Annotated in this window: 54 protein-coding genes and 1 pseudogene (2 of these 55 only partly in view); 36 read left to right on the top strand and 19 right to left on the bottom strand. The window is 58.4% G+C overall.

Features of this window, described 5'->3' with window-relative positions; genetic code table 11:
• Positions 1-53, bottom strand: partial view of a hypothetical protein gene (locus tag ATY77_RS32600; RefSeq protein ID WP_141103953.1) — the 5' portion only. The gene continues 301 nt to the left of window position 1, outside the view; 53 of the gene's 354 nt are visible here — the first part of the coding sequence; its start codon is at positions 51-53; its stop codon lies beyond the left edge, outside the window.
• Positions 54-444: 391 nt separating this feature from the next.
• Between ATY77_RS32600 and vapB the strand changes: the two genes are divergently transcribed.
• Together vapB and ATY77_RS18270 are read left to right on the top strand one after the other, a co-directional pair.
• A complete protein-coding gene (gene vapB / locus ATY77_RS18265) occupies positions 445-681 on the top strand; it encodes a type II toxin-antitoxin system VapB family antitoxin (RefSeq protein WP_088688468.1) in 237 nt (78 codons plus the stop codon).
• A complete protein-coding gene (locus ATY77_RS18270) occupies positions 681-1,082 on the top strand; it encodes a type II toxin-antitoxin system VapC family toxin (RefSeq protein ID WP_088688469.1) in 402 nt (133 codons plus the stop codon). The genes vapB and ATY77_RS18270 overlap by 1 nt, the downstream gene beginning before the upstream one ends.
• Here ATY77_RS18270 and ATY77_RS18275 read toward each other — a convergent pair.
• Positions 1,038-1,412 carry a WGR domain-containing protein gene (locus ATY77_RS18275; RefSeq protein WP_245314359.1) on the bottom strand — a complete coding sequence of 125 codons (375 nt, stop codon included), beginning with the start codon at positions 1,410-1,412 and terminating at the stop codon, positions 1,038-1,040. The two genes, ATY77_RS18270 and ATY77_RS18275, sit on opposite strands and share 45 nt — an antisense overlap.
• Before the next feature lie 500 nt (positions 1,413-1,912).
• On the opposite strand from ATY77_RS18275, the gene ATY77_RS18285 reads away from it, so the two are divergent.
• From ATY77_RS18285 to ATY77_RS18310, 5 genes are all read left to right on the top strand, one after another.
• A complete protein-coding gene (locus ATY77_RS18285; protein WP_088688471.1) occupies positions 1,913-2,230 on the top strand; it encodes a DUF736 domain-containing protein in 318 nt (105 codons plus the stop codon).
• Positions 2,231-2,551: 321 nt separating this feature from the next.
• Positions 2,552-2,719 (top strand): hypothetical protein, encoded by a 168-nt coding sequence (locus ATY77_RS32925; RefSeq protein WP_190237660.1) that lies wholly within the window; start codon positions 2,552-2,554, stop codon positions 2,717-2,719.
• A 332-nt stretch (positions 2,720-3,051) separates the two neighbouring features.
• A complete protein-coding gene (locus ATY77_RS18300; protein WP_088688473.1) occupies positions 3,052-3,522 on the top strand; it encodes a hypothetical protein in 471 nt (156 codons plus the stop codon).
• 176 nt (positions 3,523-3,698) lie between these two features.
• The gene (locus ATY77_RS18305) at positions 3,699-3,965 is read left to right on the top strand and encodes a type II toxin-antitoxin system prevent-host-death family antitoxin (RefSeq protein WP_088688474.1); all 267 of its coding nucleotides are present in this window, start codon (positions 3,699-3,701) and stop codon (positions 3,963-3,965) included.
• Complete coding sequence (locus ATY77_RS18310) at positions 3,965-4,378, top strand: hypothetical protein (protein ID WP_088688475.1); 414 nt, start codon at positions 3,965-3,967, stop codon at positions 4,376-4,378. Before ATY77_RS18305 ends, ATY77_RS18310 begins: the two co-directional genes overlap by 1 nt.
• 34 nt (positions 4,379-4,412) lie before the next feature.
• Here the strand turns inward: ATY77_RS18310 and traG are convergent, their stop codons facing one another.
• From traG to ATY77_RS18325, 3 genes are read right to left on the bottom strand one after another with little or no spacing between them, the layout of a single operon-like run.
• Entirely contained in the window at positions 4,413-6,332 is a 1,920-nt protein-coding gene (gene traG / locus ATY77_RS18315; RefSeq protein ID WP_088688476.1) for a Ti-type conjugative transfer system protein TraG, read from the bottom strand.
• Complete coding sequence (locus ATY77_RS18320) at positions 6,323-6,562, bottom strand: conjugal transfer protein TraD (protein ID WP_088688477.1); 240 nt, start codon at positions 6,560-6,562, stop codon at positions 6,323-6,325. Before ATY77_RS18320 ends, traG begins: the two co-directional genes overlap by 10 nt.
• A complete protein-coding gene (locus ATY77_RS18325) occupies positions 6,552-6,839 on the bottom strand; it encodes a TraC family protein (RefSeq protein ID WP_088688478.1) in 288 nt (95 codons plus the stop codon). The genes ATY77_RS18320 and ATY77_RS18325 overlap by 11 nt, the downstream gene beginning before the upstream one ends.
• Before the next feature lie 176 nt (positions 6,840-7,015).
• Here ATY77_RS18325 and traA point away from each other — a divergent pair, with 176 nt between their 5' ends.
• Positions 7,016-11,641: a Ti-type conjugative transfer relaxase TraA gene (gene traA / locus ATY77_RS18330; protein WP_088688479.1), complete on the top strand. Its 4,626-nt coding sequence runs from the start codon at positions 7,016-7,018 to the stop codon at positions 11,639-11,641.
• 101 nt (positions 11,642-11,742) lie between these two features.
• Here the strand turns inward: traA and ATY77_RS18335 are convergent, their stop codons facing one another.
• Both ATY77_RS18335 and ATY77_RS18340 read right to left on the bottom strand, forming a co-directional pair.
• The gene (locus ATY77_RS18335; RefSeq protein ID WP_088688480.1) at positions 11,743-12,213 is read right to left on the bottom strand and encodes a hypothetical protein; all 471 of its coding nucleotides are present in this window, start codon (positions 12,211-12,213) and stop codon (positions 11,743-11,745) included.
• Positions 12,214-12,370: 157 nt separating this feature from the next.
• On the bottom strand, positions 12,371-13,384 hold the full coding sequence (locus ATY77_RS18340) for a class I SAM-dependent methyltransferase (RefSeq protein ID WP_088688481.1): 1,014 nt from the start codon (positions 13,382-13,384) through the stop codon (positions 12,371-12,373).
• A 288-nt stretch (positions 13,385-13,672) separates the two neighbouring features.
• Here ATY77_RS18340 and ATY77_RS18350 point away from each other — a divergent pair, with 288 nt between their 5' ends.
• The 4 genes from ATY77_RS18350 to ATY77_RS18365 all read left to right on the top strand — a co-directional run bounded on the left by ATY77_RS18350 (position 13,673) and on the right by ATY77_RS18365 (position 18,124).
• A complete protein-coding gene (locus ATY77_RS18350; protein ID WP_245314360.1) occupies positions 13,673-14,524 on the top strand; it encodes an AraC family transcriptional regulator in 852 nt (283 codons plus the stop codon).
• Between the two features lie 100 nt (positions 14,525-14,624).
• Positions 14,625-15,848, top strand: coding sequence for an MFS transporter (locus tag ATY77_RS18355; RefSeq protein WP_088688601.1), 1,224 nt, complete (start codon positions 14,625-14,627; stop codon positions 15,846-15,848).
• A gap of 2 nt (positions 15,849-15,850) precedes the next feature.
• Complete coding sequence (locus ATY77_RS18360; protein ID WP_088688483.1) at positions 15,851-17,257, top strand: hypothetical protein; 1,407 nt, start codon at positions 15,851-15,853, stop codon at positions 17,255-17,257.
• Between the two features lie 381 nt (positions 17,258-17,638).
• Positions 17,639-18,124: a helix-turn-helix transcriptional regulator gene (locus ATY77_RS18365; protein WP_088688484.1), complete on the top strand. Its 486-nt coding sequence runs from the start codon at positions 17,639-17,641 to the stop codon at positions 18,122-18,124.
• An 82-nt stretch (positions 18,125-18,206) separates the two neighbouring features.
• Here the strand turns inward: ATY77_RS18365 and ATY77_RS18370 are convergent.
• From ATY77_RS18370 to ATY77_RS18385, 4 genes and pseudogenes are all read right to left on the bottom strand, one after another.
• Positions 18,207-19,441 (bottom strand): annotated as a pseudogene (locus ATY77_RS18370) (CapA family protein).
• A gap of 79 nt (positions 19,442-19,520) precedes the next feature.
• Positions 19,521-20,363: a transporter substrate-binding domain-containing protein gene (locus ATY77_RS18375; protein WP_088688485.1), complete on the bottom strand. Its 843-nt coding sequence runs from the start codon at positions 20,361-20,363 to the stop codon at positions 19,521-19,523.
• Complete coding sequence (locus tag ATY77_RS18380) at positions 20,360-21,169, bottom strand: ABC transporter permease (RefSeq protein ID WP_245314361.1); 810 nt, start codon at positions 21,167-21,169, stop codon at positions 20,360-20,362. The genes ATY77_RS18375 and ATY77_RS18380 overlap by 4 nt, the downstream gene beginning before the upstream one ends.
• Positions 21,170-21,173: 4 nt before the next feature.
• The gene (locus ATY77_RS18385; protein WP_088688486.1) at positions 21,174-21,839 is read right to left on the bottom strand and encodes an ABC transporter permease subunit; all 666 of its coding nucleotides are present in this window, start codon (positions 21,837-21,839) and stop codon (positions 21,174-21,176) included.
• 241 nt (positions 21,840-22,080) lie between these two features.
• Between ATY77_RS18385 and ATY77_RS18390 the strand changes: the two genes are divergently transcribed.
• Positions 22,081-23,052: a LysR family transcriptional regulator gene (locus tag ATY77_RS18390; RefSeq protein WP_245314362.1), complete on the top strand. Its 972-nt coding sequence runs from the start codon at positions 22,081-22,083 to the stop codon at positions 23,050-23,052.
• A 431-nt stretch (positions 23,053-23,483) separates the two neighbouring features.
• On the opposite strand, the gene dhaL is transcribed toward ATY77_RS18390, so the two are convergent.
• Genes dhaL through ATY77_RS18405 form a run of 3 tightly spaced genes read right to left on the bottom strand, consistent with a single transcriptional unit; the run spans position 23,484 to position 26,001 of the window.
• Complete coding sequence (dhaL, locus tag ATY77_RS18395; RefSeq protein ID WP_088688487.1) at positions 23,484-24,125, bottom strand: dihydroxyacetone kinase subunit DhaL; 642 nt, start codon at positions 24,123-24,125, stop codon at positions 23,484-23,486.
• A gap of 10 nt (positions 24,126-24,135) precedes the next feature.
• A complete protein-coding gene (locus tag ATY77_RS18400) occupies positions 24,136-25,128 on the bottom strand; it encodes a dihydroxyacetone kinase subunit DhaK (protein ID WP_088688488.1) in 993 nt (330 codons plus the stop codon).
• Between the two features lie 21 nt (positions 25,129-25,149).
• A complete protein-coding gene (locus ATY77_RS18405; RefSeq protein ID WP_088688489.1) occupies positions 25,150-26,001 on the bottom strand; it encodes a TIM barrel protein in 852 nt (283 codons plus the stop codon).
• A 227-nt stretch (positions 26,002-26,228) separates the two neighbouring features.
• On the opposite strand from ATY77_RS18405, the gene ATY77_RS18410 reads away from it, so the two are divergent.
• Positions 26,229-27,158: a LysR substrate-binding domain-containing protein gene (locus ATY77_RS18410; protein ID WP_088688490.1), complete on the top strand. Its 930-nt coding sequence runs from the start codon at positions 26,229-26,231 to the stop codon at positions 27,156-27,158.
• A gap of 72 nt (positions 27,159-27,230) precedes the next feature.
• On the opposite strand, the gene ATY77_RS18415 is transcribed toward ATY77_RS18410, so the two are convergent.
• Complete coding sequence (locus tag ATY77_RS18415; RefSeq protein WP_088688491.1) at positions 27,231-28,079, bottom strand: alpha/beta fold hydrolase; 849 nt, start codon at positions 28,077-28,079, stop codon at positions 27,231-27,233.
• Positions 28,076-29,044 carry an NAD(P)-dependent oxidoreductase gene (locus ATY77_RS18420; protein ID WP_088688602.1) on the bottom strand — a complete coding sequence of 323 codons (969 nt, stop codon included), beginning with the start codon at positions 29,042-29,044 and terminating at the stop codon, positions 28,076-28,078. The genes ATY77_RS18415 and ATY77_RS18420 overlap by 4 nt, the downstream gene beginning before the upstream one ends.
• Before the next feature lie 387 nt (positions 29,045-29,431).
• Here ATY77_RS18420 and ATY77_RS18425 point away from each other — a divergent pair, with 387 nt between their 5' ends.
• The 3 genes from ATY77_RS18425 (at position 29,432) to ATY77_RS18440 (ending at position 33,937) form a co-directional block, all read left to right on the top strand.
• Positions 29,432-30,448, top strand: coding sequence for a TRAP transporter substrate-binding protein (locus tag ATY77_RS18425; protein WP_081284275.1), 1,017 nt, complete (start codon positions 29,432-29,434; stop codon positions 30,446-30,448).
• Positions 30,449-30,457: 9 nt separating this feature from the next.
• On the top strand, positions 30,458-32,323 hold the full coding sequence (locus tag ATY77_RS18430) for a TRAP transporter large permease subunit (RefSeq protein ID WP_088688492.1): 1,866 nt from the start codon (positions 30,458-30,460) through the stop codon (positions 32,321-32,323).
• A 615-nt stretch (positions 32,324-32,938) separates the two neighbouring features.
• Positions 32,939-33,937, top strand: coding sequence for an MBL fold metallo-hydrolase (locus ATY77_RS18440; protein ID WP_088688494.1), 999 nt, complete (start codon positions 32,939-32,941; stop codon positions 33,935-33,937).
• A gap of 176 nt (positions 33,938-34,113) precedes the next feature.
• On the opposite strand, the gene ATY77_RS18445 is transcribed toward ATY77_RS18440, so the two are convergent.
• Entirely contained in the window at positions 34,114-34,371 is a 258-nt protein-coding gene (locus ATY77_RS18445; protein WP_088688495.1) for a hypothetical protein, read from the bottom strand.
• Between the two features lie 208 nt (positions 34,372-34,579).
• The gene (locus tag ATY77_RS18450; protein ID WP_088688603.1) at positions 34,580-37,024 is read right to left on the bottom strand and encodes a glycoside hydrolase family 3 C-terminal domain-containing protein; all 2,445 of its coding nucleotides are present in this window, start codon (positions 37,022-37,024) and stop codon (positions 34,580-34,582) included.
• 460 nt (positions 37,025-37,484) lie between these two features.
• Between ATY77_RS18450 and ATY77_RS18455 the strand changes: the two genes are divergently transcribed.
• From ATY77_RS18455 to ATY77_RS18480, 6 genes are all read left to right on the top strand, one after another.
• Positions 37,485-40,001, top strand: coding sequence for a methyl-accepting chemotaxis protein (locus tag ATY77_RS18455; RefSeq protein ID WP_064843775.1), 2,517 nt, complete (start codon positions 37,485-37,487; stop codon positions 39,999-40,001).
• Between the two features lie 82 nt (positions 40,002-40,083).
• Positions 40,084-40,977 carry an MBL fold metallo-hydrolase gene (locus tag ATY77_RS18460; protein WP_040140103.1) on the top strand — a complete coding sequence of 298 codons (894 nt, stop codon included), beginning with the start codon at positions 40,084-40,086 and terminating at the stop codon, positions 40,975-40,977.
• Between the two features lie 12 nt (positions 40,978-40,989).
• Positions 40,990-42,114, top strand: a complete 1,125-nt coding sequence (locus ATY77_RS18465; protein WP_064843773.1) for a zinc-dependent alcohol dehydrogenase family protein — start codon at positions 40,990-40,992, stop codon at positions 42,112-42,114.
• Positions 42,115-42,135: 21 nt separating this feature from the next.
• Positions 42,136-42,912: an N-acyl homoserine lactonase family protein gene (locus tag ATY77_RS18470; protein WP_064843771.1), complete on the top strand. Its 777-nt coding sequence runs from the start codon at positions 42,136-42,138 to the stop codon at positions 42,910-42,912.
• 151 nt (positions 42,913-43,063) lie between these two features.
• On the top strand, positions 43,064-43,753 hold the full coding sequence (locus tag ATY77_RS18475) for a GntR family transcriptional regulator (protein ID WP_007636440.1): 690 nt from the start codon (positions 43,064-43,066) through the stop codon (positions 43,751-43,753).
• Between the two features lie 109 nt (positions 43,754-43,862).
• Entirely contained in the window at positions 43,863-45,095 is a 1,233-nt protein-coding gene (locus tag ATY77_RS18480) for an alpha/beta hydrolase (RefSeq protein ID WP_064843770.1), read from the top strand.
• Positions 45,096-45,468: 373 nt separating this feature from the next.
• Here ATY77_RS18480 and ATY77_RS18485 read toward each other — a convergent pair whose 3' ends face one another.
• Positions 45,469-46,236: an SDR family oxidoreductase gene (locus ATY77_RS18485; RefSeq protein ID WP_040114027.1), complete on the bottom strand. Its 768-nt coding sequence runs from the start codon at positions 46,234-46,236 to the stop codon at positions 45,469-45,471.
• 129 nt (positions 46,237-46,365) lie between these two features.
• On the opposite strand from ATY77_RS18485, the gene ATY77_RS18490 reads away from it, so the two are divergent.
• The 13 genes from ATY77_RS18490 to ATY77_RS18550 form a co-directional block, all read left to right on the top strand.
• Positions 46,366-46,875, top strand: coding sequence for a flavin reductase family protein (locus tag ATY77_RS18490; RefSeq protein WP_064843768.1), 510 nt, complete (start codon positions 46,366-46,368; stop codon positions 46,873-46,875).
• Positions 46,876-46,945: 70 nt separating this feature from the next.
• On the top strand, positions 46,946-47,365 hold the full coding sequence (locus tag ATY77_RS18495; protein WP_007636445.1) for a carboxymuconolactone decarboxylase family protein: 420 nt from the start codon (positions 46,946-46,948) through the stop codon (positions 47,363-47,365).
• A 56-nt stretch (positions 47,366-47,421) separates the two neighbouring features.
• On the top strand, positions 47,422-48,546 hold the full coding sequence (locus ATY77_RS18500) for an LLM class flavin-dependent oxidoreductase (protein ID WP_064843766.1): 1,125 nt from the start codon (positions 47,422-47,424) through the stop codon (positions 48,544-48,546).
• 127 nt (positions 48,547-48,673) lie between these two features.
• Positions 48,674-49,843, top strand: a complete 1,170-nt coding sequence (locus tag ATY77_RS18505; protein ID WP_064843764.1) for an ABC transporter substrate-binding protein — start codon at positions 48,674-48,676, stop codon at positions 49,841-49,843.
• A 67-nt stretch (positions 49,844-49,910) separates the two neighbouring features.
• Positions 49,911-51,137 carry an LL-diaminopimelate aminotransferase gene (locus tag ATY77_RS18510; protein WP_170961509.1) on the top strand — a complete coding sequence of 409 codons (1,227 nt, stop codon included), beginning with the start codon at positions 49,911-49,913 and terminating at the stop codon, positions 51,135-51,137.
• A gap of 2 nt (positions 51,138-51,139) precedes the next feature.
• Positions 51,140-51,538 carry a GFA family protein gene (locus ATY77_RS18515; protein ID WP_064843760.1) on the top strand — a complete coding sequence of 133 codons (399 nt, stop codon included), beginning with the start codon at positions 51,140-51,142 and terminating at the stop codon, positions 51,536-51,538.
• 538 nt (positions 51,539-52,076) lie between these two features.
• Positions 52,077-53,636 carry a sugar ABC transporter ATP-binding protein gene (locus tag ATY77_RS18520; RefSeq protein WP_064843758.1) on the top strand — a complete coding sequence of 520 codons (1,560 nt, stop codon included), beginning with the start codon at positions 52,077-52,079 and terminating at the stop codon, positions 53,634-53,636.
• Complete coding sequence (locus tag ATY77_RS18525; RefSeq protein WP_064843756.1) at positions 53,636-54,604, top strand: ABC transporter permease; 969 nt, start codon at positions 53,636-53,638, stop codon at positions 54,602-54,604. Before ATY77_RS18520 ends, ATY77_RS18525 begins: the two co-directional genes overlap by 1 nt.
• A 39-nt stretch (positions 54,605-54,643) precedes the next feature.
• Positions 54,644-55,633: an ABC transporter permease gene (locus ATY77_RS18530; RefSeq protein WP_237359385.1), complete on the top strand. Its 990-nt coding sequence runs from the start codon at positions 54,644-54,646 to the stop codon at positions 55,631-55,633.
• A 16-nt stretch (positions 55,634-55,649) separates the two neighbouring features.
• The gene (locus ATY77_RS18535) at positions 55,650-56,159 is read left to right on the top strand and encodes an NADPH-dependent FMN reductase (protein WP_064843752.1); all 510 of its coding nucleotides are present in this window, start codon (positions 55,650-55,652) and stop codon (positions 56,157-56,159) included.
• Positions 56,160-56,174: 15 nt separating this feature from the next.
• Positions 56,175-56,978 carry a 3,4-dihydroxy-2-butanone-4-phosphate synthase gene (gene ribB, locus ATY77_RS18540; RefSeq protein WP_081284273.1) on the top strand — a complete coding sequence of 268 codons (804 nt, stop codon included), beginning with the start codon at positions 56,175-56,177 and terminating at the stop codon, positions 56,976-56,978.
• 16 nt (positions 56,979-56,994) lie between these two features.
• Positions 56,995-57,156, top strand: coding sequence for a hypothetical protein (locus ATY77_RS33465; RefSeq protein ID WP_310865685.1), 162 nt, complete (start codon positions 56,995-56,997; stop codon positions 57,154-57,156).
• A gap of 318 nt (positions 57,157-57,474) precedes the next feature.
• Positions 57,475-57,671, top strand: partial view of a helix-turn-helix domain-containing protein gene (locus tag ATY77_RS18550; protein ID WP_170961507.1) — the 5' end (the start) only. Its footprint extends 835 nt past the window's final position; only the first 197 of its 1,032 coding nucleotides appear in the window; it begins with the start codon at positions 57,475-57,477; its stop codon lies off the right edge, out of view.

The following is a 57,671-nucleotide window of genomic DNA, read 5'->3' on the forward strand; positions in this document are numbered from 1 at the left end:
ACGACGATCCCGGTCAGCAGCAAAGGCCTTAGGCGAAAATGCTGATCTTGCAATGTACGCCCCGACGACGCACGCGTGCGAAGGCAAATTTCCTCCGCCCCCAACCCTGAAATTTCGGCCCCCGGCGATCATGATAATTAGAAGTCATCAGGCCGGGAACATGGAGTGGTCTTGGTGCATCCGGCTTTTTTAGGCCGGCTGCAACTGGGCATTGCGAAAAGGGGGAGAGGAGCCGGAAAGGCTTGGTCCAGATGGGTTTGCCGCCTCGGCGTCTGGTTTTTTAAGCGAGTGAAGGCGACGGACACGTCGCTGGCGATCGAAGATGCCGGCTGCCGTGCAGCCGCACACGGCTTAAGGGTATGATCTCTTGAAGGGCAGTATTGTATCGCGACATCAAATGTACTATGTACACACATGTGATGTACGTGAAAGAAGGAGCATGTCGTGCACACGACCAAGGTATTCAAAAACGGCAACTCGCAAGCTGTGCGCATCCCTGCGGATTTGGCTTACAGCCAGACCGAGGTGGATCTTGAAATCGAGCGGATCGGTGACGAGCTTCGCATCCGTCCGCTAAAGCCGTCCTTGGAAGGCGTGCTTTCGCGTTTCGCGAGGTTTGACCGTTCGTTCATGGCGGAGGGACGCGATGATCATGAGCAGGCCGAGCGGGATGCGCTTTGATGCCGCTTTATATGCTCGACACCAACATGTGCATCTACCTGATGAAGGAGCAGCCGCCGCAAGTCGCGCGTCGCTTTGCTCAATGCCGTGTCGGGGACGTTGTCATGTCAGCCGTTACATTTGCGGAACTTGAATATGGTGTCTCTGCCTCGACGAACGTGGAAAAGGAGCGGGCAAACCTGGAATTCCTGATAGAAGCGATCCCAGTTGCGCCTTTCGACGCCAATGCGGCGCGGGCCTATGGACCTGTCAGGTTTGCCACGCGCGAACGCAAAAAAGATCATCTGGACAAATTGATAGCCGCTCATGCACTCTCGATCGACGCGATCCTCGTGACCAATAATGTGCGGGACTTTTCATTCTACGATGGTTTGCCGATTGAGAACTGGTTGTTGTTGTGAGCGCGAAAGCGCGACCAAGCTACGTGCTGCGTTCTCGTGGCGATAGCCGCGGCGCAGTTTGCGACTGGCCACACGTTCCAGGGCAACCGCAGCTTGCCCGAGCGTGTCGAACAGTTCCACCTTTAGCCGACCTTCGGTTCCGATCCGGCCCCAGTTGCGCACGAGCGAGCTGCCTCCGAACAATGTCGGCTGGATCGACAGGCGATAGAAGCGCGCCATGTTCAGCGCCCGGTCGATCCGGTAGAGCAATGTGGTGTCGGCTTGTGCATCCATGACCGGATCATGCGCGCTCCCCGTTTGGCCGTCTAACGACTTTCCTGAATCGGTCATGGCAAATCGATTCATATCGGTGATGCATCTTGCCGCTCGATGGTCTCTTTAACCGTGCCGCCACTGACGACCATCGCTGAGATAAGACGAGCGGGAGTGCTGGCGTAGGCGTCGACGAATTGGCGAACACCGATGTCTCGGGCCGGAGTGCTCATAAGCAATGACGCCAGGACCGTTGTTTTTGCCGTTCAGCGTCGCGGATGAAACCCGGCCATGATCGTCTACCTTCCTGTCTGAAGTGTTGGCGCACCCATGCAGATCTCGATGGATCTGGTGTGACCGAAGGGCGCCTTTCGTCTCGATCGCCATCCCGCAACGGCCGTCCGCGACTTTCTTCCCCTGCGAACTGCGTTCGCATTCCTCGCGATCCAAGAAAGCCGCTCCCACCCGTCCTCCACTTCGTTCCGGCCCGAACGGTGCGGCGTCGATCGCCTGCGGTCCATACACCGCCATCGAGGCCGCGATGGGCGCGGCCCGAACAAACCGGAAGGAACAAGATCATGGCAGTCATCGGCGAATTCACCACCAACGGCAACAACTCCATCGTCGGCAACGTCCGCACCCTCACGGTTAGCATGAAGGCCCGCCTGAATCCCATTGAGCGCGTCTCGCGCGACGCCCCGGACTTCCGCGTCACCGCCGGCAACGGCGTCGAGGTCGGCGCAGGCTGGAAGGCAATCTCCAACGACGGCGAGGAATACATCTCCGTCAAGCTGGACGATCCGAGCTTCAACGCTCCGATCACCGCAGCACTTTGGCCGGGCGACAAGGAAGGAGAATACGCGCTCATCTGGAACCGCCCCAAGCGGGAGGTCTGATCCCAGCCCAAGGAGCTCCGCTAGCGAAGCGGGGCTCTCGTTCTTCCGCACGAACAGCCGAACAACGGGCATCGCGCCCGTTGTTGGCTTTTCTGGTGCCACACGAGAGGGGAAGTCTGCTCAGTCCGTCCGAGGGTGCCATGGCGAAATGAAGGCCTCAAGGACGAGCGGTTCCCCCAATTTTGCCTCCGCTCCGGTTCCCTCCGCTCCGACAAAATCGGCTCCCCCACTCGCCGGCTCCGCCGGTTGCTCCGCAATCCTTGACCCCTCCATCCCGCCATGACCGCGGGCGTCGTCTTTCACAACGTCAAGGAGACGACAATGACCACTTGCATCGACGAAATCATCGAACTGCTGGGCGCCGAGCTGCGGAATGCCGATCCGGCCGAGCGCCGCCAGATCGAGAACGACCTCGAACTGGCGCTGGCCGAACGCGAAGTGATCTGGGCGGAGCAGGATGGCCGCATCGACGCCGAGCCTCCGTTCTGACGGAGGTTTCTTGCCGCATTCACGAGCCTGGCGGCCGGATCGACCGGCCGCCAGGCTGTCAAGGATTTCATCCCTCGACACTCCCGCCGGCTCGCGCCGGAAACGGTCGCGTTCCCTCCAGGCCCGCGGGGCTCTTCTCTTTCTTCCGTCCTATTTTACTCCAGCAAATCCGGCGTCAAGGACGGCGCGGTCTCCCCCAATTTTTCCGCCGCTGCGTTGCACTTCGCTTCCCGAAAAAATCGGTTCCCCCGCTTGCGAGCCGCGTCCCGCGGTCCTTGACCCCTCTTTGCAACAGAGTGGCCGATCTCCGTCATCAACGAAGGAGACGCATCATGACAACCGATCAGAACCTCATGCTCTACACCAAACTTGCCGGCTTCCGGCTCGTCGTCCTCGCAAATCGCTTCGGCTGCGACAGCGAATTCTCGCGAGAGCTTCATGATCGTCTGGTTGAAGGACTTGAAGCGGCGATTGCGCGGATCCAGGTCATCATGGAATTGGAGCGAAGCGTTTTCGCCGGCGAAGATGAGTTCGCCGCCTATCGGCTGGAGGGTGAGACCGAGATTTTCAATCGCCTCAGCATCAATCTGCTGAACACGCTCGAATTCGATTTCGACACGTTTGAATACCGCATCAATGGCAGCAGCTGGATCATCGCGGTGGCGGCGGATGATGACGGTGTCGAAGTCAACTATCCGGAACTGGTCGCGCTGTCCCAGGAGGAACTCGGCTCGCTGGCGCCGATCATAAAGAACATCACGCAGGAAACGGGAATTCCGGTCCACGCAGCACGCGCCATCTAATCCTTGGCATAGAGCAGCTCGGATACTGAGAGGCGGCGGGTTGCCGCCTCTCGACGCATCGGGCGTTGCGCGAGAGCAAGAATGGCACCCTCCTGCCAAACCTCCAATAGGAAGCGATTTGCAGCATTGTTGGAAGTGCTGTATATAACAGCAAATACAGCAATGAGGAACCACCAATGCCCAGGTCAAGCGGCTCCTATTCTACCAGCGATCTCTCCCGCAAATCCGGAGACATCATCGCCGAGGCGCTTCGCCATCCGGTGACCATCACCCAGCGTAACAAGCCGCGTCTCGTCCTCCTCAACATCGAGGATTATCAGCGACTGATGAAACAATCCGACCGTCGATCCGCCGGCACGATCGAGACCATGCCGGATGAACTCTTCGCCGAATTCGAAAACGCCGTCGAGACCTATGCTGGTGAGGATGAGGCAAGTCGGTAATGAGCTATGATCTGATCCAGACCGCAAGCGTCATACGCTATCCCTACCTGTGGGCACGGGAGGCCGAGCGCGGAGAGACGGAAGGGCGCAGGGAGCGGCCGGTCGCGGTCGGCGTAAGAATGCCGCGGCCGGACGGGGATCTGGTTCTCTTCTTTCCCATCACCACCAAGCAGCCGGAGGCGTCGCGCTTTGCCGTAGAGGTGCCCGTGATCGAAAAGCGCCGCGCCGGCCTCGATGCCGATCGCAGACTTTGGGTCATCTTCGATGAATTCAACACCGACATCGTCGGCAATTCATTCTATCTCGAGCCCGAGCCGCCGTCCGGCCGCTTCAGCAAGGCCTTCTTCCTGCCGCTGCTGCGCGAATTCATCAGCCGCCGCAAGTCGGCCACGGAAGTCAGCCGGTTCCGCTGATCTGCGGCGACGAGGTACGGCCTCGCATTGATCCTCAAGTAATCGACTTGACGAAGCGGTTCGCCTTGGCGACCGCATCCATCTCCCTGCGCCGGAAGTAGATCGCGCGTCCGCAGCGGATCGGACTATGACCCTGCACGATGATGATTTGCTCGTCTTTGCGCATCGACTGGGTGATTTCATGCGGCATGATCAGCGGCCGCCGTTGGAAACTGATGCTCTCGGATTTCCGCGGGCCAGCGGCCCGTTTGTCCCAACCGAGGTTGCGTGAACTGCCTTTGACCTCGACGGTCATCTCACCGCATTGGGCCGAGACGGAGCGGGCGGTGTCGAGCGCCTTGATCGCGGCATAGCTCGCGAAGGCGCAGCCCTCGATCCATGAGGTCGCGCCGTCTTTTCCGAAATGCCGTTCCAGCTGACCGACCGATTGGTACATCAGCATCATGCTGATACCGTACTTGCGGCCGCGGTCGCGGGCCTCCTCGAGAACGCGCATGTAGCCGAGCAGATCGACCTCATCGAGCATGAACAATGCCCGGCGCGTGAAAGCGCCGTCGGCCTGCATCATGGCGTTGATCAACGAGCCGATGATGACGCGGCCGATTCCGGGATAGGAGCGCAGGATCGATGCCGGGATATTGAGGAACACGTCCTTTCTGCCGCTGACGATATCGCTCGGTTTGAACGCGTTGCCGCAGACGAGCGCGGCATAACTGTAGAGCGAAAGCCACTGCGTATCTTTCGATGCCGTGGAATAGACGCCGCTGAAGGTCTGCTCGGTCATGTTGGTGAAGACACCAAGCGTTTCCCGGATGAAGTCCGATTGCGAGTTTTCCTGGATGTCGCGCAGCATGGCGAGCACCGAGGGCTCGGGCTCGGAAACGATCTCCCGCAAGCTTCGCAGATTCCGCCGCCCGGCATATTCCGGTGACAGCATGACGTGCGCCAGCAGCCCGGTCAGGAGATTGTGTGCCTGGCTCTGGAAATAGGATCCCGTCGAGGATTCGAAGCGCACGCTCTCCGACAGCAGCATATGCGCGATGCCGACGATATCCTCCTCCTTTTGGCTCGACGTCTCGATTCCGTCGAGCACGTTGAAGCCCATGGTTGGGTTTGTGGGATCGAGCACCATGACCTCCCGCCGGAGCGCGTTGGTGCGGTGCTCGACGACTATGGGCGCGACCTCAGTGGAGGGATCGAGGCAGATCAGAGGTCCAGTATATTTGAGCGCTGTCGGCACGACGTTGCTGGTGGTTTTGTATCCGCCCGATCCGGCGAAAAACAGCATATGGGTGGAATCGAAATCCTGTTTGTAGGTGAGCAATGGCGCCTTCCCGCCCTGTCCCCATGTGCTACGATCGCTTGCATCGAAGGGAAGCGCATGGACGATTTCCCTGTCGACCCGATAGCGCTCGCCGACGACGATTTCCCCATCCGGCGGAAACAGTTTTCCTGCTGCCGCCATGGGCAGCCAATCGGCATCTCCGAATATTCCACGCCGGGCACGCTTGATTTCATCCGGCACGACGACGGAGATGCGGGCGGACACAGCCACTGCCATGAAGCCGGCGACGGCGGCGATGACTGCGACCATATCAAGATAGGACAGCGCTCGATCCCACGGAACGACCCGGGCCTGCACAGCAGGTGCAAGCCGGCCGAATTCGCGCAGCGCATAGAAGGCGGCAACACCGAGAAAACACAAAAGACTTGCCATGGCGACCGGCCTTCGCCGATGCAGCGGCAAGGCCCACACGGTCAGAAGTCCGGCAAGAGGTCCGAACAGTAGAGGCGGCACAGGTGCTGCCCGCAGGAACCAGTGTTCCATCTTCCCGGACATGCCGGCGGCGAGTCCCGGCCATCGCCAGCCAACAATGTAGATTGTGATCGTGGTGACGGCGATCGGCGCCAAAACGAGCAGCAGGCTTGGATGTGGTTTGTCTCTTAGGCCCATTCCGCCGTCTCCTTGAGATGCGATGAAACGTCGGTCAGCGACGGAGCCTTGAAAGCCTCTTCGCCGATATCGCGTAGCCGCCGATGCTCAATGGAGCCTGGGACGAGCGTTGCCATTTCAATAAGGCCGCCGAGCAGGAATGCCCTATCCGCCTTCGACAGCCCGGCTTTGACGACGATCCCGCCGAGCAGGATCATTTCGCGCGCGTCGCGCCTGCGCTCAGCCGTCATTTGGAACCTGCCCCTGCGCTCCAGCGCCGCTATCTCCTGATCGACGCGCTTGAGGAGCGGGGCCAGCGGCGCCTTTCCTTTCCCCCTTTCGAAATCGCGCGGCGATCTCCTCGATGATCCGATCGACCTCCTCGTCGGCGATCTCCATCTCTGCCAAGCCGGATTTCGTTGCGGCGCGGGCAAACCGCTCGGCCGATTTAACTATCAACAGACGTTTGCGTTCACGCAGCTTTTCGATCTGGGCGTCGAGATCGGAAATCGATGATTTTGTCGCCACTGCCGGATCCTTTCCGTTTTCAGGCAATCGATACACAGCGATTATACTAACTAGAATAAAATAGTAAAATGCGTTAGCGTGCAACCGGAAAAACGGCATCGGCCCTGCGGTCCGATCGGTTCGAGGGCGCAATATACGTCGCTGTCGCGACGTGCTTGGAAGGTCAGGAGACGTCAGTGGCGATCATGTTCGTCAGAGCGCAGGTGATCAGCAGGGGAGCGGGACGCAGTATCGTCTCGGCCGCCGCCTATCGCCACCGCGCCCGGATGATGGATGAACAGGCCGGCACCTCGTTTAGCTATCGGGGCGGAGCTGGCGAGCTGATGCATGAGGAGCTGGCCCTTCCGGATGACATCCCGGATTGGCTGCGGTCGGCGATATCAGGTCAGTCCGTCAGCAAGGCCAGCGAAGTGTTTTGGAATGCCGTCGATGGCTTCGAGACTCGGGCGGATGCGCAGCTCGCCCGCGAACTGATCATCGCGCTGCCGGAAGAACTGACCCGGGCCGAGAATATCGCGCTGGTGCGCGAATTCGTCCGCGACAATCTCACTTCGAAAGGGATGATCGCCGACTGGGTCTATCACGACAAGGACGGCAATCCGCATATCCATCTGATGACGACGCTGCGGCCGCTGGCGAAGGAAGGGTTCGGGCCGAAGAAAGTTGCCGTCGTGGGAGAGGATGGCAAGCCGCTGCGTGTCGTCACGCCGGACCGCCCGAACGGCAAGATCGTTTATAAAGTCTGGGCGGGCGACAAGGAAACGATGAAGGCGTGGAAAATCGCATGGGCGGAGGCTGCGAACCGGCACCTAGCGCTTGCCGGCCACGAGATCCGGCTCGACGGCCGCTCCTATGCCGAACAGGGTCTCGACGGTATCGCGCAAAAACATCTCGGGCCGGAGAAGGCGGCGCTTGCGCGAAAGGGCAGGGAGCTCCACTTCGCGCCGGCTGATCTTGCCCGCCGCCAGGAGAGGGCCGATCGGCTGCTGGCAGAGCCGGAGCTTTTGCTGAAGCAGCTCGCCAATGAGCGCTCTGCCTTCGATGAGAGGGATATCGCCAGGGCGCTGCATCGTTATGTCGACGACCCGGTCGATTTTGCCAACATCCGCGCACGCCTCATGGGGTCGGACCAATTGGTCATTCTGAAGCCGCAGGAGATCGGGGCAGAGACGGGAAAGGTGTCGGAGCCCGCCGTGTTCACCACACGGGAGATGCTGCGTATCGAATACGACATGGCACAGTCGGCGCGGGGTTTGTCGGAGCGCCACGGTTTCGGTGTTTCCGAGCGGAATGTGAAAATGGCGATCGAACGCCTCGAGAGTGGCGATCCCAAAAATCCGTTTCGGCTCGATGCAGAGCAGGTCGATGCTGTCCGTCATGTCACCGGTGACGATGGCATTGCCGCCGTCGTCGGGCTCGCCGGCGCCGGCAAATCGACGCTGCTTGCTGCCGCACGTCTTGCCTGGGAGGGCGAGGGACACCGGGTGGTCGGTGCCGCCCTTGCCGGCAAGGCTGCGGAAGGGTTGGAAGGAAGTTCCGGCATCCGGTCGCGTACACTCGCCTCCTGGGAGCTGGTCTGGGCCAATGGCCGTGAGACGCTGCACCGCGGCGACGTCGTGGTGATCGACGAGGCCGGCATGGTCTCGTCGCAACAGATGGCCCGCGTGCTGAAGATCGTCGAACAGGCGGAGGCGAAAGTCATTCTAGTCGGCGATGCGATGCAGCTGCAGCCGATCCAGGCGGGTGCTGCCTTCCGGGCGATCAGCGAACGCATCGGTTTTGCCGAGCTTTCCGTCGTGCGACGCCAGCGCCAGGAATGGGCACGCGATGCCTCGCGTCTGTTTGCACGCGGCGAAATCGACAAGGGCCTCGACACCTATGCCAGGCGAGGCCATCTGGTCGAGGCGGGGACGCGGCAGGAGATCGTCGATCGCATCGTTGCCGATTGGAGCGATGCGCGCAGACAGGCAATCGGTCGATCTGTTGGCGAGGGCAGGAACGGCAGTCTTCGCGGCGATGAGTTGCTCGTGCTCGCCCACACCAACGCCGACGTCAAACGTCTGAACGAGGCGCTGCGATCGGTGATGACGGGTGAGGGGGCGCTCGGCGAAAGCCGCAGCTTCCGGAGCGAGCGGGGCGCACGGGAATTCGCTGCTGGCGACCGCATCATTTTCCTGGAGAACGCCCGCTTCATCGAGCCGCGCGGCCAGCGGCTCGGCCCGCAATATGTCAAGAACGGTATGCTCGGCACGGTCGTCTCCACCGGCGATGCGAAAGGCGAGGTCCTGCTGTCGGTGCGCCTCGACAATGGCAGCAAGGTGGTCTTCGGCGAGGACAGTTATCGCAATGTCGATCATGGCTATGCCGCGACCATTCACAAGTCGCAGGGCGCGACGGTCGACCGCACCTTCGTGCTCGCGACCGGCATGATGGACCAGCATCTGACCTATGTGTCGATGACGAGGCATCGCGACCGCGCCGATCTTTATGCGGCGAAGGAGGATTTCGAGGCGAAGCCGGAATGGGGACGCAAGGCCCGCGCCGATCATGCCGCGGGTGTGACCGGCGAGCTTGTCGAAACCGGCGAAGCCAAATTCCGGCCTGACGACGAGGATGCCGACGATAGCCCCTATGCCGACATTAGGACCGACGACCGAACCGTGCATCGGCTTTGGGGCGTGAGCCTGCCGAAGGCGCTCGAGGAGGCCAACATCTCAGAAGGCGACACCGTCACGCTGCGCAAGGACGGCGTCGAGAAGGTCAGGGTCCAGGTTGCGGTCCTCAACGAAGTGACAGGCCAGAAGCACTACGAGGAGAGGGAGGTCGACCGCAATGTCTGGACGGCCAAGCGGATCGAAACCGCCGAGGCTCGCCTCGAGCGCATCGAGCGGGAAAGCCATCGGCCGGAACTCTTCAAGCAGCTCGTCGAGCGGTTGTCGCGCTCGGGCGCCAAGACGACGACGCTCGATTTTGAGAGCGAGGCAGGTTACCGGGCACATGCTGAGGATTTTGCCAGGCGCAGTGGGCTCGATCATCTCGCTTTGGCAGCGGCCGAGATGGAGGAAAGCCTGTCCCGGCGGTGGGCGTGGGTTGCCGAGAAGAGGGAGCAGGTGGCGAAGCTCTGGGAGCGCGCGAGCGTGGCGCTCGGCTTTGCGATCGAGCGAGAGCGACGCGCCTCCTACAATGAGGAGAGAACCGAAGCCTTGTCGCAAACGGACCTTGCCGACGTGCGCTATCTGATCGCACCGGCCACCGCCTTCTTCCGGAGCGTTGATGAGGACGCGCGGCTGGCGCAACTATCATCCCCGGCCTGGAAGGAGCGGGAACCACTCCTGCGACCTTTGCTCGAGACGATCTATCGCGACCCGGATGCCGCGCTTGCCGCCCTGAATGCGCTGGTGTCGAATCTGGGTATCGCGCCGCGCGAGCTCGCCGGCAATCTTGCCGCAGTACCGGATCGGCTTGGTCGCCTGCGTGGTTCAGACCCGATTGTCGACGGACGCGCCGCCCGCGATGAGCGCAGTGCCGCGATCGCCGCCTTGAGGGAACTCAAGCCGCTGGCGCGAGCCCACGCGACCGAGTTCCGCAGGAACGCCGATCGATTCCGCGAGCGCGAGGAGAGACGTCGGGCGCATATGTCGTTGTCGATCCCGGCGCTCTCCGAACGCGCCATGGCGCGCCTTTCGGAGATCGAGGCGGTGCGCAGCCAGGGCGGGAACGACGCTTATAAGACGGCCTTTGCGCTCGCCGCCAAAGATCGCTCGGTCGTGCAGGAGATGAAGGCAGTTAACGAGGCACTGACTGCCCGTTTCGGCTGGAGCGCCTTCACCTCGAAGGCGGATGATATCGCGGAACGCAACATGGTCGAGCGCATGCCGGAGGATGTCACCGATGAGCACCGCGGAAAGCTGACGCGGCTGTTCGAAGCCGTGCGACGCTTCGCGGAAGAGCAGCACCTCGCCGAGCGTCGGGATCGCTCACAAGTCGTCGCCGGCGCGCGTGCTGATTTCAGCAAAGAGCCAGGAAAGGAGAATGTCATGCCGTCCATGATCGCTCCCGTTACCGAGTTCAAGGTCCCGGTCGAAGAAGAGGCGCGATCTCGTGCCCTTGCTTCGCCTCTCTATCGCCAGCAGCGCGCCGCGTTGGCCGAGGTGGCACGAGTGATATGGCGCGATCCGGCCGGCGCCGTTGACAAGATCGAGGAGCTGTTCGGGAAAGGTTTTGCCGCTGATCGCATTGCTGCCGCGGTGACCAATGACCCGGCCGCCTACGGAGCCTTGCGCGGTTCCGACCGTCTCATGGACCGGATGCTAGCATCGGGTCGGGAGCGGAAAGAGGCAGTGTTGGCCGTGGTGGAAGCAGCAAGGCGTCTGCGCATGCTTGGTGCGGCCTATATCAATGCGCTCGATGCCGAACGCCATGCCATCACGGAAGAGCGTCGGCGTATGGCGGTTGCCATTCCTGCGCTGTCGAAGGCTGCGGAAGAGGCGCTGACGCGCCTGACCGGCGAAGCGAGGAAGGACAGCAGGATGCTCAGCGTCTCCGCCGCGTCCCTCGATCCGAACATCCGCCGGGAATTTGCCGCTGTCAACCGGGCGCTCGACGAGCGCTTTGGTCGCAATACCATCGTTCGGGGCGATAACGACCTCGCCAACATGGTGCCGCCTGTGCAGCGCCGAGCTTTCGAGGCGATGCAGGAAAGGTTGAAAGTCCTGCAGCAGACTGTTCGCCTGCAGAGTAGCGAGCAGATCATCGTTGAGCGGCGTCAACGGGCTGACCGCGCTCGCGGCATCAACCTCTGAGGCTCGAAGAATCGGGGCATGAAATGGTTGGTCGGTTGGAAAAGCACGAGGAGCCGATTGGACCGAGATCGATCTTCCAATGGGTGGCGAAGCGGATGAAGCTATTGTTCGTCCGTTCCGCAGCGGTCATTGTAGAAGCGATTGCAGGCCTCGCCAGATCGCATGTTGTCTGCTTGACGCCACTCGATGGTCCCCTCGGACACTGACGTGGCCAGAAACAAGCTTGCCTCCAACAGCGCGCGGATGCCACAGAATGTGACGAGGTCTCGCGCTGACACCCTGAAAAACAAGCTTTCACTGGTCGGCACTATGATCGCGCCGCCATCTTCGAAAGTTAGAAGCCTGTCAGGTCCCATGGCGACGAGGGATTGGCAGAAGTCCTCGATTTGCGTGCAGATTATGTCGGCAACGTGCTGCGTGCGCGAGATAGCGACAAACGCTTCGGCGACGTGTACGCACTTTGAAATATCTCCCTCACCCGCCATCATTGGCGCTCGTGGCAGGATCAGATGCGCCTTGCCCGGCGGGCCAAGGTCAACGAAGTGACAGATTTCGCCAATCGATTTCTTCATGCTGTTCCTGCGTGTTTGGAGAAAAAAATTGTCGAGACGGAGAAGCGCTCGACGCTGCTCAACGTCGCATTCTGCAGATGCAAAGGTTGTTGCAGCTGGTGTTCGTGAAAAGATGGGGCAGTTGCGCTCATGCGACGGTCAAGACTGAGTGAGATCGCTAAAGAGTCCAGGATTGCCCCGATAGCCGCCTTGCTTCGGATTCTGGGTAAAGGCGGTAAGGAAGGTCCGCATAGACATATTCTGCCGGAATCGCGGGTGGGGACAGCTTCGATAGGAACAGGTCGAGATTCTCCTGACTGTTGCTGGAGACAAGCGTGTAGAAATTGCCGCTGTTCCAGGTGACGAATGAGTGTACGAAGAACCGGCGTAGTGCTTCGCCCATCTTCGAAAGGGTGACTTCGTTTCGATCCATTCGTGTCAGCACCGTCTCTTCCTTCGCGCGAATGTCTGACGCGCTGAAGAAGCGGGCTTTGAAGCTATGGTCCTTCTGGCGTTCCCGTCGCCGATATTCCTCGTCGTCTTCATGCCTGAACTTCTCCACGAACATGAAGAGCCCGTTGGTCTTGAGATGCTGCGAGACGAAACGGATCTGATCGAAGCGATTTGGTGAATACATCTGGAAAGTCGTGTCCTCGAGGATGATATCGAAACCGCCGCCAAACTTTCGAAGCTCCACGTCTTCTTGGATCCTTTGCGATGTCAGATGATGAAATGGTCCGTGGAAAAACATGGCGTGAGGAGGAACGCCATAGGCATAGAAGCTTCTGAGGTTCTCGACGTTGGGACTGCAGGACAGTGTTTCTATCCTGCCATTGCCAAGTTCGCCGATCACACGGGCCATCGTCCCCTCGGCTGTGCCTAGAGTGTAGAGCTTCAACTGCCCCTTTCTGGCGCGCGAATATTTGAGGATCGCGCTGCCCATGCGGCACTCTTCTTCGAACCGGTAGGGTATGCTGCTCAAGTAGTGCTTGTCGAACGGACCTTGGCGCAGCGGATGAAGGGCTGAAAAGCGCCTGAACGTCATGTCTACTGGGAACAAGCGGCGATCGAGCTCAGGCGATCTAACAGGCATTCCAGCCTCTCCGGACGCGGTTGTCGAAAAGAATTCCGAAAGCTCGTTAAGACGAGGTGCGCGGTCGCACTCCTCAATGAAGTCGGCAAATTCACGCATGCGAAAGCCTGCCTTTCTCTCGCACCATCGCGTTTTCAGGTTTTCAGGGAGGAAATCGCGCATCCCGAAAAGATTGCGCCCTCAGCGACGATGCTCCCAGAAGATGATCGTGATCATCATGTTTTCGCATCCACGATTTTGATCGGGTTTCACGAAATTGACATGAAATTCGACCTGAGGTTAAAGCCAGGTTTTTTAGCAACTTCGGGTGAGCTAGGCTCGCTGCCTGCGGTCTTTTGAGGAGCAGCTACTCGAGTGGGGATCCTTCCAATAATTCAGCCCGAACGGATGAAGAAGTCACAAGGGGAAACCATCCTTCACCAACAGGGCCTCTGGAGCCATGCCCGCGCCGATATCGTTCGTCGGCGCGGTCTGGGGCGACAGGTTATCGACGTTGTCGCGGACGATCACCTGATCTTCCTCAACATAAGGGGTACTGCGGCATCCGGCGAAAACTTTCTGGACGGACGAAGAGTCGAGTTCAGTCCGCGGCCGGACGGCTCGCTCGTTTATATTCCCCCCGGTTGCCATTGGACCGGTTGGGACGAAGGGGATGCTGAGGGTTGTTATCTTATGATAACCATGACGCGGGACTTCTTTTTCAACCTCGCGATCAAGCTGCCCCGCGCCGGCACCTTACGTCCGGAACTTGGATTTAGAGATCTGCCGATCCAATGCTTGGCGCGGCAGATTGCCGGAGAACTTTCACACGACGATTCCATGGGGAGTCTGATCGTTGAAGGGCATCTTGCGGCTATCTTCGGACTTCTGCAGCGCCGCTCCGGTACATCTGGCAGAGTATCTCGAGGAGGATTGGCGCCTACGGTTCTCAAGCGAGTGATAGGGCGAATCGAAGCTCATATCGATCGGCCTCCGAGCGTGCGCGCTCTGGCCGAAGAGGCGGGATTGACCTACGAGCATTTTTCCCGCGCTTTCAAGCAGTCGCAAGGCTCGACGCCCTATGGGTTCTATAATCAGCGCCGTCTTGAACGTGCGACCGACCTTCTCCGCACGACTGCGATGAGCGTGACCGAGATCGCGATTGCTTGTGGCTACGCCAGCGGGAGCCACCTCTCGACCAGATTTCGCCGGGAGACGGGATTTTCACCCGCCGAGTACCGGGCACTCTGGAAGGAATAGGTGGTTCTGGACAAGAGATAATATCAAATTCATGAAAGCCGCCAGCTATTCAGAGGAATAACATGTCCTCACGAACCTGCCAGTAGGGAGTGTGGATGAAGTGGGCGCGACAGAAAGCAGTTGCATTGGGTGTTATGCCTCTCGCGGCGTCTATCTCTTCTGTGTTCTGGCGTCGGCCACCGGCCGCAATGTCTACTTTGTGCTGGCGGCATGGGTTGCGACAGATGTCAGCAAGAGCGCGAGCGCTCTCGCCATCCTTTTGGCGCTCGGCAGTGCCGCTGAGTTGCTCACCAGCAATATTGGTGGGGTTCTAGTTGATCGATTTGATCGTCGCTTCGTCTGTATCGCTTGCGATTTATCCAGATTGATCCTCATATTTTCAACGGGCATTGGTCTCTCGTTCGGTGACCCACTTGGTGTTCTTTGCCTATCGTGGACCACCTTCGCGTTCCTCGACAGAACCCATTCGACTGCGCTGCAGGCCATCATTCCTGACATCGTTCGTCCTAAGAACCTCACTTCATTCAATTCGGCGTCTTATATTGCGATGCAGGCGGGCAATCTCATCGCCGCCATCGTCACCGGGTACAGCTTAGCTGGCATCGGCATGAATCTGACGTCGATCCTGCCTGGCGCCTTTTTCGGCCTATCACTGTTGGGGCTGCTGGCACTCGGCCGACAGCCGCTTTCTCGTTCTCGATCGGATTTGCAGGCAAAGAGCATTCGTCGGATGGATCTGTTGCCGACGACCTTTGTCGTTCACTCACTGAAGGCCATCGCCGTCATGTACGCGTTGACCTATGCGATGGGCATGCTTGTGAGTGTATTGGGCGCCGCATATGTCACCCGTGAACTCAAGGGGTCGGCGCTCGAGTTCGGTTATCTCGAGGCAGGTTGGGCCCTCGGTTCGATCGCGGGGTGTTCAGTCCTTCTTCTCAGAAGGGCGCGTCCGCGACGGCAGAGCATCCTCTTCCAGTCGGCGCTCGCCGGCGTAGTCCTGTTGGGCTTTCCTGTTTTCCAGAGCTTTTTGTCCACGCTCGTCCAAATGCTGTTGCTTGGCTTCTGCTACAACGTCACCCGGATTTTAATCGATGTACGGGTTCAATCGACTGTTTCGATCGACATTTTGGGGCGGGCGCGAAGCCAGATCCACACGATCTGTGTTTCGATAGGGCTTCTTGCTTACGGCATCATCGCGACCATCGGAGACGCAATTCCACCTTCGGGGATTTTTGGCCTCTTCGGGGCGCTGATGGTGGCCGTCGCGCTCTTCTTTCGTTTCAGTATGGATCGGGGAGCGCCGGTGGAAAGCCGGTTCGTCTGAGGATGGAGACGTCGCCCAATACCGAATTGGTATCAAAAGGTGAGGTGTTGGCCCTCATTTTTGATTTGTTCCCTTGGTTGCGTCAGTTTCAGCAGGCATCGCTGAACGACTATGCAAAGACGGCGTTCACGGTGGGATCGGAGCCATCGGGTTGCGTCGCGCGCAGCCAGGCAATGTCTTTATTGCGCTCACACGTGGGGGCCGTCGCGCAACGTCAGGGTTATTCAGCAGAAGCCGTGTCGAGCTTTCAAACCGAAATTGAATCCGCACCGGTGCTGCAGAGTGGCCCCCATCTCCACCTGTTGATCGAGCCGGACGCGTTTTACACCCATCTGTTCTCCCTGATGGGACTTCGCGCGCATGGCAGGACATCCTATATCTCCTACGCTTGCTCGACAGTGAAGTTTGTGGAGCGCGGTCGCAAGGGTCCGGCCTGGCTCCACGTCGATGGTGATGCAGTCAATGTCTTCGGCCTGTCCCGCAGCAAGATGATCCCCTACAGCATCCTTGGCAGAAACGGCTGCTACAGTTTTCATCTTCAAAACGTGGACAAGCCCGGTCGTGACTCGGAGGCAATTTCGAGCTTGCGGGACCTTTTGCCCCGTGGCGAATTCCAGTCGGCGGCAGAGGCGATCAAAGCGGCAAATCTTGGCCTCTGGAAGCGACATTTTGACAGCCAGGTAGACTTTCTTCAGCTTGACGATAGCGACATTGCCGATCTGGTCGCGGACCACCTTTCCGATGGTCGGTCCTGGCTGCGAGGCTCGCTGATCGAGGACCGAGCATTCGCGATGCGCCTCATCCATTGCATCGATCAACTCGCTGATTCGGCTTGGCGAGGTTGGCTGAAAAACTCGACTCATTTTTTCTGGGGCTGCACTGAAGGACGGCTTTTTCCGCTTTTGCTGGATGGCCGGTTCCTCCGGTCGAAAGCGCCCGAAGATGTCCGTGTTGAATTCTCGCCGGCAAGTCTTGTGGAGGCCTTGAGAACTGGCCGGATCGTGCCGAACCTTCTGCTGATGTTCATCGTAACGTCGATCCTGCCTGGCGTGCGTGTCCTAGGTGGAAGTCGGCATACGATCTATTATCCGTTGATGCGCTGGGCATTCTGCGAGGCGTTGAGGAGCAACCATCGTGACACACAGCTTCTCAACGCCCTGTCAAACGACGAACGGCCGGGGGTTTGGGGCCATCGCATCATCTCCTCGCCGTGCGAGCCGTTTTCGCTGCTGAATGCAGTTAGCCGCGGGGGTGTTGCAACGCTTCTCGAGCAGTTCGGCAAGATGAGCATTATCGACGCCTGCGGGCCCTTTTCCAGCTTCACCCAGGACCCCCTATGGGCGGAGCTTGCGGTGGCATACTCCTCCGGGAGGGTGGGCAGACACTCCTCGCAATGGGCGTTCCGCTGATCGCACCTCCTTTGGTTTTCTGACCACTTTACCGCCCGAAGCGTGACCTCTCGCTTTCGACTCAAGCGTCCCGCGTGTAGAGCGAAGCTATTGAATCTTGTGAAGAATTTGGTTGCGCGTCGAGCGGCTTTCAACTATTCTTTCCAGTGGGGCAGTACGCGCTGTCCCGGGGTGTGGAAACCCCTACAAGCGGTTGGTGTCGGCCGATTCGGCACCACACTCCTTGACCTTCGGTCGAGGAGCCTGTGGCGTATGTCCAGGTTCCTCGGAACTAAAGGCCACAGGACCGTCTTGTACGGTTTCCAACTCCCCGATCAGTGGGTTTAGCGAGTTATTCCGCGGGGGCGCACCGCGTGAAACTCTCCACACGGGGTATTCACCATGAAGCGCTATTCAGCAGCCCAGGTCCGGACTTCGAGGCCTGCGCAAACCCAACAGTCGAATATTGCACGCGAGTCGGTGCATCCAGTCGATCGACATGTCGGACAGCAGATCCGTATGCGCCGAATGCAGTCGAATGTGTCCCTGGGGGATCTCGGCGCCGGCATTGGGGTCAGCTTGCAGCAGGTGCAAAAATATGAAAGCGGCAAGAACCGCGTCAGCGCTTCGATGCTCTACGAGCTTGCAAATTGCCTCAAGATCCCTGTCTCGAGGTTCTTCGAGGGTCTTCCAGATCCCGAAACCACTCAGGACCAGCAATTCACAATAGAGATCGATGAGAAGATTGCCTACATTTCCACCGCGCAGGGACGGCGTCTGATTGAAGACGTTTTGCTCCTTTCCCCGCGAGTGCGCACTCGCGTCGCTGCCCTCGTCAGCTCGCTTGTCGACGAAGAGTTGGAAGAACAGAACAACGTTTCTCGCTAAAAAGAGACAACAAGAGCGGCGGTTGCAGATTTGGTCAGCGGTTCGCAGAGTTCTCGCCACGTGCTGCAGGTCTATCCCGCATCTAAAGAGCGATCTGGCCGACGTTCTTCTCTCGTTCAAGCACAGTGCCAAAACCGGCACTGCGGTCGGCAAGATCGTCAAAAATATCTGCCGCCGTTCTGCCATCGGCAAGCACAGGGAAGGGGAGGCGATCGCGGGCAGGATTCGATAGGGCCTCAGTTCCACCGATCACAATGGGACGTAAGCGTGCATTTTCCAGCCGTCCGCCAGATCCAAAGTTGCAGGTCGCGATGACGCTCCTCCACACTTCTGGCGGGCTCCATTCCTGTTCGTCTTTTTCCGTATGGAAGAGGAAGTTGCCAAGGCCGTAGAAAATCGGCGTATTCCGATATATCTCAATCGCTTGAAGGACCGGTGCGCCATGGCTGACGAAGAGGCCTGCGCCGGCATTCACGCAATCATGCGCAAATTCCGGACCCAGTCGGGGACTTGCTGCCAGTTCGGCTCCCAATGGTGATGATGCAAATATACGATGACGAATGTGTCGCGGCCCGCTTCTTCCGCGATCGCCGAAAGGTGAGCCCGGGCGCTGTGCCGGTCCACCACGATGCGGCGAGCGGTCTCGTCTGATCTCCGAAACACGGTTCCATAGAAATCAATTTCGTCTTGGCCCTGAAGATCCGGCGGATCCTCCGGCTGGGCATAATTGGCGCGCTCCAAAGGCGAACTTAGAAGATGTTCCTGAATGGAGCGAACCAGGTTGAAGGTTCCCGTTTCCAAGTCGAACACCCTGGAGACCTTCAGCCTATTGATGCCGGGCCTTGCTATCCTGTCCTGACTTGCGTCCTCGGCGTACATGAAAGACGGGCCCGGCCCGGCATCCATGGCAATGAGGGCAACACTCCGGGATCCGAACGTCATTTTCTGTGCCGTGGAAGCATGATGCTTGTTATGGCCGATGCCGGCATGCAGGAAATTGTGTGCCGCAACCTCCTCCAGCGTCGACAGGATCCCCGGCGGTCCGAGATCGAAGGCATGGTTGTTTGCCAGCGCCAGGCTGTTAAAGCCAAGCTCCTTCAATGCAGGCAAAACCTCCGGCGCCGCGGCGCCGAAATAGCGGCCTTTGAGCGGCCATCCACCATGACGACCATAGATGGTCGTCTCGAGATTGGTGAAGGCGACATCGCTTGCTTTGAGGATCTCCGCGATTTCAGCGAGCCGTGGATCGCTGATCGCTCGAAGATCATGACGAATGAGCGACTGGCCGGTGACAGCAATGGAAAAGGGTGCGGACATATGGTCTGCCTTCGATTTTGGGACGGCCGATTGCTCACGCGCTGTGGCTTCGGGGGAAATGCGGTCGTAGAGCCAGCGTCTAGTTTGATGTACGCGGCGAAACGTCGATCTTGAACCACTGCTCGCTCAGCCGCCTCAAGGTACCGTCTCTCGTGGCGGCGTCGATGGCACTATCGAACGCCGCAACGAGTTCCCTGTCGTCTTGCCGAAGCCCGACGCCGACACCCGGGCCCCACAAGCCACCGGAGAGCTGCGGGCCGTAGAGCGTTGCAATCCCGCCATCGTTGCTGTCGAGAAAGGCTTTCCACGTGAAATAGTCGGCAAGGCCGCCGTCGATGCGCTCAGCCACGAGATCGAGATGCATGTTGTCCTGGGAATCGTAGCTCCTGATCGTCGCGACCTTTCCGAACAGTTCATTGAGCACCGCTTCCGAATTCGATGATCGCAACACGCCTAGAGTTCTGCCGTTGAGGGCGGTTCGTAGCTCCTCGATCTTTGCCCGCTTTTCAGAGTCGATGGTGGTGAGATCGAGCGCCGCCGACGTATTCGTCGGCGGAAGATCGAGATCCTTGCGCATGACAAGTTGGTTGAAACCTCCGGCGTAGGGCTTGGAAAACGCGATCGATTTCTTCCGCTTCTCGGTTATCGCCATGCCCGACATGATCGCATCGAACTTCCCGACGGTGAGCGCCGGTATAATCCCGTCCCAGTCTTGAGGCACGAAAGTGCATTCGATCTTCATCCTCCGGCAAAGATCACGGCCAACGTCGATGTCAAAGCCGGCGAGTTCCCCTTCGGGGGTGATTGCATTCCAAGGCGGCGAAGCACCTTCAGAGGCGATTGTCAGTGTCTTCCTGTCCACTGCTCCGGAGTTGTTGGCACAGACGACAAGAGATAGGGCAAGCAGAAGTGTTCGTTTCACAACGATGTTCCTTTCATTGCTGTGTTTGATTGTTGGCGTCTGGAATGTGGGCTGGCGTCAAGTTCCGCCTCGAGTCGAGGGGCGGCTTTCGTCCGATCTTCGAGTGCAGGTTGCGCCGGCGGTCGACGGCTAGCCGTTGGTGTCCAATGTGTCTCCAGGATCTGGAAGCCTTGCGTGATCAAGAGGGTAAGCAGCAGGTAGAAAGCACCCGCGGCAATGAAGACCTCGTATGGAGCGAATGTCTCCGACACCAGCTGCCGCGCGAGCCCGGTCACCTCAAGCAGCGTGATCGTGCTTGCAAGGGAGCTTGCCTTCAGCATTCCAACCACCTCATTTGCATAGGCGGGAAGAGCGATCCTGAGGGTCAAAGGGAACACGATGAATCGGGCAGTCTGGAAACGGGAAAGGCCCAAGGCTTTGGCCGCTTCAATCTGCCCACGCGGGACCGCCTGGATCCCGCCGCGCAGTACTTCCGTCGTATGGGCAGCGCTGTTCAGGGTGAAAGCGATGAATGCGCACCAGAATGGCTCTCGCATCACTGCCCAGAGAAAGCTTTGGCGGACGAGGGGAAGCTGGCCAATCCCATAGTAAATCAGGAAAAGCTGCACCAGCAGCGGCGTGCCGCGAAACGCATAGGTATATGCCAGCACAGGCGCGGAAGCCCACGGATTTGATGATGCCCGTAGGAAAGCGAGCGGGACAGAAATGGCGAAGCCTGCGGCAAGCGATGCGAATGTCAGAACCAAAGTGAGAAAAAGGCCGCGGGGAAGGGTGAGCAACGCTTCAAGCGCGATGGTCGTGCTCATCGCCTCAAACTTTCATCGCCGGGAGCGAATAGCGGCGCTCCAAGAGCCGGAACGAAAGCAGGGACAGGCTTGTGAGCGCAAGGTAGATTCCAGACGCTGCGAGGTAGAAGGGGAGCGGAGCGCGCAGTGAGCCCGCGCCTATATAGGCGACACGCATGACGTCCGTCAGCCCGACGACGGAAATCAGCGATGTATCCTTCATCAAAGAGATGCAAAGGTTGCAGAATGCCGGCAGAGCGACGGGGATCATCTGAGGAATGATGATCAGAAACCAGATGTGTAAGTTCGAAAGCCCAAGCGCCGCTGCAGCCTCTCGTTGGCCTGGCGCAACCGCGTTGATCGCTCCACGAAATATCTCCGCTGCGTACCCACTGAACACCACGGTCAATGCCGCGACACCGGCCGCAAATGCATTGATCTCGATGTAGCGACCGATAATCGCGCTCAGAAGGGCGGTTCCGCCGAAATACACGAGGAGGATAATCAGAAGTTCTGGAACGCCGCGGATAATGCCGGTGTAGGCCCGCATGCACGCTGAAACCGGCTTCCGGTTTGAGTTGCGGAGAATGGCAATAAACAAACCTAATAGGGTCCCGAGAACGCAGCTCAAGGCAAACACAAAAAGTGTGTTCTTCAATCCGAACAAAAATTGATCCACAAATGCGTACAATGCAACTCTCCAATATGCTTGTGGGCGTACCAAAATACGAAATATAATCTCCGCGCATTACAGAGAATGCGCCGAGATTTAACCACAGGTAGATTCGATGTATTTTCCTAACTGGCGCTCTAATTCTGGCGTATCTCGAAAATATACTTTGACTTGCCGTCGTCAATTTATAAGATTCAGGAAGTTTCGATAAGCGCACCTTATGAGGCGCGTCGCTCTATCACGATCGAGATTCTTGGCCATGGACATCACCGACTCCGGAGTGAAGATCCGCCACCTTCAAATATTGCGGGAGGTCATGCGCGCCGGCTCGGAAAGGCTCGCAGCGCAGATGTTGCGAATAACCCAACCGGCGGTCAGCCAAAACATCAAGCAGCTAGAGGAGACTGTCGGCTTCGCGCTCTTCCGCCGGGAAAACAACAGGCTGGTTCCAACCGTCAAGGCATGGGAGTTTCTGCGCACAATCGATGCGGCGTTTGCAGGACTTGATCGGATCGGACCGTCAATCGACTTCCTGCGGAACAACGACACGCGAATGATCGGAATTGCGGCGCCAAGTGCTTTTTCCTTTGCGACCTTGCCGAAGGTGGTCAAAAGGATCCGGGAGAGGAGCCGCTCTTACGCCGTTCAGGTGAAAACAGGAACGTACCAGCAGATTACAGAACACGTGTTAAGTGGCCGCTCGGACATTGGCATCTCCCGATTGCCTCTTGATGATCGAATCCTAGACTGGCTTCCAATCGGCTCAGCTACCAACGTATGCCTTTTTCCCGCAAATCATCGATTTGCGGCGCAGCAGCTTGTCACCTCCGAAGATCTGGCCGGTGAGGCGATCATCGACATCGACCCGCAATTTGCCTCTCACCAAATGAGCGTCAATGCCCTTCGATATATGGGAACGACTCCTGACATCGCTGTGGAATATGACGCGAATGGCCACGACATTGGCTATGTCATGGCAGGGATCGGCGTCTCGATAACGAACGAGATCATTGCGAGAGAGTATGCTGACTTCGGCGTTGCGTTCCGCCGATTTCAACCAGGAGCGACATATCACTACGTTGTCGTCTGGCAAAAGGATCGAAGGCTAAGTGACAGCTTAAGATTTGCGCTGGAAGAGATAGTCGCGGCTGCGGCAGATCGAGCTGCTCAATCGTTGTCAAACGAGCGAGAGGCAGTCGGCGATACATCGCTATTGCCATCCGAGAACTAAGAATTTTCGACGCAGGGGGACCTGGCGCCGCGCGCTCACGGTGGGTTGTGGAGGAGCCAGACCTTCGTCGCGTCAGCTTCAGTCCCACCTGGATAAGGCAATGTCGCTATCAAGCACTGGAAGCGTTGGCGACGCTGAGATCGCTGGGTACTGCCTTTTCGCGTTTTTGCGGAACCCGACCCTGCAAGCGAAAGCGATGGTGCCCGGAGCCCGAATGCATAGTTCGCCGCCGACCCAATCTGTCCGTTAAATTTATTCCGGGATGGCCGCGAAAGCGGGTGTCCACCCTCGGGCGGCACACGGAGGAGTGTTGCCGGATTTCTGTCGCGGCGCTTTTCACATCAATAACCGAGCGGCACTCTGGATTGGCTTCCCCTTAAGCTCGGCATCACTTCGGTTCTCACTATGATCACGCTCAAGAAGCGATGACACTATTGAAGCCTATCACGGGTTCCCTCAGACAACTCCTTGAGGATCAGCGCGCAAGACGTCGCACCAGCATCCAGCACGCCGAGCGATCGTTCGCCCAGCCTGCTGGCTCGGCCGATCCGCGCGATCAAGTTCACCGTCGAATCGCGGCCACTTTCGGCTGCCGCAACGAGGAGTTCCAATGCCTCGTCGAAGGATTTGCCTTCTGATGTCGCTTTGTCAAAAGCTTCAACAGCAGGCACCAACGTGTCAAGCAATGTCTTGTCGCCGACTTTGGCCGAACCAATTTCTTGAATACCCGTCAAGCCAGCATGCAGCATTCGGCTGAACGTCTTGTTGTCGACCTGGTCGACCTGATCGATCTGCTGGGCAAACTCGGTGAACATCACACCGTAAAGCGGACCCATAGATCCGCCGATCTCGGTCATCAGGACTGTTCCCAGGGTCTCAAGTGCTTTTGCAAGCGATAGCTCCTTGCCGCGTATCCGGTCGGCCACTAAACCGAAACCTTTCGCCATATTTATTCCGTGATCGCCGTCGCCAATCTTGCCGTCGATCTCGCTGAGGTAGGCGCGGTTGTCGATGATCGCTCTTGCCATGGAGACTACGATTTCTCCGGCTGCCGCGTTATTCATTTTTTGCATTGTTCCCTCCTTAAAGTGTCGTCGCGCAGCGAACCTCGACCTCCAGTAGCGACTTTAGCTCTTCATCGAGCGCCATGACCGTCAAAGTCGCTCCAACCATCTCAAGAGACGTGAAGTAGTTACCAACATACGCTTTGTGGATCCTGAGGCCGCGGCCGGAGATTTCCTCCTCGACTGTGTCGAAGAGAATGTAAAGTTCGTTCAGCGGTGTCGCGCCAAGGCCAGATACCAGTACGGCCACTTCTGTCCCCGAGCTGAGATCATGGTCATCCAGCACGATCTGGCACATATCCTTGGCGACCTCTGATGCGCTCTTGAGCGCTTCTACTCGCACGCCCGGCTCGCCGTGATGGCCGATGCCGACTTCAATGGTGCCAGGCTCGATCTGGAAGTTCGGATGTCCGACCGCGGGAAGAGTGCACGGCCCCAATCCGACACCGACCGAGCGGCAATTGTCGATGGCCTTCTGCGCTGCGTCACGAACCTCGGATAGGCTGGCGCCCATCGACGCTTTCGCTCCGCCCACCTTCCACATGAAGATCTCTCCGGCAACGCCTCGGCGCTTCGCCTGCTCCTCCGCGGGGGCGGAGCATACGTCGTCGGTTGCAACGACCGTGGCAACCTCGATGCCGTCCTTTGCGGCGAGCTTCATCGCCATCTTCACGTTCATGTTGTCTCCGGCATAATTTCCGTAGAGGACAACGACCCCTTTTCCACCATTCGCTTCGCGTATGGCATCCTGAAAGCTCTTGGCCGTTGGCGACGAAAACAGCTCGCCGACCGCGACCGCGTCGAGCATGTTGCGGCCTATATAGCCAATGAAGGCAGGCTCGTGTCCGGAGCCACCTCCAGTTACGACACCCACTTTTCCTTGCGCGGGCCGGTCAATCGCCGTCACCACGCGTTGGTTTTCGGCGAGGCGCACGATGTCTCGGTGTGCCTTCACAAAGCCCTTGATGGTATCTTCCACGACCTCATCGCGGTTGTTTACAAAACGTTGCACTGCGTCCTCCTCCAGACACGGTCATTGATTGTCGTTGAGCGCTCGCCGGACGACCTTGAGCGACCGAGCCAGCGAGTCCTCGATCGATGACAGCGGCACGGGATCTTGGCGGCGAACGGGCTGCGCCTGCCGATTGCGATGCAGTCTCAAGGGAAGTTCAATACTGACCGGGAGGCTGTCGAGCTTTGCGATTGCAGCCAGGAGGCGCTCGCACCCGACCTTGCCGTCGCCGATATCGCAGAAAAACCAACCTTCCTCGGTTTCACGGACATCCTTGATATGGGCGTGCGCCGATTCCGGCAGCGCCAGGATTCCATCACCTGCGAGATCGTCCATGTCCGGTCGATGTGACGCTGTGTTTGCGGCGTCGTAATTTAGCTTTAGAAAGGGCGATCCGAATTCCTCAACAAGAGAAATACCGTCTCGCGCGGTGTTGATCAGGCTATCGCTGCCGTCTCCTGGGTTTTCCAGGCCAACGATGATATCGAAGGCTTCCGCTCTTCTCAGTATGGTTTCGACGTTGCGACGGAATGTTGCCTCTCTTTGTCGGGCGGCCGCGTTGGTCGCAATAACCTTGGCTCCAATCGCCGCGGCGAATGCCATGCGGCCCGTGAACACTTCGACCGAATCTTCGAAACCGAGGTCGATGTGCGACGACATTGCATGACACAAGAGCCCCGAAGACCTAAGCGCGCTGCGCCAACTGGTCATCTCGGAAGCTTTGAAGGCGGTCTCGTCAAAGGGTTCTGTATATCCAACGATAAAGGCCGGCTCGAAGTGCGTGAACCCGAGGGTTGCCGCGCTCTCCAGTGCGGCCTCTCTGCTATGCCCGTCGTACGGCGCGCCGGACACGGAGATCACCCGTTCAGCCATGCATTCCTCCCTTAGAAGAACGGCGCAAAGTCCGTTCCGAAGGGCAAAGTGTTAAAAACGCTTCATCCGGACAAGCGAATTCCATCGGTCAATGCATGAATACATCTCAACAGCTGCATCATTTGCGTTAAATTTCCTCATGGAATATAGAGGAAGGGCGTCCTCCAGCGTACTGAATCTCTCCAGTGGGAAAGGTGGCGAGGCACGCATAAACGGGAGGAGGGGTGATGAGCGCGTTGGAGTTTCCTTCGCTGCGATCGCTACAGGTGTTGGAAGCTGTCGCACGTCTTGGATCGTTTGGAAAAGCCGCCGAGGAACTGAGCATCAGCCCCTCGGCCGTGAGCCATCAAATGGCCGCGCTGGATTCGGAGCTCGGAATTGCTTTATTTCATCGCTCCGGGCGTTCAATCATGCTGACTGACGCGGGGAGGGCTTACGCCGAAGAGATCAGCGCCTCGTTTCGAAGGATCGAGAGCGCCACGCGCAATTTCACGAAGAAGGGCAAAAGTGACATTCTGAATATCCATTCGGTCGTCAGTCTCGCTTCGCAGTGGCTCATGCCTCGCCTGTCCCGGTTTAGCGCCCGCTATCCGGAGATCGATCTTCGACTGCACGCTTCTGGTGACCCGGCCGAGCTCAGGACCGGCAACGTCGATATAGACATCCGCTACGGAACGCAGCCCGTGGAGGTTGGCATCGCCGTCGAGCCCTTCCCACCCGAGCCAATAATGGTCCTGTGCGCCCCATCGTTGGTCGAGGGCGCAAACGGAATACGCTCACCGCAGGATCTCGCCAGATTTCCGCTCATCCACTCCGAAGTGAACCTCTATCGCTGGCAGGATTGGGCCGACGACCACGGTGTGAGGCTCAACATGGATCGGGGACTGCGTTTCGATAGATCTTTCATGTCCATCAATGCGGCCGCGGATGGACTTGGCGTTTGCCTGGAAAGCCTCATACTCGTCCGGCAAGATCTGAAAAGCGGGAGGCTCGTTGCGCCGTTTGGCCCGGAAGGCCCCAGCATCAATTGCCATAGTCTCGTGTACTTAAGGTCCAGGGCAAGAACACCAAAGATCGCTCTGTTCAAGCGTTGGATCGAAGAGACCCTGGCTGGCGACACGGTTTCTGCGAGTGAGATCGACGTCGGCGGGAGGTGAGTTATGCACACTCAGGGTCGGTGATGCGCGACTGGTGGATCAGACGCGCATCCCCCGACGTCAGGCAGTGGTTTAGCCAAAGAATTTCCGGAGTTCGTTCGCTATGAATTCGGGAGCTTCTTCTGCAACCCAGTGACCCGAGCCCGGGATCAATCCGCCTCGAACGTCACTCGCCACCCGGTGCATTGATTCCATCGTCTCCATGCCGCGGCCAAAACCACTGTCTCCGCCCAGGGCGAGGACCGGCATTTCGAGCTTGCCATCCCTCTCGAGGAATAACTCGTTGTCTTTGACGTCGGTTGGAAAGCCCCGATAATAGGCGAGAAGTGTGCGTAGGCCACCCGGTTTTAGGTAGGTACGGAAATACTCATTCTTGTCTTCCTGAGATAGCACGTTTGCCCGGCCGCCATAATTGTCAAACAACCATTCCAGATAGATATGCTCGCGACCGCCGAACATCGCTTCCGGCAAATCCGGCGTCCTAAAGAAGGGGTGGTGCCAACGCCGGCCGCCTTGCGACATGTCCGCTCCATCGCCAGGAATGGTAACGTCCAGGATCGCGAGCTTGCTAACAGCCTCCCGGTGCTGCGCGGCCAGGGCAAACGCCACCGGGCCGCCCCAGTCGTGTCCCACAAGATTGAAGCGATCGATCTTCAGATGTTCAGAAAGAAGCTCCCACACGTCTTCGGCAATCGTCTTCTTGTCGTACCCATCGGCGGGCCGGGAAGTGTCGCCGAGGCCCCGCAGGTCCGGCGCGATAATCGCGTACTTATCGGCGAGGAAGGGGATCACGTGCCGCCATTCGTGCGAACTCTGCGGCACCCCGTGAAGGAGAACCAGCGGCTTACCGGATCCTGCGGTCAGGTAGTGCATGGTGATGCCGGACAGTCGCGCGTAATTGCTTTTGATCTCGGCACTCATTTCTTTGCCTCCTTCTGGCCCGCCGTCATCCCCCGATACGCACGAATGACCTGACTGTCATCTGCCGAGCCCGACCCCTGGCCAGACGCGGCAAGGAAGAACTGATGCGCAACGGAGGCGAGCGGCAGGGCGGCCCTGGCAGAGGAGCCAGCGGCAAGCACGATACCGAGATCTTTCACAAAGATGTCTACCGCGCTCGTTACCTCTGGGTCTTCCAGAAGCATTCGCTGGCCACGATCGTTGAGCATCCAGCTGGCAGCCGCCGAGCCGGACACGATCTCGAGTACCGTTGAGGTGTCGAGCCCAGCCCTTTCGGCGAGCGACAGCGCCTCAGCCGCTGCCGCCAAGTGTACACCGCACAGCAACTGGTTGACCGCTTTGGCAACCGATGCCTGGCCAGGCCGCTCCCCGAGATAATAGATCTTGGAGCCGAGCACGTCGAGAAGATCGCGGCTCATTTCATAGGTTTGCCTGTCGCCAGCCACCATAATGGAAAGCGACGCGTCACGCGCTCCGGCGACGCCGCCGGAAACAGGTGCATCCAGAAACCGGTGACCGCGAGCAGTCACGGCCTCGGCCAGCTGTTCAACCTCGCCGGGAGGGCATGTTGACATCAGGACGACGATGCTGGTCCTGGTTGAATTTGCCAGGGCGCCCCGTTCGAAGAGGGCTTGGTGCGCCTGGTCGATGTTGACCACCATCAACATCAAGACGTCGGTCTCGCTGGCGGCTTCTGTGGCGTCTGGATAGGCAGTCCCGCCACTGTCAGCGAAGCTTTTTAGAGCATTCTCCGAGATGTCAAACCCCTTGACCCTGAAGCCGCTTTTTAGGAGATGCGACGCCATGGGCAATCCCATGGAGCCGAGACCAAAAAAACCGATTGTCGGTTTTCCCGGTTCTCGTGCCGGGCTCGGCTTTGTTTCTAAAGCTTGGTGCAATTCCGGTCTCCTCCGAGATACTGGCACGTCATAGGTCGGCACATCCCACCGGAGTGCCATGGTCGCATGCAAAGCGGTTAGCATAGCGGCTTCCTCCACATCAAAAGAGTTTGCGCAAGAAACATGTGATCTGGATTCATGTTGCCTGGCGCGTTCTCCTAGAAAAACTTTGTCTCCATCGCGGGTCACGCCGAACTCGCCTGAGTTCAACTCACCATTGGTCTGAGGCAATTCATTTGCGGACGTTTGGCGCAAGCGCCTATTTTACGTCCAGCCGCACAGTGGGAGGCTTCCGGCTTCAGCGACGTCACACCAAGGTCTAAGCAACCTGCGAGAAACTGAGGACCTCTTACGAGGAGAGCGCCTGCGCTGGAGAAACATCGACATAGATCAACACGGTTAGAGGAGGAACCAATGATCACAATGAACCGCCGTACCCTTATTATGAGTTCCGTGGCGATGACCGCCACGCTTGCGGCACCTCGCACAATGCGCGCGAGCTCGCCAGAGTTTTCGTTTAAATTTGCCAACATCATGCCCGTTGATCATCCGCTCAACACCCGTATGACCGAAGCTTCCAACAAGATCAGCGAGCAAACAGACGGCCGCGTGAGTATTCAGGTGTTTCCCGCGAGCCAGCTCGGCACCGATGCTGATATGCTCAGCCAGCTTCGATCGGGTGGCCTGGACCTTCTTGCGCAGACAGGCCTCATCGCAGCGACACTCGTTCCGCCCGCGGCCATCACCGGCGTAGGATTTGCCTACCCCAACTATGCTCAGGTCTGGAAGTCGGTGGATGGCGAGCTCGGCCGGAGCATCCGGACGGCTTTTGAGAAGGTCAACCTGATCGCCTTCGAGAAGATGTGGGACAACGGCTTCCGGCAGACCACCTCGATCGGCAAACCGATCAAGTCGCCCGAGGACCTCAAGGGCTTCAAGATCCGCGTCCCTCCTGCGCCGCTCTGGACATCGCTCTTCAAGTCCCTCGGCGCCGCGCCGACATCAATTCCATGGGGCGAAACCTATTCCGCGCTTCAGACTCACGTGGCTGACGGTCTCGAAAACCCGCTCGCTGGCATTTACTTTGCCAAAATGTACGAGGTTCAAAAGTATCTTTCCCGGACCAACCATATGTGGGACGGCTTCTGGATCCTTGCCAATCGGGACAACTTCGAGATGTTGCCTGAGGACTTGCGTGACATTGTCGTCACCGAAATCAATCGCTCGGCTCTCGTGCAACGCGCTGACGTCGAAAAGCTGAATTCCGAACTCCAGGCAGAGCTGACGAGCAAGGGTCTTGAATTTATCGACGTCGATACTGCCCAGTTCCGCGCGACGCTGCAGGCTTCGTCGTTCTACTCCGATTGGAAGGGGCGTTTCGGCGAGGAAGCATGGGCGTTGCTGGAGTCTACCTCGGGCAAATTGATCTGAGGCGTTGACATGGCTACTTCTGAAAATGTCAGCCCCCCGGTGATCGGCGCGTGGCCAGTCCTGGCGAAAGCTGAAGCGGGGGTGGTGCGCCTGATTGAATTGATCGCCGCAGCACTTGTTGTCGTCGAGGTACTCGTGCTGTCGGCGGGCGTCTTCGCCCGCTATGCATGGGGCGAGCCGCTCATCTGGTCGGACGAGCTCGCCTCCATGTTGTTCCTCTGGCTTTCGATCGTGGGCGCGGTCCTCGCTTTTCACCGCGGACAGCACATGAGGATGGGCGTTATCGCGGACGCGATGCCGCCCGTCGTAAGGGCAAGACTGGAGGTGGCTGCACTTATCTTTTGCCTTTCGGTCTGCGTGCTTCTTCTACCCAAAGCCACGGTCTACGCTCTTCATGAAGTTCCGGTCGTCACTCCCGCGATGGAGGTTTCGGTCGCATGGCGTTCGTTTGGTCTTCCGATCGGACTTGGCCTGATGCTTATCCTTGGCGTGACCAATGCCCTTCAGCGCATCAGGCTGAGCGATTTCCTGATCGGAGTCCTTGTAGCCGCATGCTTGATAGGGTTGGCGATTGCGGCCAAACCGTTGATCATGGCGATGGGCAACTGGAACCTCGTGCTTTTCTTCGTAGTCTTCATCGCACTAGGTGTGCTGAGCGGCGTACCAATCGCGTTCGTGTTCGCTCTCGCTGCCATCAGTTATGTGGCTCTGGGTACGAGCCGTCCGATAAGCGTGATCGCGGGTCGGCTTGATGAGGGAATGTCGCATCTTCTCCTGCTGGCGGTCCCGCTGTTCGTGCTGCTGGGTATGCTGATGGAGGTTACGGGCATGGCAAAAGCGATGCTGAACTTCCTGGCGTCCTTGCTCGGACATGTCAGAGGCGGCCTGTGTTACGTCCTCGTCGCGGCAATGTATCTGGTGTCTGGGATATCGGGTTCGAAGACCGCCGACATGGCTGCTGTCGCCCCGGCACTGTTCCCGGAGATGAAAGCGAGAGGATCAAAGCCCGGTGATCTCGTGGCCCTGCTTGCGGCTACGGGTGCGCAGACGGAGACGATCCCGCCGAGCCTCGTATTGATCACCATCGGATCGGTTACGAGCGTATCGATTTCGGCCCTGTTCATAGGCGGTCTTTTGCCGGCGTTCGTCTGCGGATTGATGCTTTGCGTTGTCGTCTGGTGGCGCTATCGCAACGAGGACATGTCGGGTTTTCGCAAGCCGCCGGCCAGGGAGATCTTCCGCACATTCCTGATTGCGCTTCCGGCTTTGGCCCTGCCTTTTATCATCCGTACAGCGGTTGTCGAAGGCGTTGCTACCGCCACGGAAGTCTCGACAATCGGCATTGGCTACTCGCTGCTGGCAGGCCTCCTCATTTACCGCCGGTTCGACCGGAAGCGGGTGGGTCCGATGCTGGTGGAAACGGCGGTCTTGTCCGGAGCCATCCTTTTCATCATCGCGGCGGCAACGGCTGTGGCCTGGTGCCTGACTCAATCGGGCTTTTCGCGTGGGCTGGTTCAGACGATGGCGGGTCTACCCGGAGGAGCGCCGATCTTTATGATCGTGTCGATCGTCGCGTTCATTGTGCTCGGTAGCGTGCTGGAAGGCATTCCCGCGGTGGTTCTGTTCGCACCTCTGGTATTTCCGATCGCCAAGGGATTAGGGATCCACGACGTGCACTATTCGATCGTGGTCATTCTCGCCATGGGAGTGGGCTTGTTCCTCCCGCCGTTCGGCGTCGGTTATTATGCCGCCTGTGCAATCGGCCGTGTGAACCCGGTGGAAGGGATAAAGCCGCTGTGGGGGTACATGATCGCCCTGCTTCTCGGGCTTGCGATCGTCGCAGCGGTGCCCTGGATCTCGATCGGCTTCCTATGACGTGCGACCGTAGGCGGCCGGTAGAGAAGTCGGCCATTCTACGGTCGTAACCATGTCGGATAAGGCGGAATGCCGGGCTGGCAACGTGCTTCAGAAGCATGCTGCTGGCTCCGCACTATGCCCGGGAAGGAATGTACCGCCCACCGGAAGATCGTCACGTCCTCGCGGCTTTCCGTGGCTTCTTCCTCAAGGAGCGGTGCGCTCTTCGAGGGAAGAGGTAACATCTCTCCTCCTACCGCTTAATGAACACCGTTGGCGACCTGACGCAGAGCCACTCACATGACAAAGAGGCAGCCAAGGCGATCCACGATAATCTTGCCGATATTCGGATGCGAGCCGCGTCCCGCAGTCAGGGAGCCAAGAGTTCTTTCGAACTCACCGTAAGCCAACGAGATCTGATGGCCGGAGCAACGCGGTACCCCGAAACCGGTTGTTTCGATTGATTAATCGCAGGTCCGAGCGAGATCATTTGTTGAGCGATGCTCATTGAAATGGACTTGCAATTCAGTTGTCGTAGACCTGCCACTTGATACCTTTCCGATGCAGACAAAGCCGAAATCCGTCGCAAGACAAGCGCGGTCTGCAGACGCTTTTTTACAAATGGGGAGGAGTGAAATGGGAAGTGAACGTTTCGAGATCGACCGCCGCAACTTACTATTGGCAGGGGGAGCTGCTTTGAGTGGAGCCGTTTTGGGTTCGAACAGTATAGCGGCTCACGCTAGGGCGAGCCCCGTTTCTGGGGCACAAGCTCCGGACTTTTATCGATTTGCCATTGGGGACGCCCAGGTAACCATCGTATCAGACGGCCCACTTCCGCTCGGCGACCCGACACAAAGCTTTCTCGGCGTCCCGGCCGACGAGATAAGATCCATGCTAAACCACAGCTTCCTGCCCACGGATGAGGTCGTTCTCGCTCAGAACGCACCTGTCGTAAACATCGGTGGCAAGCTGATTTTGTTCGACACGGGGATGGGATCGCTTAAGCAATTTGGCCCGACGACTGGCCGTCTCAAGTCTTGCTTGGCCGCCGCGAATATTGCGCTGGAAGATATTGACGCTGTCGTCTGTTCGCATGCTCATTGGGACCACGTCGGCGGAATCTGGGGCGACGACGGGAAACCAACGTTTCCAAACGCCCAGGTGTACATCAGCCAAACCGACTACGATTTCTGGACCGACGAGAAAAAACTTGGAGGCGATCTCAACGGTCTTGTTAAAGCCGCGATCCACAACCTCAAACCCGTGCGGGACCGCATGGTTTTTTTCCAAGACGAACAAGAGTTTCTTCCTGGTATTCATGCCATTAGCGCTCCTGGACACACACTCGGCCATAGCTGCTTTATGATTGAATCAGCAGGAAAGACAATGTGCTATGGCGGCGACCTCACTCATCATCCTGTGCTTCTGTTCGAAAAGCCTTTGATGGAATTTGCGTTTGATACCGATCCCAAACTGTCGGCTCAATCGCGTGTGCGCATTCTGAAAATGCTGGCCTCCAATAGAATACCCTTCATGTCCTACCACTTCCCATGGCCGGGCTACGGGCACGTTGGCATAGCGGGAGAGGGCTTCGAGTATTTTCCTGAGCCACTACATCTTAGCCTGTTGGACTGAGTGGTAGAGAAGGGCGCGAGGGCAATCCTTCGCGTCAATCCTATCCGGAGGGCAGTCGAACGAAATCATCACATGGCGGAAGTTACGCAACAAGCAGTGTGCGCCTTCATCGCGTTGCTAGACATCAAGTCTCGCGGGAACGCCAACTGAAATCAAGAGCGATCGGCGGACCGCACCTAAAGGCCATTCCTGATCGGAAACATATCCTCGCCGTAGTGGTGAAGCCTCGTGTGATGCCGTCGGCATAACCAGCGCACCTTTAAAGGGTCGTCGTATTGATCATGATGGGCGTCGACCATTTCAGTCCCGCAGACCTCACATGTTTGCTTTTCCAGCTCGCCTGCCTTTACAGCTCGCTGTACAGCAAGATGAGCATCATATTTCGCTGGATTAGCACGGCGCCAATTTGCTTGGCGGGTGTCGGTTTTCAGCATCGCCGCATCCTGTGCCTGTAATTTTGAACGTGTCCGCCAACGCTTCCGACGCCATCTTCGCCGCCTATGAAGGTCGGTATCCTTCCTGTCGATGACAATATCGCCCGTCTTGAGCCATTCATTCACTCATTCACCGAGCTTCACCGCCACTGCGCTCTTTTTTTGGGACTCAACCACCGCCAAACGTAGTCTTTGATTCTCTGCACGATTAGAGCGCTAAGACAGCGCCCTTTTGCGTGACAGTTCCACTCAAACGGATGTCGGTGGCCGAGAACCCAACCATAACTGCAAATTCCCCCGTCTCTATCCGCCAGCACCGCTCGGTCGTGTCGAAGAAGGCAAATGTTCGGGCGTCAAGAATGAAACTGAGCCTTCGTTTCTCACCGGGTTCCAGGCCGATTTTCGAGAAGGCCTTCAATTCTTTAACCGGTCTGGGTACAGATGCTTCAACATCGCCCACATAGATTTGCACCACTGCCGAACCTGGCCGCTCGCTGACGTTGGTCAATCCCAGTGTCACTGTCACCGCGCCGGCAGGATCCGGCAGCCCCACCGTCAGGTCTGACATCGCAAAGCTTGAATAACCGAGACCATGACCGAAGGGGAACAGTGGCTTAATGTCCTGGCGATCGTAGTGCCGATATCCAACGAACACACCTTCGTCATATCGCACATGGCCATTCTTGCCTGGATAGACCGCGTCATCCTCGGTATGTGTGGGATTGTCAGCCCAGCGCACGGGGAAAGTCTGTGCCAGTCGGCCCGAGGGCTCGGCCTTGCCAAGGAGCACATCGGCGATCGCGTTGCCAGCTTCCTGACCGGGATACCAGCATTGCAGTACTGCACGAGCACCGGAAAGCCAGGGCATTTCCACCGGTCCACCGGTTTGTAGGACGACAATCGTGTTCGGATTGGCCGCAATTACCGCCTCAACAAGCTGGTCCTGCAGACCAGGAAGTGCAATGCCGCGGAGATCGGAGCCCTCGGTATCCCAGTCGCCCGTTCTGCCCACGAAGACTACCGCATGATCAGCCTTCGCGGCGACGGCTGCTGCCTCGGCAATCTCCGCTTCGGCCGAAAACCTGCCTATTCCTACCCGAATTGCGGCGATATAGAGGTTGACGTGATCGTGCCGGGCGTACTCGGCGACGACCTCGTATGTACGGCCGGCTTCGAGCGTGATTTCGCCCACGACCTCCTCGCAGCCTTCTTCAAAGAATGTGGTACCACGTGTCCAGGAAGCCCAGGCGTCCACCACAAGCCTGCCGTCCACATAGACCCGACCAAGCCCGGCCGAGGTCAGGCCGACGCGATAGACGCCGGCTTCTAAGGCTGTGAATACGGTGCGCATTCGGGCGGAAAAGCGATACGGATCGACTAGGCCCCCGGCCACGGGGGGCAACCATACACCGAGGCTCGACGGTTCCTCGATAACCTTCACGGGCCCGCCAGCAAGCTCCCTTTCTTGGAAAAATTCGAAGGTTGTCGGGTTTTCGATCAGCGGCTGAAACCGATAATTGCTGCAACCCTGAGCGTAGCACACGTTCTCCTCACCCAGGGCGTCCGCCAGCCCCTGCCACGGACTGACGACATAGTGGGGGTTCAACTGCGCCGAGCCGCCTCCCATAACCTGCGCGATCTTGGCATTGGGTCCAATGATGGCGACCGTACCTTGCTGAGCCAATGGCAGGATGCCGTCATTCTGTAGCAGAACTGCGCTTTCCGCTCCCGCGCGCCTGATGAGTGCCCTATGTTCCGGCCGATTAATGGCGTACTCCTTAAACTCGCGATGATCGTTGATTGCGCCGGTGCGTTCCATCAGGGTCAGGATATTGTGCACACAGGCGCGGACGGTCTCGACACTTACCTCGCCCGCGTCGATCGCCGCCAGAAGCTTGGAGCCGCGGTCGCGGGTCGGGCCCGGCATCTCCAGATCCAGCCCAGCATTCACGGTGGGTGCGGTCGAACGCGAGCCGAACCAGTCCGACATCACCACGCCGTTAAAACCCCAGTCACCGCGTAGTACCTCGTTCAACAGCCAATGGCTTTCCGCCGTGTAAGTACCGTTTAGTTTGTTATATGAAGACATCACGGCCCAGACCTTTGCCCGCTTCACCGCCGCCTCAAAGGGTATTAGGTAGACTTCGCGCAGAGTGCGTTCATCGATATCTGAAGAGATGGTTGTACGTTCGATCTCGGACTCGTTGCCGGCGAAATGTTTTATCGTGGCACCCACTTTCTTGGACTGCAGACCTTCGATATAGCCGACGGCAAGTTCCGCCGTCAGTATCGGATCCTCAGAGAAACACTCAAAGTTGCGGCCGTTTGTGACGCTGCGCTGGATGTTAACGGTCGGCGCCAACGAGACATGAGCCCCTTTGGAAAGAACCTCGTCACCTAGCGCACTGCCGATTTCCCTGGCTAGGTCCGGGTTCCAACTCGCTCCGATGGCAATGCCTACCGGGAAAGCCGCTGCAGTCACACCCCCGACAAAAGACCCCGCCCCGCGGGCGCCGTTGGGGCCGTCCGTCAAGCGCAATCTCCCTATCCCTAGGCGGTCGATGGGCGGTAAAGACCAGAACGTATCGCCGGAAAGTAGCGAGACCTGCTCGGCCAAGGTCATATTATCGAGCAATGCTCTCGTATCAGTCATCTTCTCTGCTTCCTCAATCTCAACACTTACCGTTCCCAGATCGGGCATCTCTATATGCATATTGGGAAAGCTGGTGAGGTCGGCGTCATCCGTGGAGCCGTCCATCCATGAGAAGGAAGGCCCGTTTGTTCACCAAGGCGCCGTCACCACGACGACGACATGTTCGCAGCCTTCACGTGGCCGAGATGACGTCACCGCTTTCCACTGAAAACAAGGACATCGCGGTTTGATCGATGTCAGCGGTGAAAGTTGTGCCGGCTGCGGCAGCGCCGGTTCTGGAGTTATTCCTCCGCAAGTTCGCGAGACAATTTGAAAACCTGAACATGCTATCAGACAATCTGTTGACAGACAATCCTCAGTCGCGCAGCCTCGTGTCGTCATTGATGATTCGATGTCTCCATCGGAGGCGGATCCCGATTGATGAAGCTTCTTCACCGCCTATGGACAAGGATGGACCACGATGGACAGGCTGTTGTCCCGTTTCCGGCTACAGACAAAAGTAATCATTTTCGTACTGCCTTTCATAATCAGCATTTGCGCGGTGGGATTTTTGGGGCACTACGCCGCGGGTCTCCTACAAAGCCGCCTGGAAACCTCGAGCCAGGTGATGCAGGTGCTCTCGGGTTTCCGTGACGTCTCCGCCTCGATGAGAGAGTTTCTCGATGAGGCGTCGGAAGAAAGGCGCGATCGCGTGAAGGCTGACCTGCTCGCCCAGCAATCGCATCTGCAAGCTTTAGTGACGAATGCCGGAGCTACGGGGGAAAGCGAAGGCCTCCTGTCGGCAAACGCGATTATGCGGGACGTGGTGGACAATTTTGGCTCTCTCTGGAGCATCCATGAAAGCGAAGAGCAACTGATAACCTCGATCGCCAATCATTCTGAATCGCTGGTTTGGTCGCAGGATGAAATGCTCAGGCTAGCTGACGAGTTGAGGAAGTCCGGCGAGCAGTCCGAGGGCGCCGCCAAATCGATGTTGCGCGATGCCGACAGGGTGACAGGCTATGCAACCTTCTTCCTTGATTTTGCCGCGGGCTACCAATCCGCCGGAACGACCGAGCTGAAACTCGAATATTTGCGCGGCAAAGTGGGCGAGTTGCGTCGAAGCGCCCGAAATCTGCGGGCTTCCTTGCCGTCGGACGCTACAAAACTGTCGAGCTCGGTCGACGGCGCGGTGAAAAGCGTAACAGAAATTCTGTCGCAGGGCGCCGCATCGGACAACGCCGTAGGCCTCGACACCGCAATGTCCGCGTTCAAGGAAATCTCCGTCGGGATTAACGCGGTGGCGAACCAGCAAACAAAGAAAGCAATCGTCGAGTTCGCAGGTCTCGACCAACGTTTGGCCAAGATCAGCAGCGCCTTGGACGGCAGCCGAAGACTTTCGGACTCCAGCTATCTCATCAGGATACACCTTGCGCGCTTCATAGCCGACCCTACCGAACAAAACCGCGCGCAACTCATCCAGAACTTCGACAGAACGAAGAAGGAGATATTGGACATCTGGAGTGCCGCTTCCGATCTCGACCTTTTCAAGGCAGTCCAGAATACGGTCCCTCCGGCGGTAGAGGGTATGACGCAGGACAGTGCGAAGCTCGTCGAGATCTCGGAAGTCAGGCGTGCGCAATATAGGCAAACGACAGACCAGTTGAACACCATATGGGGCCACCTCACGACGTTTGCCGACGCCCAGCGTGCCAGGGCCATCGAAGAGACGGCCCGTGCGAACGGCATTGCCCTCATCACGATATTTGCAGGCGTCCTCGTCGCGCTTCTCGCTGGCTTCGGGATGATTGCGACTTTCAAGAAACCTGTCGTCCGGTTGACCGACGACATGCGGCGTTTGTCCGAAGGGGACCTTGACATAGAGATCGGCGGTTCTGAGCGCGCTGATGAGCTCGGAGAAATGGCCCGGGCACTCTGTGTCTTCAGGGAGAATGCCGTAAGGAAAATCGAGATCGAGAACGACGCGGATCGTCAACGATCAGCTTCCGAAGCTGAACGTCGGCACAACGAGGCGGAGAAAGCCCAGATCGACAAACAGATCGGCGACGCCGTCGACAGTCTTGCCGCTGGGCTGGAGAGGTTATCCAACGGTGATGTTTCGAGCACGATCGATCAACCGTTCTCCGGGCGGCTGGAACAGTTGCGAAAAGACTTCAACAATTCGTTGCTGCGCTTGCAGGCGACGATGTCGGAACTTCGCGGCAACATCGTGCTCATTCGGCAAAATGCAGACAATCTCAGCAGTGGCGCCGATGATCTCTCCCGCCGCAGCGAGCGCCAAGCCGCGTCGTTGGAGGAGACAGCGGCTGCGGTTCATCAACTCACCGCGACGGTGCATTCGTCGACAGAGCAGGCGCAGGCCGCAGCCCGGCTTGTAAAGGAAACCAAGCAGGCCGCGGATGCGTCTGCTTCAGTGGTCACGAACGCGGTCGACGCTATGGGCCGAATAGAAGCGGCTTCCGGGCGCATTTCGCAAATCATCGGCGTAATCGACGAGATCGCTTTCCAGACCAATCTCCTGGCACTCAATGCCGGCGTCGAGGCCGCGAGAGCAGGAGAAGCCGGGCAGGGTTTCGCGGTCGTCGCCCAAGAAGTCCGGGAACTTGCCCAGCGGTCGGCTCTAGCCGCCCAGGAAATCAAGGGACTCATCGCAAGATCGACCGAGGAAGTCGCCTCGGGATCGCGATTGGTGAACGAGGCGGGCAGGGTGCTCATTGCAATATCGTCGAATGTTGCCGGAATTTCCGAAAGGGTTGAGCTTATCGCTGCGGCAAGCAGGGACCAGGCGGCTTCGCTTATCGAAGTGAACCAGGCCGTCGGCGAGATCGATGACAGCACCCAGCGAAACGCTGCCATCGCCGAGCAAGCCCACGCCGCCACTCAGGAACTCACAAAGGAGACCCAGCGACTGATGCAGCAGATAGAACAGTTCAACATCGGCAGGCCGAGGGGTCACATGCTTTCGATCGTTTCCTGACGACAGACTATCATCAATATTCTGTTGACAGATTTTCATACAATCTGTCAAATGGTACAGCCAATCTGGGAGGATATCCGGCGTGCTCAATGACCAAGCGCATCAGACTAAGTTGCCCTATTTCTATCCGTTCAAGTTCGGAACCGGCGAAATAACGGTGCTTTCGGACGGACCGTTGGAATTGGGCGACCCGCGGGAGAATTTTCTCGGAGTCGACGCGGCCACAGTGACGGAAATGCTCGACAGGAACTTCCTGTCCAGTTCGTCGGTAACCCTCGAGCAGAACATCCCGCTGGTCAAAATTAACGGAAAGACCATCCTGTTCGACACCGGGATGGGGACGTCGAAGATTTTCGGGCCGACGACCGGCCGCTTGCTGAAAAGCATGCAGGAGGCAGGCATCGACCCCTTGGAAGTCGATGCCGTGGTGTTGTCCCACGCACACATCGACCACACCGGCGGACTTTGCGATCAGGACGGCAAGCTTAATTTTCCGAACGCGGAGATCTTCATAAGCGAAAGCGACTTCGATGACTGGACCGACGGAGGCAAGCTTGATGCCGGTTTCAAGGCTCAGGTGGAAAATGCCCGGAGAAACCTTCTTCCACACCGTGATCGGATAGCGCATTTCGTGGACGGTCAGGAGTTCCTGCCGGGCGTGCAAGCGGTGCACGCTCCAGGCCACACCTTGGGCCACTTTTGCTTCCTCATGCAGTCTGACAACGATCGGCTCTGCTTCCTCGGCGATCTCACCCATCATCATATCCTGCTGATGGAACGCCCGTGGATGGAGTTCAAGTACGACACCGATCCCAAGCTCTCGGCGCGCTCGCGCACCCGGGTGCTGGATATGCTCGCGACAGACCGCATACCAGTGATGTCCTATCACTTTGCGTGGCCCGGGCTCGGCAACGTCGCCCGGGAGCGGGAAGGCTTCCGCTACGTACCCGCCGCCATGCAGATGCTCTCGAGATAGGAATACACGACAATGCAGATGAAATCCGTCATTCTCCGAGAGTCAGGGCTTCCCAAGCCGTATGCAAGTTCGCGACCTCTCAGTGTCGAGACCGTCGATCTGACGCCTCCGGGCAATCTTGAGGTCCTGGTCAAAATCAAGGCCGCTGGTGTGTGCCACTCCGACCTGTCGGCGATAAACGGCGACCGGCCCCGCCCGCTGCCTGTCGCGTTGGGGCATGAAGCATCCGGCATCGTCGAAGAAATCGGACCCGGTGTCGATACAGTGAAGGTTGGCGATCACGTCGTGATGTCGTTCCTGCCGATCTGCGGACACTGCGATTACTGCGCGGGAGGACGCGCTAGCCTCTGTGAGCCTGGCTATCGCGCAAACGCCGCCGGGACATTGTTGAACGGTAGCAAGCATATCCGTCTTCGCGGCTACGATATCAACCATCACAGCGGCGTATCGGCGTTTTCGGAATACGCGATCGTGTCGGCGCACTCGGTCGTCAAGATCACCAAAGATGTGGACGTCACGATGGCGGCCCTGTTCGGATGCGCCGTCATGACAGGCGTCGGTGCGGTCGTAAACACGTGTGGCGTGAAGCCGGGACAGTCGGTCGCCGTCATCGGCCTTGGGGGCGTGGGCTTGTCGGCGGTCCTCGGAGCGGTGGCCAGCGGAGCAAGCGAGATCGTCGCCATCGATTTGATGCCGGAAAAGCTTGAGCTGGCTAGGTCGCTGGGCGCGACGCGTACCTTCCTGGCAACCTCGCCGGATGTGGTCGGCGAGGTCAAGGAAGCGACACGCGGGGGAGTGGACTACGCCATCGAGATGGCAGGGTCGAGCAAAGCGTTCGAAACCGCTTATGGCATTACGCGGCGCGGCGGCACGACAGCCACAGCGGGTCTGGCGAACGTGAACACCAAATTCGAGATCTCGCCGCTTCCTCTTGTCGGGGAAGAACGCATCATCAAAGGCAGCTACATGGGGTCCTGCGTGCCTTCGCGCGATATTCCCCGTTATATCGACCTGTTCCTCAAAGGCAGGTTGCCCGTGGAGAGACTGCTGTCGAGCACTGGCCCGCTTGAGGAAATCAACGAGGCCTTCGACCGGTTAGACCGTGGCGAGGTGATCCGGCATCTGCTGGTTCCCTGAGCCTGCGGAAGGAGCGAGAATTTGAACGACTGGAAAGTCCTGGCGATACATTACGGCACTGCGGTTCGGCCCGTTAGCGAACTCGGCCTGGAAGCAGGAGATCCCCACGACGCCCCGGGCAGGATCGAGTATTTCGTCTGGTTGATCCGCCATGGTGAACGTCTGATCCTGGTTGACACCGGGTTTAGCCCGCAGGAGGCTGAAAGGCGCGGGAGGACCATGTTGATCCATCCGGTCGAGGCGCTTCGCCAGCTCGGGATTTCCGCATCGTCCATTACCGACGTCGTTATCACGCATCTCCACTATGATCACGCGGGAAACCTTGTGGACTTCCCCAAAGCCCTGTTCCACTTGCAGGATCGGGAGATGGCCTACGGTACAGGACGATGCATGTGCCATGATCGTCTTCGGCGTCCCTTCGCAGTGGACGCCGTCGTTGATGCGGTCCGCCTGACGTTTTCCGGCAGAATGCGCTTCCACGACGGGAACGGCGAGATTATGGAGGGACTCACCATCCATCTCGTCGGCGGTCATTCCAAAGGCCTTCAGGTCGTGAGGCTGGACGATGGCGATGAAGTCGTCGTCATCGCATCGGACGCACTCCATTTTCAACGCTATCTGGAGCATGACGACGTCTTTCCGCTTTTTGCCGATTACGCCGACGTACTGGAGGGATACCGAACGCTCCGTGAACTATCAGGACCGTCCGGCTTACTTGTTCCAGGCCATGATCCCGCAGTCCTGACGGGTTTTCCATCGCTGTCACCCGATCTCGCTTTTGCAAAGGTTCTACGGTAATGGGGACGCGTGGAATGTCCGGTAAGAGATAAAGCTGAGGCGTTCTTCGCTTTTGTCAGACAATCGGGTTGTCTCACCAGGATAACCCACCATATAGTACCATGACTTGCACGGCCGCTTTCGGCCTTGGTAAAACGGACTTTTGGATCCAATGGGTGATATGGATTTACAGATTGCACGACAGAGTGCCACATTGCGCACTCAGGTAGAAGATAAACTGCGGCAGGCGATATCAAGCGGCCGTTTCAAGCCGGGTCAGCGCCTCGTTGAGCGAGAACTCTGCGAGTCGATCGGTGTAGGACGGACATCAATCCGCGAGGCGCTTCGACAACTCGAGGCCGAGGGCCTCATTACCAGCTATCCGCACCGCGGTCCCGTCGTCAGCACTATCACTTACGAAGAAGCCGCTCAGCTCTACAGCGTCAGGGCTTTGCTAGAGAGCTATGCCGGAAAGGAATTCGCTGAAAACGGAACCGCCCAGGATATCCATACACTCAATGAGGCGGTTGCTGAGTTTGCGGAAGCGGCGGCAAGCGGCGGTGGGAGCAGGCTCATCAAGGCGAAAACCGCGTTTTACGATTGCCTGATGCAAGGGAGTGGAAACGTCTTCGTCAAGCAAATGCTGACATCGCTCCACAATCGGGTGACTCTTCTGCGCATGACGTCGATGACGCAGCCGGGGCGCTTGAACCACAGTGTGGAAGAGATAAAGGAGATCGCTGCGGCCATTACTGACCGAAACGGAGCGAAAGCCGCCGCAGCCTGCAAGTACCACATCGACATGGCGGCTAAGGTCGCACTGGACTACCTTCGTAAAACCTCCGAAAACGACGGCGATTAAAGGAAGCGGCAACAGCCGGTATTGACAGATTGTCTGATAATCTGCTTATTCGAAGTCATGGCGCTGCCGACGCGTGCGGCCTGGCGCTCGTTCGAACAGGGAGGTTGCTTTGGGCACTTTTAATGAATTGCGGTCCCGCATGGCGGAGGCTCTTGGGGATCCGGAATTGCCCCGGCTCACTCCGGACCTGACAATGGACATCGCCTTCTACGTCGGCGATCAGGTGATCGCCCTCAATTTCGCTGAAGGCGGCGCGGCGATCTGGGGGGAAAGCGATGACCCCCAGGTGACAGTGAGGGCCACTGCAGACGCCTGGGAGCAGCTTCTGATGACGCCGCCGCCCGCCACCTTTCATTCCTTCACGGCGTTACAGCTTGCAAACCCTCTCTTCGAGATCGCCGGCTCACCGCTCGCCCTCGCGAAAGCACGCCCGGCTCTGGAACGGGTGATTGAGCTCGTCGTAACGTCCCCCGAGATGAAAGCGGAGCATGCGCAACGCGACCTGCGTCAAATCCGGGGGCAGTATGCCGTCGTCGATATCGATGACGTCCCCCATGAAATATATTACGAAGAAGCAGGCGAGGGGGTGCCGGTCCTGTTTCTCCACACCGCCGGAGCGGATAGCCGCCAATTCTTGCCTCAGCTGGCGGACACCGAGCTTGCGAAAAACTACAGGCTGATCGCGGTTGACCTACCATTCCACGGTCGGTCCATGCCGCCGCTGACATGGGATGGCGCACCCTACAAGCTCACGGCATCGCTGTACCTGAAATGGTGCACGGCCATACTCGAACAGGTGGTTCGCGAAAAGGCGATTGTCGCGGGTGGGTCCATGGGCGCGGCAATGTCGCTGGTTCTCGCCGCGGAACGGCCGGAGCATGTCCTCGGGATCGTGGCGATCGAGCCACCTTTCCGCTCCAAGGGACGCCGGAACCCATACCAGCACAACGTAAACGTACACGGCTCACTTCATAACTCGGCGTATGTCAGAGGGATCATGAGCCCACTCAGCCCCGCAGGGGACCGCAGGAGGTCAAGCTGGATCTATTCGCAGGGAGCACCCGGAGTTTACCCAGGCGATCTTTCCTTCTACAGCGACGAGTTCGACGGAGCAGTGACAACTCCCCGGATTGACCCGTCGCGCACCCCGGTGGCGCTGCTCTCGGGCGACTATGACTACTCAGCCACTCCGACGGATGGGGCCAGGCTCGCCGAACTTATTCCGGGATGCCTCCACCTCGTCATGGATGGGCTGGGTCATTTCCCCATGTGCGAACACCCGAATTTCTTTCGGAGCTATCTTGTAAAAGGGCTCGAGTTCGTACGGCAAGCCGCGCGCTAAGCGGTCGCAGTGACTCTGGTCGCTCGGTGCAACACGCCGGGCGATCAAATTTGAAAGTGGGCGGGCGCCTACCGAGGCTTCGCAATTGGCGTCCCGGCGATGACACAGCCGGCATCGGGGGCGGCATCCTCACGCTCCCGAGAAATTCCGGTAAGAAATTGGAAAAATTCCCGCGATATCTGAGTGAAGGATCAGGCGCGGCGATGCGTTTAAAAAATGCCGTAGCGGCGCCTCATCGCAGGGTCCTGATCACGCAGCCTTGCGCGTGATCTCTATCTTCCCGCCGCGGCCTCTGTGTTTCCGACATGTAGTTGCCACAGTAAAGGTGCCTCCCCTTGGTCAAGAAGGAGGCACCCATCAGCACCCATGTGCTTTAGCGCACCAAGTGGTTCCCGATCGACGATCCTCCGTCGACGGTGAGAGTGCTTCCGGTCGCAAACCGCGAGCGGTCCGAAGCTAGAAAAAGCATCGCCTCGGCGATCTCTTCCGGGTCGCCCATCCGGTGCAGGGCTGCACGGGCGTTGAAGTCTTCCCGCAGGGCTTGCGGGTCTGCCGCTTCGGCGAAAATCTTGGTGAAATAGGGAGAGTCGATCGTTCCGGGGGCGACAGCGTTGACGCGGATCCCGTCTTTTGCGTGGTCCAGTGCCATGGCTCTCGTGAGTGCCGAGATCGCGCCTTTCGACGCCACGTAGGCCGTGCGGTTAGCGATGGCTGACACGGCCGTGTATGAGGTCGTGTTAATAATGGATCCGCTGCCCTGTTCCGCCATGATGGGAACCACGTATTTCGAGCATAGGAATATCCCCTTCACGTTCACCGCCATGATCCGGTCCCAGTCGGATTCGGCGATGGTCGTGACGTTTCCGGTCATTCCGAACCCCGCGTTGTTGACGAGAACGTCGATACGCCCCCATTTTTCCTTAACTGACCTAACCATCGCCTCTACTTCGGCGGACAAAGACACATCGGCCTTTAACGCGATCGCACCTGTCCCCATTTCTCGCGCGACGTCTCGTGCGGCATCGATGTTGACGTCGACGACGCCAACCTTAGCGCCCTGGCGCGCAAACAGTTCAGCTGTAGCGCGCCCGATCCCGCTGCCAGCCCCCGTCACCACACATACTTTCGATTCCAGATCCATAATCGTCTCCTCTTTCGCTGTATCGAGAAAACATTTTCGCAGACAATCTGTCAATGACGAATAAAACGTGTTGACAGATTGTCTGCTAATCTGCTTATCTTGGCTATCAAATGACTTGGGGAGGTAACCATGGCTGGTGCTGAAATAGCAGCGCAAGCGGCGTTCAAGACCGCTTTGCGCCGGTTCACATCGACAATTTGCCTGATCACAACGGAATGGGAAGGTGCCCGTTACGGAATGGCTGCAACCGCCGTCCAGTCGGTGACGGCTGACCCGCCGACCCTCCTGGTTTGCATCAACCAATCTGCTTCGATCAGCGGCCCACTCAAGCTTACGGGAAAATTCGCGGTCAACATGCTGCATCTTAGCCATGCGCCTTTGGTTCCGCTGTTTAGTGGAAAACTGAAGGGAGAGGAGAGGTTCGCGCATGGTGAGTGGATCACGGCTGGCGGCGTTCCCATCCTCGGCGACGCCCAGGCCGCATTCGTCTGCAGCCTCAACTCCGCAGTCTCCGTCGGCACCCATGATGTCGTTCTAGGGGAAGTTATCGAGGCCCGGTTTATCGAGAATATTGCCCCGCTCCTCTACGAGGACGGGAAATTGGTTAGATCGGCAGCGCTGATCGATGCTGCCGCCTGAAACGTTTGGCCGAGCTTTTTCGGCCTATCACATCCACCAGCCTTTCGGCCGATAATGAGGAGTTTGATCCGTGACTATTGCCACCGATGTGAAATCGCAAGTGAATGGGCGTCCCGTCAGTGAACGGTTCGAAAAGGGTCTGCAGACCCGTCGGGAGGTTCTCGGCGGTGCATATGTCGACGCTTCGGTAAACAAGGCGACCGAGTTCAACTGGCCGATGCAGGAGCTTGTCACCGAGTATTGCTGGAACGAGATCTGGAACAGGCCCGGCCTCGACCGCCGTTCACGCAGCCTTCTCAATCTGGGCATGATTTCCGCCCTTAACCGCCCCCACGAGTTGAAGCTGCACGTTCGCGGCGCGATCAATAACGGCCTCAGCAAGGACGAGCTTCGTGAAGTTTTCCTTCAGGTCGCGATCTATTGCGGCGTGCCCGCGGCGATCGACAGCTTCCGCGTCGCACAGGAAGTCTTCGAGGACATGGGCATCTAATCGGTGCCCCGACCTTCGGGCCGGGAACAGACCAACTCTGTGGAGGAGACTTCAATATGACGACCAGCGATGATTTCCGCGCCGCCGGAAACCCGATGTTTAACAGCAACAAGCTGAAGCTTGGCGTATTTGGAACAAATTGTTCGAGCGCATGCGCCATCACCACCGCGGAATCAACGTTCGAACCGACTTTCGAACATAATGTCGAAATTGCCAAAAAGCTCGAAGCGGCTGGGTGGGAATGCATGGTGCCGATCGCCCGGTGGCGCGGTTTCGGCGGGCCGACGAACTTCAACGGCGTGAACATGGACACGTTCACCTGGGCCGCGGCCCTGGCTGCCGTGACCACGAAGCTGCAATTTTTCTCGACGACGCATATCCCGACCCTGAACCCGATCGTCGCGACGAAGATGGCGACGACGATCGACAATATTTCGAAGGGCCGATACGGCCTGAACCTGGTGACGGGTTGGTTTACCCCGGAAATGGAGATGTTCGGCGTTCCGATGATGGAACACGACACCCGCTACGAATATGCCACGGAATGGATGGAAATCGTTGACACCTTGTGGAAGAAGAACGGTGTCACCTATGACGGCCAGTTCCTCAAGGTGAAAGACGCGTTCAGCGAGCCGAAGCCCTATAACAAGGAGACGGGCCGCCCGGTCCTCATCTGCGCCGGCTCCTCGGGCAAGGGCCTGCACTTCACCGCGAAGTTCTGCGACTTCAACTTCGGCTTCATGCAGGACATGGAATCGGGCGCAGCCTGGGTGAAGAAGGTGAAGGAACTGGCTCGCGAGGAATACAAGCGCGAACTCGGAACCTTCACCGCGTGCCCGGTCGTCGTTCGCGAGACCGAAAAGGAAGCCCAGGACTACTATGACTACTACGTGAACCAGAAGGGCGATTGGGAAGCCTGCGAAAACATCTGCGAGGTTCTCCAGGTTCAGTCACAGAACCACTCGGCGGAGATGTACCAGAAGTTCAAGGAGCGCTTTATCGCTGGCTGGGGCGGCTACCCGATCGTCGGAACGCCGGAACAGGTCGCCGACAAGCTCGTCGCGTTGAGCAATACGGGCGTCGACGGCGCGCTTCTCACAATGGTCGACTACAACGAAGAACTGCCGTTCTTCAACGACCGCGTCATGCCCCTGCTGAAACAGGCTGGCCTCAGGAACTGACCGTTCCGCGGGCGGCTAAGCCGCCCGCCACCGATCCGAAATCGAAACACGTTTCACCAATTCCGTGGCTCGACGCCAACGGCGTCGACTGCTGTAGCGGATGTACGAAGGGGAGGAGACCCTACACATGCTGAAGAAGGTTTACACCGCATTGAGCGTGATCATCGGGCTAGGCCTGATGACCACCGCCGCATTCGCGGACGGATTAGACTCGCTACCACCGGACCAGAAGCAGCTTTACCAGCTCGTGGACCCGGCAATTCCCCTCGGCGGTACGCCGCTCAAGGATTTTGTGGCGAAGCGGCCGCCGCCGTGGAAAATCGGCTACGCGTCCACTTATGCCGGCAACACGTGGCGTGCCCAGATCCTCACTGAAATGAACGAGGTTCTGCTTCCCAAATACAAGGAGGCTGGACTGGTATCTGACCTTGTCGTCACGCAGTCCGACCTGAAGGACGCGACGCAAATCCAGCAGATGCGCCAGATGGTCGACGACGGCGTCGATGCCATCATCATCTGCTGCTCGAACGTGACGGCCATCAACCAGACCATCGAATACGCGCATTCCAAGGGCGTCCCGGTTTTCTCCTTCTCGGGTTACGTGACATCGCCCTACGCGATCAATGCGACCGAAAACAACACCCAGGGCGGTTACACGGCCGCGAAATGGCTGGCGGAGGAAATCGGCGGTAAGGGCAACGTCCTGACGGTTTCAGGCATCCCGGGCTTCGCATCGTCCGACAGCTTCAATGTCGGTGCCAAGAAGGCGTTCGACGAGTATAAGGACATCACCGTCGTGGGCGATGTCGCTGGCAAGTGGACCGATCAGGTCGCCCAGGTCGAAGTCCAGAAATTCCTCGCGACCAACCCTACCGAAATCGCAGGTATCCTGGTCCAGTCGGCGTCGGAAAACGGTGTCGTCAACGCGGTCCAGCAGTCCGGGCGCGACATGATGCCAATCGTCCTCGGCGGCGAGGCGTCGGCGGCGTGCTACTGGCGCAACAATCCCGACTTCATCAGCCAGAGCTTCCATTTCTGGCCGCCGCGGGCCGATGCTCGCCTGGTGTGGGACGTGATGATGAGGACACTCCAAGGCCAGGGGCCGAAGATCCAGTCGATCCTGCGACCGGCTCTTCCCTACACGATCGACGATGTGAAGGAAGCAATTCCGGAAGATTGCGATCCGAACTCCACGGCGTGGATCGAGCCCAAGGGCGACGCATGGTGGCCCGCGGACGTAGCAGCACAGTACTTCGAGCGCCCGGAAGATCCGCTGGCCTGGCGCCCGAAGAAGTAATCGACGACCTCCCAAGTTGTCCAGCGACCTCCGCGCCGGCTTCATCCGTCGGCGCGGAGGACCTACGATAAGGAGCCAGAAGTTGGAATTCCACAAGATACAGCGTTTGCCTCCTTACGTCTTCGACCAGGTGAACCGTCTCAAGTCCAGCGCGCGCGCGGCCGGAGTCGACATCATCGATCTTGGAATGGGCAATCCCGATCTTCCCACGCCAAGCTGGGTTGTGGACAAGCTATGCGAAGCGGTGCAGCATCCGCGCACGCACCGCTATTCGGCTTCCAAGGGCATTATCGGGCTTCGCCGCGCCAAGGCTGCGTATTACGCCCGCCGGTTTAATGTGAAGCTTGATCCGGATACCCAGGTTGTTGCAACGCTCGGGTCCAAGGAGGGGTTTGCGAACATGGCGCAGGCCATAACCGCCCCCGGGGATGTCATTCTCTGTCCGAACCCTTCCTATCCGATTCATACGTTCGGATTTGTCATGGCAGGGGGCGTGATAAGGTCGGTACCGGTCGAGCCGGATGAGACCTTCTTCCAAGCTCTCGAAATGGCGGTGCGGCATTCGGTACCGAAGCCTCTGGCGCTCATCATAAGCTACCCGTCGAACCCCACCGCTCGCGTCGCGACGCTCGACTTCTATAAGGACGTCATCGCCTTCGCGAAGAAGCACGATCTCATCGTTCTGTCGGATATCGCCTACGCTGAAATCTATTTCGACGGTCCGCCGCCGCCGTCTGTTCTCGAAGTCCCCGGCGCGATCGACGTGGCCGTCGAGTTCTCCTCGATGTCGAAGACATTCTCTATGCCCGGTTGGCGCGTTGGGTTTGCGGTGGGCAACGAACGCCTCATCCGGGCGTTGACGCGCGTGAAATCGTACCTGGACTACGGAGCATTTACGCCAATCCAAGTCGCCGCCGCTCATGCCCTAAACTCGGACGGGGAGGACGCCGCGCGGGCCCGAGACATTTACAAGACGCGCAGAGATACACTGGTGAAGACCTTTGCCGATGCCGGTTTCGACGTTCCAGCTCCTGCGGCGACGATGTTCGCATGGGCTAAGATACCTCCGGATTTCCGACACCTTGGCTCGCTGGAGTTTTCGAAACTCGTGCTCGAGAAGGCACAGGTCGCGATTTCGCCTGGTATCGGTTTCGGCGAGATGGGTGACGAATTCGTACGGCTGGCTCTCGTGGAGAATGAAGACAGAATCCGGCAGGCTGCACGGAACCTGAAGCGGTGGCTTTCCGCGAGCGCGCGACCGCCACAACTCGATAAAGCAATGAAAGGATTTTGAAGATGCCGATCCTCGGATCTTGCCAATGTAAAGCGGTCCAGTACGAAGTGTCGGAACTGGACGGCCCGATGTGGAACTGCTTCTGCCAGACGTGCAGAAAGTCCCATGCGGCCGATCATAACACTGCCGCCAAGGTGAAGAGTGAGAACTTTAATCTGATTTCCGGCGATGACGTCCTTCACAGCTTTGAGTCGACGCCTGGAAAACTGAGGTGGTTCTGCTCACGGTGTGGTTCGCACGTTTATGCCGAACGGCCTGCCAACCCGGAGATGAAGGTGCTGCGGGCAGGCACTTTTGACACTGATCCTGGTTCAGTTCCTATGTCCAACGTCTGGCTGTCCCACGCCACGCCGTGGCTTGCCCACGACCCCGCGAAGGAAAACTTCGAAGAATTCCCGTGATCCTTTCACGGTTGCGCGCCCCTATGGGCTGATCGACAATGAGTGCGGTTTGCCCGGGCACGCCCGTGAAGGGGCTAACTCGAGTGGCACTTGCCGCGTTCGAAGCGTGGAGGTTGGGCTGTGACGTATCCCCCAATTGAAACGGTCGCCTTCATCGGAGTGGGTGCGATGGTAATTCCCATGACCGGACACCTTCAACAGCGCTTTGGTCTTGGCTTGATAGCGGAGGCCGCCAGATCGCTTCCGATCTGGCGGACGAGTTCCGGTTGAGAACCACTGACCGGACGTCAGGTGCGTGCCAACGCGCTTTCGCAAATATCGGGGCGTCTAGCGACCATATCATCGTGATTTCATCGAAACCAACTCGACATCCCGACAAGGGCATGACGTCTCTATTGACAGATTAGCAGACAATCTGTCATTCTGAAGTTCGCCGGGTGAGTACTCGGAGCATTCAAAGACGGCAGTCACAATCCAGCAAGAGGCCGGGCATCGGATGCCCTGGCGCGATTTGCTGCTGCCTAAAGGGAGGATGGGCATGACGAATGACGTCGCCGTAAGCATGACGGCCGTTGCCAAATCGTTTGGCGAAACGAAGGCTTTGAAGAAATGCGATTTTGTCGCCAGGGCAGGAGAGGTGCACGCGATCGTTGGCGAGAATGGCAGCGGCAAGAGCACCATGGCGAAGATCATGTCCGGCGTTATCGCTGCCGATGGAGGATCTGTCCTAATCCTTGGCAAGTCCATCACCTCGCCAGTCGATGCCAAAGAGGTTGGTCTCGCTACGATCTTCCAGGAAGTCCTTGTCGCCGATGAGGCAAGTGTCCTCGACAACCTTTTCGTGGGAAGCGAGGACCTGTTCTCGCTTCGGAAATCCTCCAAGGAACGTGGAAGCGTTGCGCAAAGCCTTCTGGACCGCCTGGTCGGAAAGCATATCGATCTCAGGCAGAACGTCGGTGATCTTCCGCTCAGCATCAAGCAATGGATCGTTATCGCCCGCGCCGTCCTGAGGAAACCCAAGGTCTTGATCCTGGACGAGTCCTCGGCTGCACTCGATCTCGACGCGACCGTCCGGCTCCACGAAGAGATCGATCGGCTCCGGTCCGAGGGGTGCGCGGTAATCATCGTCACGCACCGCATCGCTGAGCTCGTCCGTATCGCCGACCGGGCGACAATACTGAGAGACGGTTTCACCGTCGGTGTCCTTGAGAAATCCGAGATCACCGAGGCGAACCTCCTCCGCATGATGACCCCTCAAGACCGCCAGATTTCCGCCGCCGCTTCAACGTCTGCAGCGGGCCTGTCGGGTGATCGCAAGGAGGTTCTTTCCGTGCATGGCGCGCGCCCCCAAGAGGCATCGCAACCCTTCGACTTCGTCCTTCCGCAGGGATCTATCGTGGGCGTTGCGGGTCTGGACGGCCAGGGCCAGGACGCGTTCGTGCGACTGGTCGCCAGGATTATGTCGCCGTTCGGAGGGGAGGTCCGGATCCTGGATCGGGAAAGCACCGGTCTCGTCAAAGTCAGCACGCTCGACGACGCCGCGAATAAGGGCATTGTGTACGTATCCGGAGACCGGAAGCGGGAAGGAATTTTCCCACAGCAGAGCATTTTCGAGAACCTCGCCATCGGTATCTACCAAAAGAACCTGGGGCCGTTCGGTGTCATCAGGCGTAAAAGGCTGAAGCAGACGTTTGCCCGGGAGGTCGAGCGGCTCCGCGTCAAGATCGGGCACCCGGACAACCGCATTACGTCCCTTTCCGGGGGTAACCAGCAGAAGGTCCTGATCGGTCGTGCCTTCGCCAATGATCCCAGAGTGATCGTTCTTAACGACCCTGCTCGAGGCGTGGACCTCAACACCAAACGCGACCTGTATCGCGAGCTTCGGCTGTTTGCCGAAGGTGGCGGCTCGGTAATCTACCTTTCAAGCGAGATCGAAGAGTTTCTCGGTTTCGCCGATCGCGTTGATGTCTTTCACAAAGGGAGCATCCATCGTTCCCTCGACGGCCCCGACATCAACGAAGAAACCATTCTCGCTGCAATGTTCGGCCGCTCGGTTGCCGACACCATGGAATTCTCCAAAGAGAGAAAGGCACACTGATGTCGCAACGTTTTGGATTTCCTGCGCTCGACAGGTCGCTGACCGTACCGCTCGTTCTTTTCGGAGTGTTGCTCGTCGCCGCAGCCGTGCTCTCGCCGCGGCTGTTCACCGCAACCGGAATGGGCGGAGCAATCATCGTCGCAGCACCTTTGATCCTCACGACGCTGGCCCTGACACCGATCGTGATGGCAGGCCGCGGTTCGGTCGACCTTTCCGTTGGCCCGCTGATGGGTTTCGTGAACGTCACCCTGATCGGCTGGCTCTCAGCAAGGGGTTACACGTCTCCGCTCGCAGTGATTTGCTGGGTGGTGGCAGTCGGCGCACTGTATCAGTTGCTGCAGGCGCTCATCATCATCTACGTCCGGGTCGCCCCCATCATCGTCACGCTCTCCAGCTTCCTCGTCCTTTCAGGCTTGAACCTCATGGTCATGTCAAGGCCGGGCGGCGTTGCGCCGGACTGGATGATGACGTGGGGAGCAGGAACGACGATCTTATCTCCGGTGCTGATCATCGTCTTGGCGGCGTTGGCTCTTTGGGCCGTTATGCGCCGGACCACCTTTTACTCCCACCTTCGCATGACAGGCGCTGACGAACGGATGGCCTACACGAGCGGGGTGAAAGTCGACACCGTACGCATCTGCGCCCATCTCCTCGGCGGCGTCTTCGTCGGCCTTGCCGCGCTCAGCTATACGGCATTGATCTCTTCTGGCGATCCTACCCAGGGAAGCAGCTACACGCTCCAGGCGGTTACCGCCCTGGTGCTCGGTGGCGCAAACCTGGCTGGCGGGAGAGGAGGAGCTTTGGGGGCCACGCTTGGTGCGCTGAACATGTTCCTCATCTCGTACCTGCTTTCCGCCTTCAGCTTCGGAAGCGTGACGGGGTTCGTGACGCAAATGGCTTTCGGCCTGATCCTCGTGGCATCGCTCCTCGTCAACGTATTCATGACGGCCCGGCGCACGGCTTTCTAGAGAGGACTGGTAATGACTTCACTCACAACGGAACAGACGATGAGCCAAATCACAGGACGATCGGTAAAGCTTCAGCGCAGCATCGTAATTGGCTTTGGTCTGCTTGCCGCACTTCTCGTGTTGGGTACGATCCTTGTTCCGGGGTTTATCTCGCCCCGTAACGCGCGTTCGATATTGCTGCTTGCCGCTTTCCTGGGGCTTGCATCGTTGGGACAGACGCTATGTGCCATGGTTGGCGCGCTTGATCTCTCCATTCCATATGTCATCGGGGGAGCGAATATTCTCTTCCCAAGCCTGTTGGTCACCGGGATGCCTGCCTGGCTGGCCGTGATAGCGGTCGTTCTCCTGGGAGCAGCAATCGGGCTTGCGAACGGCTTTTTGAGCTTCAAGCTGCAGGGCCAGGCTCTCATCATGTCCCTTGGGGTCGGCTTCGCATTTGTCGGCGCGGTACAACTCTACACCTCCATCGGTTCCGACTACGGCGGAACGGTTTTCGCCCCCGTACCGGACTGGCTCCGCAATATCGCCGCGTTCAACGGGAAGACCTTCGGGCTGCCCCTGCCGCCAGTGGTACTGGTGTGGCTCCTCGTCACGCTCGTCACCATCTGGGCTCTGTATAACACATGGTTCGGCCGCTCCATCTACGCCGTCGGCGGCAGCAGGACTGCAGCGGCACGGCTTGGCATTTCCGAAACCAAGGTCTGGACCAGCATTCACGGTATCAGTGGGGCGATGTCGGCACTGACGGGCGTATTGCTGCTCGGGTTTTCCGGCGGCGGCTTCGTTGGCGTCGGAGACCCATATCTCTTCACCACCGTTGCGGCCGTTGTGATCGGCGGCACCTCGTTGCTCGGTGGCGCAGGCGGATACGGGGCAACCGTTCTCGGGGTACTCGTATTGACGATATTGACGTCCCTGCTGGTCGGGCTCGGCCTCAGCTTTGCCGCGCAACAGGCGATCGTGGGTTTGCTGATCGTGCCGATGGTGGCCGTCTACGCGCGTACCCCGCATATCCGCAACCAGATCTGATCGGAGGGCCGGCAAAATGAAGATTGTCGCGATAACCGGCAATGTCTCGCGCCCCTCCAAGACGCGGGCGCTCGGGGAATACGCACTCTCGAGCGTCTCGCCCGGCCACGGCCGGTATCTCTTTGACCTGGTCGATGTTCTCCCGGTGTTAGGAACCACGCTGTGGCGTTCGGAGGCTCCTGCTGGACTTGCGAACGTTCTTGACGCAATCCAATCTTCAGACGTCCTCGTTGTGGGGACACCGGTCTTCAAGTCCTCGATGACCGGTCTTCTCAAGCATCTTTTCGACCTCTTCGAAATGACAGCCCTGCAGGGTAGACCCGTTTTGATATTCGCAACGGGCAAGGCCGAGGCCCATGGCGAGCATGTCGAGGCTCACCTGCGCTCATTGATGGGCTTCTTCAAAGCCGAGGTTCGCGGTGACTTCATCTATGCGATGGACGGCGACTTCCCGGATTCGGCACCATCTGCGGAACTTCGGGAGCGGGTCGACCGCCAACTCGCACGCACTCTGGGCCATGGTTAGTTCAAGGAGAAGAACATGAAGTTTGCTTCCATCGAGAGCGCGGTTAAAGCAATCGCCGCCGGAGAGATGATCATCGTCGTGGACGACGAAGACCGGGAAAACGAGGGCGACATCCTCGTTGCCGCGGAGAAGGTGACGAACGATCATGTTGCCTTCATGATGCGTTATGCGCGCGGCCTGATCTGCGTTCCCTTGACCGGGGAGCGGTTGGACGAACTGGATATCCCGCTCATGGTGGAGCGCAACTCGGATTCCATGCAGACGGCGTTCACGGTCTCAGTGGACCTGATAGAAGGCGTATCGACCGGTATTTCCGCAGAAGACCGCGCCAAGACCATCAGGGCGCTTGCCAACGCATCGACGATGCCGGAGGAGCTGTCCCGGCCAGGCCACATATTCCCCCTGCGGGCAAACCCGTCGGGTGTTCTCGGACGCCCCGGCCATACGGAAGCCGCGGTGGATTTCGCTCGGCTCGCCGGGCTCGAGCCAGCGGGTGTTATCTGCGAAATCGCCAACGACGACGGCACTATGGCGCGTCTTCCCGAACTCAGCGAATTCGCCGCGCGCCACAACCTTCTCATGGTGACCATCGAAGCCCTGATCGATTATTGCCGCGAGATCGATGAACGCGGCCCTCGTTTAGAGGACGCGGGCGCGGCGGCGGCGCTGTCGAATGTTTCGTATCTGGCAAGCAGACGTACTACATGCCCCCAGCGGGAGAGCGGAACTACTGCGTTCGCAGTCTCTGATACAGCACAAGAAAAGTGCGTTTCGCAGGTGCCAACGGGGGGAACGGACCTTGGGTTCGCTGTGCGATGATTGGGCATGACAAACCGTGACCCGCTTTATCGCCCCCGCCGCTTTCCTGCTGAAATTATTGCGCACGCGGTGTGGCTTTCTTTCCGCTTTGCTTTTGCGCCTGCGGGTGATCGAGGCCATGCTGGCCGGTCCTGGGATCATTGTCTCGCACCAGACGATCCGCCTGTGGGCAGAGTAATTTGGTCATACCTCCGCCAACAACAAGCTTCGATCCTACCACGCTGTAAAACGAGAGTTCATGCCGGATGTAGCGCTTCGGCTCCACCCTGTTCCACACCCCACCCCATGACCTCACCACGAGCCATCGTCGCGAACTGGGAGTAGAAGCGATGAACCTATGGGCCCAAATTGCTCGCGCATCACTGACAAAATCGACCGGCGTCATGGGCTCGTCTCTTTGCCCTTAAGTCTAAGATTCCCGTCGAAGTGACGGCGAAGGACCGGCTGCAAACCCTCAATTGCCCTGTTCGCCCGTCGATGGCGAAAGGCCGACCTCATGCTTGGAAACCGTTTCGGGAAGGAAGTGATGATGTGGAGAGTTGAGAGTGTCCCCTCCAAGATTGACCATTTCTCGCTCAAAGGCACTTGCAGCGAGGAACTCGCGGAAGCGCTTTCCAGGCTTTCCCCGCAATCTCCAGCGCATGTACAGGGCGACAAGACGATCGCCTACGATATACATGCGATTACCAATGG

This window comes from Rhizobium sp. R634, assembly GCF_002211305.1.
Classification (GTDB): Bacteria; Pseudomonadota; Alphaproteobacteria; order Rhizobiales; family Rhizobiaceae; genus Rhizobium.

What these genes read in the sequence shown, in the direction of transcription:
- ATY77_RS18270 (WP_088688469.1), top strand. Translation starts at nt 681, where the DNA reads ATGCCGCTTTATATGCTCGACACCAACATGTGCATCTACCTGATGAAG.
- ATY77_RS18275 (WP_245314359.1), bottom strand. Translation starts at nt 1,412, where the DNA reads ATGACCGATTCAGGAAAGTCGTTAGACGGCCAAACGGGGAGCGCGCAT.
- ATY77_RS18285 (WP_088688471.1), top strand. Translation starts at nt 1,913, where the DNA reads ATGGCAGTCATCGGCGAATTCACCACCAACGGCAACAACTCCATCGTC.
- ATY77_RS32925 (WP_190237660.1), top strand. Translation starts at nt 2,552, where the DNA reads ATGACCACTTGCATCGACGAAATCATCGAACTGCTGGGCGCCGAGCTG.
- ATY77_RS18300 (WP_088688473.1), top strand. Translation starts at nt 3,052, where the DNA reads ATGACAACCGATCAGAACCTCATGCTCTACACCAAACTTGCCGGCTTC.
- ATY77_RS18305 (WP_088688474.1), top strand. Translation starts at nt 3,699, where the DNA reads ATGCCCAGGTCAAGCGGCTCCTATTCTACCAGCGATCTCTCCCGCAAA.
- ATY77_RS18310 (WP_088688475.1), top strand. Translation starts at nt 3,965, where the DNA reads ATGAGCTATGATCTGATCCAGACCGCAAGCGTCATACGCTATCCCTAC.
- traG (WP_088688476.1), bottom strand. Translation starts at nt 6,332, where the DNA reads ATGGGCCTAAGAGACAAACCACATCCAAGCCTGCTGCTCGTTTTGGCG.
- ATY77_RS18320 (WP_088688477.1), bottom strand. Translation starts at nt 6,562, where the DNA reads ATGACGGCTGAGCGCAGGCGCGACGCGCGCGAAATGATCCTGCTCGGC.
- ATY77_RS18335 (WP_088688480.1), bottom strand. Translation starts at nt 12,213, where the DNA reads ATGAAGAAATCGATTGGCGAAATCTGTCACTTCGTTGACCTTGGCCCG.
- ATY77_RS18340 (WP_088688481.1), bottom strand. Translation starts at nt 13,384, where the DNA reads ATGCGTGAATTTGCCGACTTCATTGAGGAGTGCGACCGCGCACCTCGT.
- ATY77_RS18350 (WP_245314360.1), top strand. Translation starts at nt 13,673, where the DNA reads ATGAAGAAGTCACAAGGGGAAACCATCCTTCACCAACAGGGCCTCTGG.
- ATY77_RS18360 (WP_088688483.1), top strand. Translation starts at nt 15,851, where the DNA reads ATGGAGACGTCGCCCAATACCGAATTGGTATCAAAAGGTGAGGTGTTG.
- ATY77_RS18365 (WP_088688484.1), top strand. Translation starts at nt 17,639, where the DNA reads ATGAAGCGCTATTCAGCAGCCCAGGTCCGGACTTCGAGGCCTGCGCAA.
- ATY77_RS18380 (WP_245314361.1), bottom strand. Translation starts at nt 21,169, where the DNA reads ATGAGCACGACCATCGCGCTTGAAGCGTTGCTCACCCTTCCCCGCGGC.
- ATY77_RS18390 (WP_245314362.1), top strand. Translation starts at nt 22,081, where the DNA reads ATGGACATCACCGACTCCGGAGTGAAGATCCGCCACCTTCAAATATTG.
- dhaL (WP_088688487.1), bottom strand. Translation starts at nt 24,125, where the DNA reads ATGCAAAAAATGAATAACGCGGCAGCCGGAGAAATCGTAGTCTCCATG.
- ATY77_RS18405 (WP_088688489.1), bottom strand. Translation starts at nt 26,001, where the DNA reads ATGGCTGAACGGGTGATCTCCGTGTCCGGCGCGCCGTACGACGGGCAT.
- ATY77_RS18410 (WP_088688490.1), top strand. Translation starts at nt 26,229, where the DNA reads ATGAGCGCGTTGGAGTTTCCTTCGCTGCGATCGCTACAGGTGTTGGAA.
- ATY77_RS18415 (WP_088688491.1), bottom strand. Translation starts at nt 28,079, where the DNA reads ATGAGTGCCGAGATCAAAAGCAATTACGCGCGACTGTCCGGCATCACC.
- ATY77_RS18425 (WP_081284275.1), top strand. Translation starts at nt 29,432, where the DNA reads ATGATCACAATGAACCGCCGTACCCTTATTATGAGTTCCGTGGCGATG.
- ATY77_RS18430 (WP_088688492.1), top strand. Translation starts at nt 30,458, where the DNA reads ATGGCTACTTCTGAAAATGTCAGCCCCCCGGTGATCGGCGCGTGGCCA.
- ATY77_RS18440 (WP_088688494.1), top strand. Translation starts at nt 32,939, where the DNA reads ATGGGAAGTGAACGTTTCGAGATCGACCGCCGCAACTTACTATTGGCA.
- ATY77_RS18445 (WP_088688495.1), bottom strand. Translation starts at nt 34,371, where the DNA reads ATGCTGAAAACCGACACCCGCCAAGCAAATTGGCGCCGTGCTAATCCA.
- ATY77_RS18450 (WP_088688603.1), bottom strand. Translation starts at nt 37,024, where the DNA reads ATGACTGATACGAGAGCATTGCTCGATAATATGACCTTGGCCGAGCAG.
- ATY77_RS18455 (WP_064843775.1), top strand. Translation starts at nt 37,485, where the DNA reads ATGGACAGGCTGTTGTCCCGTTTCCGGCTACAGACAAAAGTAATCATT.
- ATY77_RS18465 (WP_064843773.1), top strand. Translation starts at nt 40,990, where the DNA reads ATGCAGATGAAATCCGTCATTCTCCGAGAGTCAGGGCTTCCCAAGCCG.
- ATY77_RS18475 (WP_007636440.1), top strand. Translation starts at nt 43,064, where the DNA reads ATGGGTGATATGGATTTACAGATTGCACGACAGAGTGCCACATTGCGC.
- ATY77_RS18485 (WP_040114027.1), bottom strand. Translation starts at nt 46,236, where the DNA reads ATGGATCTGGAATCGAAAGTATGTGTGGTGACGGGGGCTGGCAGCGGG.
- ATY77_RS18490 (WP_064843768.1), top strand. Translation starts at nt 46,366, where the DNA reads ATGGCTGGTGCTGAAATAGCAGCGCAAGCGGCGTTCAAGACCGCTTTG.
- ATY77_RS18500 (WP_064843766.1), top strand. Translation starts at nt 47,422, where the DNA reads ATGACGACCAGCGATGATTTCCGCGCCGCCGGAAACCCGATGTTTAAC.
- ATY77_RS18505 (WP_064843764.1), top strand. Translation starts at nt 48,674, where the DNA reads ATGCTGAAGAAGGTTTACACCGCATTGAGCGTGATCATCGGGCTAGGC.
- ATY77_RS18515 (WP_064843760.1), top strand. Translation starts at nt 51,140, where the DNA reads ATGCCGATCCTCGGATCTTGCCAATGTAAAGCGGTCCAGTACGAAGTG.
- ATY77_RS18520 (WP_064843758.1), top strand. Translation starts at nt 52,077, where the DNA reads ATGACGAATGACGTCGCCGTAAGCATGACGGCCGTTGCCAAATCGTTT.
- ATY77_RS18525 (WP_064843756.1), top strand. Translation starts at nt 53,636, where the DNA reads ATGTCGCAACGTTTTGGATTTCCTGCGCTCGACAGGTCGCTGACCGTA.
- ATY77_RS18530 (WP_237359385.1), top strand. Translation starts at nt 54,644, where the DNA reads ATGAGCCAAATCACAGGACGATCGGTAAAGCTTCAGCGCAGCATCGTA.
- ATY77_RS18535 (WP_064843752.1), top strand. Translation starts at nt 55,650, where the DNA reads ATGAAGATTGTCGCGATAACCGGCAATGTCTCGCGCCCCTCCAAGACG.
- ribB (WP_081284273.1), top strand. Translation starts at nt 56,175, where the DNA reads ATGAAGTTTGCTTCCATCGAGAGCGCGGTTAAAGCAATCGCCGCCGGA.